Source organism: Pseudomonas sp. ICMP 8385 (assembly GCF_002699915.1).
Taxonomy (GTDB): Bacteria; Pseudomonadota; Gammaproteobacteria; order Pseudomonadales; family Pseudomonadaceae; genus Aquipseudomonas; species Aquipseudomonas gessardii.
In genome coordinates, this window is the sequence record NZ_LKBY01000091.1 from 112,728 (window position 1) to 167,189 (window position 54,462).

The 54,462-nt window shown below is 62.4% G+C and carries 56 protein-coding genes (2 of these 56 running past the window's edge); 24 read left to right on the plus strand and 32 right to left on the minus strand.

Translation table 11 applies throughout. From position 1 onward, the window contains the following. On the plus strand, positions 1-596 hold the 3' portion of the coding sequence (locus AO268_RS10190) for a phosphorylcholine phosphatase (RefSeq protein WP_099168607.1). Its footprint begins 463 nt before the window's first position; only the last 596 of its 1,059 coding nucleotides appear in the window; its start codon lies off the left edge, out of view; its stop codon occupies positions 594-596. A gap of 150 nt (positions 597-746) precedes the next feature. On the opposite strand, the gene ilvD is transcribed toward AO268_RS10190, so the two are convergent. The 3 genes from ilvD to AO268_RS10210 all read right to left on the minus strand — a co-directional run bounded on the left by ilvD (position 747) and on the right by AO268_RS10210 (position 5,459). Further along, a complete protein-coding gene (gene ilvD, locus AO268_RS10200) occupies positions 747-2,588 on the minus strand; it encodes a dihydroxy-acid dehydratase (RefSeq protein WP_076963136.1) in 1,842 nt (613 codons plus the stop codon). A gap of 227 nt (positions 2,589-2,815) precedes the next feature. Continuing rightward, positions 2,816-4,015: an MFS transporter gene (locus AO268_RS10205; protein WP_099168609.1), complete on the minus strand. Its 1,200-nt coding sequence runs from the start codon at positions 4,013-4,015 to the stop codon at positions 2,816-2,818. 247 nt (positions 4,016-4,262) lie between these two features. After that, positions 4,263-5,459, minus strand: coding sequence for a class I SAM-dependent rRNA methyltransferase (locus tag AO268_RS10210; protein ID WP_057960898.1), 1,197 nt, complete (start codon positions 5,457-5,459; stop codon positions 4,263-4,265). Positions 5,460-5,737: 278 nt separating this feature from the next. Between AO268_RS10210 and AO268_RS10215 the strand changes: the two genes are divergently transcribed. Both AO268_RS10215 and mutM read left to right on the plus strand, forming a co-directional pair. Beyond that, the gene (locus AO268_RS10215; RefSeq protein WP_169865750.1) at positions 5,738-6,550 is read left to right on the plus strand and encodes an HDOD domain-containing protein; all 813 of its coding nucleotides are present in this window, start codon (positions 5,738-5,740) and stop codon (positions 6,548-6,550) included. Between the two features lie 21 nt (positions 6,551-6,571). Next, entirely contained in the window at positions 6,572-7,384 is an 813-nt protein-coding gene (gene mutM, locus AO268_RS10220; protein WP_076963139.1) for a bifunctional DNA-formamidopyrimidine glycosylase/DNA-(apurinic or apyrimidinic site) lyase, read from the plus strand. A gap of 124 nt (positions 7,385-7,508) precedes the next feature. Here mutM and AO268_RS10225 read toward each other — a convergent pair whose 3' ends face one another. The 5 genes from AO268_RS10225 to AO268_RS10245 all read right to left on the minus strand — a co-directional run bounded on the left by AO268_RS10225 (position 7,509) and on the right by AO268_RS10245 (position 12,108). Further along, positions 7,509-7,760, minus strand: a complete 252-nt coding sequence (locus AO268_RS10225; protein WP_099168610.1) for a YfhL family 4Fe-4S dicluster ferredoxin — start codon at positions 7,758-7,760, stop codon at positions 7,509-7,511. Positions 7,761-7,863: 103 nt separating this feature from the next. Continuing rightward, a complete protein-coding gene (coaD, locus tag AO268_RS10230; protein WP_003176711.1) occupies positions 7,864-8,343 on the minus strand; it encodes a pantetheine-phosphate adenylyltransferase in 480 nt (159 codons plus the stop codon). Between the two features lie 114 nt (positions 8,344-8,457). After that, positions 8,458-10,053 carry a GMC family oxidoreductase gene (locus tag AO268_RS10235; RefSeq protein WP_076963140.1) on the minus strand — a complete coding sequence of 532 codons (1,596 nt, stop codon included), beginning with the start codon at positions 10,051-10,053 and terminating at the stop codon, positions 8,458-8,460. A gap of 53 nt (positions 10,054-10,106) precedes the next feature. Then, complete coding sequence (locus tag AO268_RS10240) at positions 10,107-10,652, minus strand: twin-arginine translocation pathway signal protein (protein WP_099168611.1); 546 nt, start codon at positions 10,650-10,652, stop codon at positions 10,107-10,109. Between the two features lie 28 nt (positions 10,653-10,680). After that, positions 10,681-12,108: a coniferyl aldehyde dehydrogenase gene (locus tag AO268_RS10245; RefSeq protein WP_076963142.1), complete on the minus strand. Its 1,428-nt coding sequence runs from the start codon at positions 12,106-12,108 to the stop codon at positions 10,681-10,683. A gap of 147 nt (positions 12,109-12,255) precedes the next feature. On the opposite strand from AO268_RS10245, the gene AO268_RS10250 reads away from it, so the two are divergent. Then, a complete protein-coding gene (locus AO268_RS10250) occupies positions 12,256-12,927 on the plus strand; it encodes a TetR/AcrR family transcriptional regulator (protein WP_029300622.1) in 672 nt (223 codons plus the stop codon). Positions 12,928-12,960: 33 nt separating this feature from the next. Then, positions 12,961-13,815 carry a sulfurtransferase gene (locus AO268_RS10255; RefSeq protein ID WP_099168612.1) on the plus strand — a complete coding sequence of 285 codons (855 nt, stop codon included), beginning with the start codon at positions 12,961-12,963 and terminating at the stop codon, positions 13,813-13,815. A 9-nt stretch (positions 13,816-13,824) separates the two neighbouring features. On the opposite strand, the gene AO268_RS10260 is transcribed toward AO268_RS10255, so the two are convergent. The 4 genes from AO268_RS10260 to AO268_RS10275 form a co-directional block, all read right to left on the minus strand. Next, entirely contained in the window at positions 13,825-14,823 is a 999-nt protein-coding gene (locus tag AO268_RS10260) for a hydrolase (protein WP_099168613.1), read from the minus strand. 236 nt (positions 14,824-15,059) lie between these two features. After that, entirely contained in the window at positions 15,060-15,674 is a 615-nt protein-coding gene (gene rsmD / locus AO268_RS10265; protein ID WP_076963145.1) for a 16S rRNA (guanine(966)-N(2))-methyltransferase RsmD, read from the minus strand. Further along, positions 15,674-17,164: a M16 family metallopeptidase gene (locus tag AO268_RS10270; protein ID WP_099168614.1), complete on the minus strand. Its 1,491-nt coding sequence runs from the start codon at positions 17,162-17,164 to the stop codon at positions 15,674-15,676. Before AO268_RS10270 ends, rsmD begins: the two co-directional genes overlap by 1 nt. Further along, entirely contained in the window at positions 17,157-18,512 is a 1,356-nt protein-coding gene (locus AO268_RS10275) for a M16 family metallopeptidase (protein ID WP_099168615.1), read from the minus strand. The genes AO268_RS10270 and AO268_RS10275 overlap by 8 nt, the downstream gene beginning before the upstream one ends. 341 nt (positions 18,513-18,853) lie before the next feature. Here AO268_RS10275 and ftsY point away from each other — a divergent pair, with 341 nt between their 5' ends. The 4 genes from ftsY (at position 18,854) to rpoH (ending at position 22,925) form a co-directional block, all read left to right on the plus strand. Beyond that, positions 18,854-20,254: a signal recognition particle-docking protein FtsY gene (gene ftsY, locus AO268_RS10280; RefSeq protein WP_099168616.1), complete on the plus strand. Its 1,401-nt coding sequence runs from the start codon at positions 18,854-18,856 to the stop codon at positions 20,252-20,254. Then, positions 20,251-20,922, plus strand: coding sequence for a cell division ATP-binding protein FtsE (ftsE, locus tag AO268_RS10285; protein WP_017476533.1), 672 nt, complete (start codon positions 20,251-20,253; stop codon positions 20,920-20,922). The genes ftsY and ftsE overlap by 4 nt, the downstream gene beginning before the upstream one ends. Beyond that, positions 20,919-21,941, plus strand: a complete 1,023-nt coding sequence (ftsX, locus tag AO268_RS10290; RefSeq protein WP_076963149.1) for a permease-like cell division protein FtsX — start codon at positions 20,919-20,921, stop codon at positions 21,939-21,941. The genes ftsE and ftsX overlap by 4 nt, the downstream gene beginning before the upstream one ends. Before the next feature lie 129 nt (positions 21,942-22,070). Then, positions 22,071-22,925 carry an RNA polymerase sigma factor RpoH gene (gene rpoH / locus AO268_RS10295; RefSeq protein WP_003176698.1) on the plus strand — a complete coding sequence of 285 codons (855 nt, stop codon included), beginning with the start codon at positions 22,071-22,073 and terminating at the stop codon, positions 22,923-22,925. Positions 22,926-23,025: 100 nt separating this feature from the next. On the opposite strand, the gene mtgA is transcribed toward rpoH, so the two are convergent. Next, a complete protein-coding gene (mtgA, locus tag AO268_RS10300) occupies positions 23,026-23,748 on the minus strand; it encodes a monofunctional biosynthetic peptidoglycan transglycosylase (RefSeq protein ID WP_076963150.1) in 723 nt (240 codons plus the stop codon). A 74-nt stretch (positions 23,749-23,822) separates the two neighbouring features. Here mtgA and AO268_RS10305 point away from each other — a divergent pair, with 74 nt between their 5' ends. The 4 genes from AO268_RS10305 (at position 23,823) to trmB (ending at position 26,060) form a co-directional block, all read left to right on the plus strand. Next, entirely contained in the window at positions 23,823-24,203 is a 381-nt protein-coding gene (locus tag AO268_RS10305) for a DUF423 domain-containing protein (protein ID WP_076963151.1), read from the plus strand. 71 nt (positions 24,204-24,274) lie between these two features. Continuing rightward, positions 24,275-24,475 (plus strand): sulfur carrier protein ThiS, encoded by a 201-nt coding sequence (gene thiS / locus AO268_RS10310; RefSeq protein WP_162947777.1) that lies wholly within the window; start codon positions 24,275-24,277, stop codon positions 24,473-24,475. A gap of 55 nt (positions 24,476-24,530) precedes the next feature. After that, positions 24,531-25,325, plus strand: a complete 795-nt coding sequence (locus AO268_RS10315; RefSeq protein ID WP_017845016.1) for a thiazole synthase — start codon at positions 24,531-24,533, stop codon at positions 25,323-25,325. Between the two features lie 9 nt (positions 25,326-25,334). Continuing rightward, positions 25,335-26,060 carry a tRNA (guanosine(46)-N7)-methyltransferase TrmB gene (trmB, locus tag AO268_RS10320; RefSeq protein ID WP_076963153.1) on the plus strand — a complete coding sequence of 242 codons (726 nt, stop codon included), beginning with the start codon at positions 25,335-25,337 and terminating at the stop codon, positions 26,058-26,060. A 79-nt stretch (positions 26,061-26,139) separates the two neighbouring features. On the opposite strand, the gene AO268_RS10325 is transcribed toward trmB, so the two are convergent. From AO268_RS10325 to AO268_RS10365, 9 genes are all read right to left on the minus strand, one after another. Continuing rightward, a complete protein-coding gene (locus tag AO268_RS10325) occupies positions 26,140-26,463 on the minus strand; it encodes a DUF3392 domain-containing protein (RefSeq protein WP_029300493.1) in 324 nt (107 codons plus the stop codon). A 19-nt stretch (positions 26,464-26,482) separates the two neighbouring features. Continuing rightward, complete coding sequence (hemW, locus tag AO268_RS10330; protein ID WP_099168617.1) at positions 26,483-27,685, minus strand: radical SAM family heme chaperone HemW; 1,203 nt, start codon at positions 27,683-27,685, stop codon at positions 26,483-26,485. Continuing rightward, positions 27,682-28,278, minus strand: a complete 597-nt coding sequence (gene rdgB / locus AO268_RS10335; protein WP_162493908.1) for an RdgB/HAM1 family non-canonical purine NTP pyrophosphatase — start codon at positions 28,276-28,278, stop codon at positions 27,682-27,684. The genes hemW and rdgB overlap by 4 nt, the downstream gene beginning before the upstream one ends. Then, the gene (locus tag AO268_RS10340) at positions 28,275-28,709 is read right to left on the minus strand and encodes a DUF4426 domain-containing protein (protein ID WP_076963156.1); all 435 of its coding nucleotides are present in this window, start codon (positions 28,707-28,709) and stop codon (positions 28,275-28,277) included. The genes rdgB and AO268_RS10340 overlap by 4 nt, the downstream gene beginning before the upstream one ends. 21 nt (positions 28,710-28,730) lie before the next feature. Continuing rightward, a complete protein-coding gene (gene metW / locus AO268_RS10345; RefSeq protein WP_076963157.1) occupies positions 28,731-29,351 on the minus strand; it encodes a methionine biosynthesis protein MetW in 621 nt (206 codons plus the stop codon). A gap of 7 nt (positions 29,352-29,358) precedes the next feature. Then, entirely contained in the window at positions 29,359-30,498 is a 1,140-nt protein-coding gene (gene metX / locus AO268_RS10350) for a homoserine O-succinyltransferase MetX (RefSeq protein WP_099168618.1), read from the minus strand. A 156-nt stretch (positions 30,499-30,654) separates the two neighbouring features. After that, positions 30,655-31,245, minus strand: a complete 591-nt coding sequence (locus AO268_RS10355; protein WP_038444147.1) for a YggT family protein — start codon at positions 31,243-31,245, stop codon at positions 30,655-30,657. 9 nt (positions 31,246-31,254) lie between these two features. Then, positions 31,255-32,073, minus strand: a complete 819-nt coding sequence (gene proC, locus AO268_RS10360; RefSeq protein ID WP_099168619.1) for a pyrroline-5-carboxylate reductase — start codon at positions 32,071-32,073, stop codon at positions 31,255-31,257. 34 nt (positions 32,074-32,107) lie between these two features. After that, positions 32,108-32,794, minus strand: coding sequence for a YggS family pyridoxal phosphate-dependent enzyme (locus AO268_RS10365; protein ID WP_099168620.1), 687 nt, complete (start codon positions 32,792-32,794; stop codon positions 32,108-32,110). A gap of 57 nt (positions 32,795-32,851) precedes the next feature. Here AO268_RS10365 and AO268_RS10370 point away from each other — a divergent pair, with 57 nt between their 5' ends. After that, positions 32,852-33,886, plus strand: coding sequence for a type IV pilus twitching motility protein PilT (locus tag AO268_RS10370; RefSeq protein ID WP_076963161.1), 1,035 nt, complete (start codon positions 32,852-32,854; stop codon positions 33,884-33,886). A 118-nt stretch (positions 33,887-34,004) separates the two neighbouring features. Here the strand turns inward: AO268_RS10370 and AO268_RS10375 are convergent, their stop codons facing one another. Then, positions 34,005-34,640, minus strand: a complete 636-nt coding sequence (locus tag AO268_RS10375; RefSeq protein ID WP_076963162.1) for a C40 family peptidase — start codon at positions 34,638-34,640, stop codon at positions 34,005-34,007. Positions 34,641-34,889: 249 nt separating this feature from the next. Between AO268_RS10375 and AO268_RS10380 the strand changes: the two genes are divergently transcribed. Beyond that, complete coding sequence (locus AO268_RS10380; RefSeq protein WP_057440372.1) at positions 34,890-35,318, plus strand: NINE protein; 429 nt, start codon at positions 34,890-34,892, stop codon at positions 35,316-35,318. A 128-nt stretch (positions 35,319-35,446) separates the two neighbouring features. On the opposite strand, the gene AO268_RS10385 is transcribed toward AO268_RS10380, so the two are convergent. The 7 genes from AO268_RS10385 to gshB all read right to left on the minus strand — a co-directional run bounded on the left by AO268_RS10385 (position 35,447) and on the right by gshB (position 41,368). Continuing rightward, the gene (locus AO268_RS10385; RefSeq protein WP_099168621.1) at positions 35,447-36,718 is read right to left on the minus strand and encodes a dihydroorotase; all 1,272 of its coding nucleotides are present in this window, start codon (positions 36,716-36,718) and stop codon (positions 35,447-35,449) included. Further along, positions 36,715-37,719 carry an aspartate carbamoyltransferase catalytic subunit gene (locus tag AO268_RS10390; protein WP_038444135.1) on the minus strand — a complete coding sequence of 335 codons (1,005 nt, stop codon included), beginning with the start codon at positions 37,717-37,719 and terminating at the stop codon, positions 36,715-36,717. Before AO268_RS10390 ends, AO268_RS10385 begins: the two co-directional genes overlap by 4 nt. A gap of 24 nt (positions 37,720-37,743) precedes the next feature. Continuing rightward, on the minus strand, positions 37,744-38,250 hold the full coding sequence (gene pyrR / locus AO268_RS10395) for a bifunctional pyr operon transcriptional regulator/uracil phosphoribosyltransferase PyrR (RefSeq protein WP_076963165.1): 507 nt from the start codon (positions 38,248-38,250) through the stop codon (positions 37,744-37,746). An 82-nt stretch (positions 38,251-38,332) separates the two neighbouring features. Next, positions 38,333-38,770: a Holliday junction resolvase RuvX gene (gene ruvX / locus AO268_RS10400; RefSeq protein ID WP_005792259.1), complete on the minus strand. Its 438-nt coding sequence runs from the start codon at positions 38,768-38,770 to the stop codon at positions 38,333-38,335. Then, positions 38,770-39,339: a YqgE/AlgH family protein gene (locus tag AO268_RS10405; RefSeq protein WP_076963166.1), complete on the minus strand. Its 570-nt coding sequence runs from the start codon at positions 39,337-39,339 to the stop codon at positions 38,770-38,772. Before AO268_RS10405 ends, ruvX begins: the two co-directional genes overlap by 1 nt. Positions 39,340-39,437: 98 nt before the next feature. Beyond that, positions 39,438-40,337: an energy transducer TonB gene (locus AO268_RS10410; RefSeq protein WP_099168622.1), complete on the minus strand. Its 900-nt coding sequence runs from the start codon at positions 40,335-40,337 to the stop codon at positions 39,438-39,440. A gap of 77 nt (positions 40,338-40,414) precedes the next feature. Continuing rightward, complete coding sequence (gene gshB, locus AO268_RS10415; RefSeq protein WP_076963168.1) at positions 40,415-41,368, minus strand: glutathione synthase; 954 nt, start codon at positions 41,366-41,368, stop codon at positions 40,415-40,417. 238 nt (positions 41,369-41,606) lie between these two features. On the opposite strand from gshB, the gene pilG reads away from it, so the two are divergent. The 6 genes from pilG to AO268_RS10445 all read left to right on the plus strand — a co-directional run bounded on the left by pilG (position 41,607) and on the right by AO268_RS10445 (position 51,480). Beyond that, the gene (pilG, locus tag AO268_RS10420; protein ID WP_076963169.1) at positions 41,607-42,014 is read left to right on the plus strand and encodes a twitching motility response regulator PilG; all 408 of its coding nucleotides are present in this window, start codon (positions 41,607-41,609) and stop codon (positions 42,012-42,014) included. Positions 42,015-42,058: 44 nt separating this feature from the next. Continuing rightward, on the plus strand, positions 42,059-42,424 hold the full coding sequence (gene pilH, locus AO268_RS10425) for a twitching motility response regulator PilH (RefSeq protein ID WP_029300454.1): 366 nt from the start codon (positions 42,059-42,061) through the stop codon (positions 42,422-42,424). Positions 42,425-42,436: 12 nt separating this feature from the next. Beyond that, positions 42,437-42,973, plus strand: a complete 537-nt coding sequence (locus AO268_RS10430) for a chemotaxis protein CheW (RefSeq protein WP_099168623.1) — start codon at positions 42,437-42,439, stop codon at positions 42,971-42,973. Continuing rightward, entirely contained in the window at positions 42,970-45,021 is a 2,052-nt protein-coding gene (locus AO268_RS10435; RefSeq protein ID WP_076963171.1) for a methyl-accepting chemotaxis protein, read from the plus strand. The genes AO268_RS10430 and AO268_RS10435 overlap by 4 nt, the downstream gene beginning before the upstream one ends. A gap of 155 nt (positions 45,022-45,176) precedes the next feature. Beyond that, the gene (locus AO268_RS10440; protein WP_099168624.1) at positions 45,177-51,032 is read left to right on the plus strand and encodes an Hpt domain-containing protein; all 5,856 of its coding nucleotides are present in this window, start codon (positions 45,177-45,179) and stop codon (positions 51,030-51,032) included. Then, positions 51,025-51,480: a chemotaxis protein CheW gene (locus tag AO268_RS10445; RefSeq protein WP_057440365.1), complete on the plus strand. Its 456-nt coding sequence runs from the start codon at positions 51,025-51,027 to the stop codon at positions 51,478-51,480. The genes AO268_RS10440 and AO268_RS10445 overlap by 8 nt, the downstream gene beginning before the upstream one ends. Before the next feature lie 154 nt (positions 51,481-51,634). Here the strand turns inward: AO268_RS10445 and AO268_RS10450 are convergent, their stop codons facing one another. Then, positions 51,635-51,922 carry a HigA family addiction module antitoxin gene (locus AO268_RS10450; RefSeq protein ID WP_099168625.1) on the minus strand — a complete coding sequence of 96 codons (288 nt, stop codon included), beginning with the start codon at positions 51,920-51,922 and terminating at the stop codon, positions 51,635-51,637. A gap of 14 nt (positions 51,923-51,936) precedes the next feature. Continuing rightward, positions 51,937-52,215: a type II toxin-antitoxin system RelE/ParE family toxin gene (locus AO268_RS10455; protein WP_076963173.1), complete on the minus strand. Its 279-nt coding sequence runs from the start codon at positions 52,213-52,215 to the stop codon at positions 51,937-51,939. A gap of 485 nt (positions 52,216-52,700) precedes the next feature. Here AO268_RS10455 and AO268_RS10460 point away from each other — a divergent pair, with 485 nt between their 5' ends. The 3 genes from AO268_RS10460 to mdcA all read left to right on the plus strand — a co-directional run. After that, positions 52,701-52,952 carry a DUF6124 family protein gene (locus AO268_RS10460; RefSeq protein WP_076963214.1) on the plus strand — a complete coding sequence of 84 codons (252 nt, stop codon included), beginning with the start codon at positions 52,701-52,703 and terminating at the stop codon, positions 52,950-52,952. Positions 52,953-53,073: 121 nt separating this feature from the next. Next, complete coding sequence (locus tag AO268_RS10465) at positions 53,074-53,796, plus strand: hypothetical protein (RefSeq protein ID WP_099168626.1); 723 nt, start codon at positions 53,074-53,076, stop codon at positions 53,794-53,796. A gap of 99 nt (positions 53,797-53,895) precedes the next feature. Then, positions 53,896-54,462 carry the 5' end (the start) of a malonate decarboxylase subunit alpha gene (mdcA, locus tag AO268_RS10470; RefSeq protein ID WP_076963175.1) on the plus strand. The gene runs 1,104 nt beyond the window's last position, so only the first 567 of its 1,671 coding nucleotides appear in the window; it begins with the start codon at positions 53,896-53,898; its stop codon lies beyond the right edge, outside the window.

Here is a 54,462-nt window from a genome sequence, read left to right on the forward strand (position 1 = left end):
ATGTGGTGAAGAACATGGAGGTGCAACCGCCGAAAATCTTCACCGGCCAGACCGAGCTGTACAACAGGCTGATGGAAAACGGCATCGACGTGTATGTGATGACGGCGGCCTCTGAAGAGCTGGTGCGCATGGTCGCCTCGGATCCGAAGTACGGCTACAACGTCAAGCCGCAGAATGTCATCGGGGTCAGCCTGTTGCTCAAGGACCGCAAGACTGGCGAGCTGACCACTGCCCGCAAGCAGATCAGCGCCGGCAAATACGATGAAAAGGCCAACCTCGGCCTGGAGCTGACCCCCTACCTGTGGACCCCGGCAACCTGGATGGCCGGCAAGCACGCGGCGATCCTCACCTACATCGACGAATGGAAAAAACCGGTCCTGGTCGGCGGCGACACCCCCACCAGCGACGGCTACATGCTGTTCCACGATGTGGACGTGGCCAAGGGCGGCATCCACCTGTGGATCAACCGCAAAGACAAGTACATGACCCAGCTCAACGGCATGATCGCCAAGCATGCTGCGGCCCAGGCCAAGGAAGGGTTACCGGTGACGGCGGATAAAAACTGGGTGATCGTCAAGCCCGACGAAATCCAGTAACCCTGTGGGAGCTGGCTTGCCAGCGATGGCATCGACTTCGGTGTATCAGGAACACCGTGGTGTCTGTATCGCAGGCAAGCCAGCTCCCACATTGATCTTCGGTAGGCAAAAAAAGCCCCGCACTTGGCGGGGCTTTTTTATGGGCGAGGCTTACAGGCCGTCGAGCATGGCCTTGTTGCGCACCGCACCCTTGTCGGCGCTGGTGGCCAGCAGGGCGTAGGCTTTCAGGGCGGTGGTGACTTTGCGTGGGCGCTTCTCCACCGGTTTCCAGCCTTTTTTGTCCTGCTCGACCCGGCGTGCAGCCAGTTCTTCGTCGCTGATCAACAGGTTGATCGAGCGGTTCGGAATGTCGATCAGCACCTTGTCGCCATCCTGCACCAGGCCAATCGCGCCACCGGCAGCGGCTTCTGGCGACGCATGGCCGATGGACAGGCCCGAAGTACCGCCGGAGAAACGCCCGTCGGTCAGCAGTGCGCAGGCTTTGCCCAGGCCCTTGGATTTCAGGTACGAGGTCGGATAGAGCATTTCCTGCATACCCGGGCCGCCTTTCGGGCCTTCGTAGCGGATGATCACGATGTCGCCTTCTTTCACTTCGTCGGCGAGGATGCCACGCACCGAGCTGTCCTGGCTTTCGTAGATCTTGGCGCGACCCTCGAACACATGGATCGATTCATCCACGCCGGCAGTCTTCACCACGCAGCCGTCGAGAGCGATGTTGCCGTAGAGCACGGCCAGGCCGCCTTCCTTGGAGTAGGCGTGTTCGACACTGCGGATGCAGCCGTTTTCACGGTCGTCGTCCAGGGTGTCCCAACGGGTTGACTGGCTGAACGCCGTCTGGGTCGGGATGCCGGCCGGGCCTGCTTTGAAGAAGGTGTGCACGGCTTCGTCGTTGGTCTGGGTGATGTCCCACTTGGCGATGCCTGCGGCCAGGGATGGGCTGTGCACGGTCGGCAGGTCGGTGTGCAACAGGCCGCCACGGGCCAAGGAGCCCAGGATCGAGAAGATCCCGCCGGCGCGGTGCACGTCTTCCATGTGGTACTTCTGGATGTTCGGCGCGACCTTGCACAACTGCGGCACATGCCGGGACAGGCGGTCGATGTCGCGCAGGTCGAAGTCGATCTCGGCTTCTTGCGCCGCGGCCAGCAAGTGCAGGATGGTGTTGGTGGAACCGCCCATGGCGATATCCAGGGTCATGGCGTTTTCAAAGGCCTTGAAGTTGGCGATATTGCGCGGCAACACCGACTCGTCGTTCTCGGTGTAGTAACGCTTGCACAGCTCGACGATGGTGCGGCCGGCCTGCAAAAACAGCTGTTCGCGGTCGCTGTGGGTGGCCAGTGTGGAGCCGTTGCCCGGCAAGGCCAGGCCCAGGGCTTCTACCAGGCAGTTCATCGAGTTGGCGGTGAACATGCCGGAGCACGAACCGCAGGTCGGGCAGGCGCTGCGCTCGTATTCCGCGACCTTCTCGTCAGAAGCGCTGGAATCGGCGGCGATGACCATGGCGTCCACCAGGTCCAGGCCGTGGGAGGCGAGCTTGGTCTTGCCGGCTTCCATCGGGCCGCCGGAGACGAAAATCACCGGGATGTTCAGGCGCAGGGCGGCCATCAGCATGCCAGGGGTGATCTTGTCGCAGTTGGAGATGCAGACGATGGCGTCGGCGCAGTGGGCGTTGACCATGTATTCCACGGAGTCGGCGATGATCTCGCGGCTCGGCAGCGAATAGAGCATGCCGTCATGGCCCATGGCGATGCCGTCATCCACGGCGATGGTGTTGAATTCCTTGGCCACGCCGCCAGCGCGTTCGATCTCGCGGGCGACCAGTTGGCCCAGGTCCTTGAGGTGGACGTGGCCCGGTACGAACTGGGTGAACGAGTTGGCAATTGCGATGATCGGCTTCTTGAAGTCGTCATCTTTCATCCCCGTGGCACGCCACAATGCGCGGGCGCCGGCCATGTTGCGGCCATGGGTGGATGTTTTCGAGCGGTAATCTGGCATGGAGCACTCCGGGCGGCTAATCAGGTACTAAATAGGGGAGTGAGCTTCTATTGACGTCTGGAACACTCAGAAATAGCCGTGTGTCCGGAGGTTGCCGCAAACGCTACGGGATCGCCGTGCGCATTGGCCTTGAGCTCATAAACCCGCCGGGGGATGACTGGCGATGAATAGGGTCGATTCTACACCGCTGGCGGCGGGAGGGAATGGCGAGAAGCATGTCCGGGGCTTTATCGCCCGACCCGCGTATTTGTCAGCCAGCCCCAGAGGCTGAAGACGATAAAGCTTGCAGCAATGGTCATCAGCAAATGCGTTCCGGTTTGTGCAAGGGCGGCGCTGCTGATAGCGGCTGTCAGGAACATGATGCTGTTGCCTGCCGAGGCGGCCGTGCCCGCGCTGCTTGAGAACAGCAGCATCGCCGCCGAAATCGCCGCCGGGCGCACCAGGGTTACGGCCAGGGCGCTGATCAGCATCGGGATCAGCAGGGTTATGGTGGTGATGGCATCCAGGCTGACGATCAGCATCAGTAGCACACCGGCCACCAGCAGTAACCCCAGGCCGATATTGATTTGCCGGGCCAGCGAGATGCGTTTTTGCAGAAACGAGGCCGCCACGCCGCCCAGCAGATAGGCCACGCCGTAGACCATCAGCACCAGGGCGTACTGGTATTCGGACAGTTTCAGCCCATCCATGAACATCAGCGGTGTGACGCTGATCAAGGCGAAGTAGCAGGCGAACACCAGTGCGGCGATCCACCAGTAGCGCAGGAAGTCCCGATTGCCGGCCACGGCTTTCAAGGTGGCGATGATCGACACCGATGCGCGATGGGGGCTGGCGGACTTGGACGGCAGGATGCACAACGCATGGATCAACATGCCCAATGCCATCACCGCGAACCCGTAGAAGCTGCCTTGCCAGTCAAAGGTGGTTTGCAGCCAGGAGCCGATCAGCGGTGAAAGAGCGACGAACGAGCCGCTCAGGGTCATGTAATACAGGCGCACGCGGGCCCGGTCCTGTTCGTCGAACAGGTCCTCCACCAGGGCGTGGCCCAGCACGAAGAAGCCACAGCCCATGGCCTGCACGCTGCGAAACAGCAGGAAGGTCAGGTAGTCCGGTGCCAGCGTGCAGCCTATCGCCCCCAGGATCGCCAGTGTGATGCAGCCAAGCAGGACTTCCTTGCGCCCCCATTTATCCGAGAGTGGGCCGGCGATCAGTTGGGAGATCGAAAAGACCAGGGTAAACAGGCTGATGGACAGCGCGACATTGGCGCTGGGCGTGTCGAACCTGGCGGCGAGGGCCGGAAATGAAGGCAGCAGGATATTGATCGGGAAGAAGCTGATCAGGGCAATGCAGGTGATGAGGGTGAAGCGGGAAAGATACTGGCGTTTGGCTGGGCCATCGAGGACGGGCGAGCAGGTGGAGTCAGACATTGTTTTTGTTTTCCGCAGTGAAGCCAGAAACCGATACTAGTCTGCAAAAAGTGGAATTCAATCAAAACCTTTGAGGGAAATTTCCTGGGGGTGCGTGGCTGGCGACAGTAGGAAAAATCTTTCTGACACTGCACAAAAAAAGGTGGGAGCTGGCTTGCCTGCGATAGCGGCGTAACAGATTAAAAATCTGTAACTGATACACCGCTATCGCGAGCAAGCCCACTCCCACCTTTGCTCTGCGTGTTACTTAGCTATTGGGCAACAACCGGCACGTAATGCTCTTGATATACCGCGTCTCGGCAATCGCCGGGTGCACCGGGTGGTCCGGGCCCTGGCCGCCGCGTTCGAGCATCTGGATATTGCGGTCCAGGTGGCGGGCGCTGGTCAGCAGGATGTTTTGCAGGTCGTCTTCGGGCAGGTGCATGGAGCACGAGGCGCTGACCAGGATGCCGTCCTTGCTGAGCAGGCGCATGGCTTGCTCGTTCAGGCGACGGTAGGCGCCTTCGCCATTCTTCATGTCTTTCTTGCGTTTGATGAAGGCCGGTGGGTCGGCGACGATCACGTCGAAGCGTTCTTCGCTGGCTTTCAGTTCTTTCAACGCTTCAAACACGTCGCCTTCGATGCAGGTCATTTTCTCGGCAACGCCGTTCAGCGCGGCGTTGCGCTCTACGCCATCCAGGGCGAAGGCCGAGGCATCGACGCAGAACACTTCACTGGCACCGAACGCTGCGGCTTGCACGCCCCAGCCGCCGATGTAGCTGTACAGGTCCAGAACGCGCTTGCCCTTGGCATACGGGGCCAGGCGGGCGCGGTTCATGCGGTGGTCGTAGAACCAGCCGGTCTTCTGGCCCTGGATCACCGGGGCCTCGAATTGCACGCCGTTTTCTTCCAGGGCGACCCACTCTGGCACCAGGCCGAATACGGTTTCGACGTAGCGGTTGAGGCCTTCGGCATCACGCGCGGCGGAATCGTTCTTGAACAGGATGCCGCTGGGCTTGAGCACTTGGGTCAGGGCCGCTATCACGTCTTCTTTATGGGCTTCCATGGTCGCCGAGGCGATCTGTACCACCAGGATATCGCCAAAACGGTCGACCACCAGGCCCGGCAACAGGTCGGAATCGCCGTAGACCAGGCGGTAGAACGGCTTGTCGAACAGGCGGTCGCGCAGGGACAGGGCGACGTTGAGGCGGTGCACCAGCAGTGACTTGTCCAATGGCAACTTGATGTCGCGCGACAGCAGGCGCGCGCAGATCAGGTTGTTCGGGCTCATGGCCACGATGCCCAGGGTCTTGCCGCCGGCCGCTTCGAGGATGGCCTGGTCGCCTGCCTGGAAGCCGTGGAGTGGGGTGGCGGCCACGTCGATTTCGTTGCTGTAGACCCACAGGTGGCCGTTGCGCAAACGACGATCGGCGTTGGCTTTGAGACGCAGGCTTGGCAGGGACATGACGTCGCTCCGGAAAAAAGAGCGGGAGTATACCCTTTGCGCACCCGTTCATGTGGGAGCTGGCTTGCCTGCGATGCAGACGGCGCGGTGTATCTGACGTACGGCGGTGATGCAATCGCAGGCAAGCCCCCCCCACATTTGATCGCGGTTCGGTTCGGGTTTTTGAGGTGTCGGTCAGCTTTGCTTAGAGGTTAGAATTCGCGCCTAGCCCAGAGTGTGTATCTATGTCCCAAGAGCTTTCCGCCGAACAGATCCAGCAGGCCCTGCAAGGCATCAGCGTGCCGCCCCAACCGCAAATCATGGTGGATTTGCAGATGGAGCAGTACATGCCCGATCCAGACCTGGAAGTGATTGCCCGGCTGATCTCCCAAGACCCGGGCCTGTCCGGTTCGTTGCTGAAAATCGTCAACTCGCCGTATTACGGCCTGAGCAACAAAATTGCCTCGATCCAGCGCGCAGTCAACCTGTTGGGCAGCCGTTCCATCGTCAACCTGATCAATGCCCAGTCGATCAAGGGCGAGATGAGCGACGACACCATCGTCACCCTCAACCGTTTCTGGGACACCGCCCAGGATGTGGCAATGACCTGCCTGACCCTGGCCAAGCGCACCGGCTCCCAGGCGGTAGACGAAGCCTACGCCCTGGGCCTGTTCCATGATTGTGGCGTGCCGCTGATGCTCAAGCGCTTCCCCGACTACATGAGCGTGCTGGAGGATGCCTACGCCAAGGCGGGGCCCGAATGCCGGGTGGTCGACACCGAGAACAGCGCGTTCCATACCAACCATGCGGTGGTGGGCTATTACACCGCCAAGTCCTGGCGCCTGCCGGAGCATGTGACCAACGCCATCGCCAACCACCACAACGCCCTGGCGATTTTCAGCGATGAGTCGGCGCGCAACAGCCCGTTGAAAAACCTGCTGGCGATTTTGAAGATGGCCGAGCATATCTGCGCGTCCTATCGGGTACTAGGCAACCAGGTGGTTGACCATGAATGGGACAGCATCGGCCATCTGGTGTTGGATTACGTGGGCCTGTCGGACTACGACTTCGAGAGCCTGAAGTTGTCGATCCGCGAGCTGGGCGCGCACTAACCTTTCTATTGCGAGACGAATATGCCTGAGCTGCCAGAAGTCGAAACCACCCGGCGCGGGATTGCGCCGCACCTGGAAGGCCAGCGGGTCAGCCGGGTCGTCGTACGTGAACGGCGCCTGCGCTGGCCGATCCCCGAAGACCTGGATGTGCGCCTGTCCGGGCAGCGCATCGTGCTGGTGGAGCGGCGGGCCAAGTACCTGCTGATCAATGCCGAAGTCGGCACCTTGATCAGCCACTTGGGCATGTCGGGCAATTTGCGCCTGGTGGAAGTCGGTTTACCGGCGGCCAAGCATGAACATGTGGATATCGAGCTGGAATCGGGCCTGGCCCTGCGCTACACCGACCCCCGGCGCTTTGGCGCGATGCTCTGGAGCCAGGACCCGCACAACCACGAACTGCTGCTGCGCCTGGGGCCGGAGCCGTTGACCGACCTGTTTGACGGCGAGCGCCTGTTCCAGCTGTCCCGTGGGCGCTCCATGGCGGTCAAGCCGTTCATCATGGACAACGCGGTGGTGGTGGGGGTGGGCAATATCTATGCGACCGAGGCGCTGTTTGCCGCCGGGATCGACCCGCGCCGGGAGGCCAAGGGCATTTCCCGTGGGCGTTACCTGAAACTGGCGATCGAGATCAAACGCATCCTCGCGGCCGCCATCGAGCGCGGCGGGACGACCTTGCGCGACTTTATCGGTGGCGATGGCCAGCCGGGGTATTTCCAGCAGGAACTGTTCGTCTACGGCCGGGGCGTCGAGGCGTGCAAGGTCTGCGGGACTGAGCTGCGCAATGTGATGCTGGGGCAGCGGGCGAGTGTGTTTTGCCCCAAGTGCCAGAGCTGAGGTTCGCGGGTGCTGCGAATGGCCTCATCGCAGGCAAGCCCGCTCCCACATTTGAAGGGGTTCACAAGTCAAAATGTGGGAGCTGGCTTGCCCGCGATGAGGCCCGCCCAGCCACCACAAGGTCTCAGGCCTTGCCGGTAATAAACCGGTACTTCTCCATCAACTGCTCTTCAGTCTCGGGGTGTGCCTCATCCAGGGGGATGCAATCGACCGGGCACACTTGCTGGCACTGGGGTTCGTCGTAGTGGCCGACACACTGGGTGCACAGGTTGGGGTCGATCACGTAGATCTCTTCACCCTGGGAAATGGCAGCGTTCGGGCACTCGGGTTCGCAGACGTCGCAGTTGATGCAATCGTCGGTGATGATCAGGGACATGGAAACTCCTGCCAGGGCACTCTGCCAAGGCATCTGAAAAACTAATGCGCGCAATTGTGCCGCATTGGCGCCCGCAGTGCGAGCGGGCGCCGGTCGAGCGGTCTTACTTCTTGAAGCGCAGCGTCAGCGCATCGGCGACCGCAGGGTGCACAAACTTGGTGATATCCCCGCCCAATGCCGCGATTTCCCGCACCAGGGTCGAGGAAATGAATGAATAACGTTCCGACGGTGTAAGAAACAGGCTCTCCACGTCCGGCGCCAGTTGGCGGTTCATATTGGCCAGCTGGAATTCATACTCGAAGTCCGACACCGCCCGCAGCCCGCGCAGGAAGACATTGGCGTTCTGCTCCTTGGCAAAATGCGCCAGCAGCGTCGAAAAGCCCACCACTTCAACGTTGGGCAGGTGCTTGGTGACCTCGCGGGCCAGCTCCACACGCTGTTCCAGGGGAAACAGCGGGTTTTTCTTGGGGCTGGCCGCGACCGCGATGATCACATGGTCGAACAAGCGCGAGGCGCGTTCGACCAGATCGCCATGGCCTTTGGTAATCGGGTCGAAGGTACCTGGGTACAACACTCGGTTCATCGCGTCGTCCTGGCGGAGTCCGTTGGGGAACCGGATGGTATCGCAGCCATCCCGGTCGGCCAAGTCAACTTATTCAGAAGAAAGCACTATAGACACCGCGAATACCTGGTTTTTTCATGCTGTTTTCAGACGTTCGGCCAGTGCTGTCGCCAGTTGCGCCGTCAGGCCATACACCGAAAGCTGGGGGTTGGCGCCAATACTGGTGGGGAACAGCGAGCCATCGTGGATCGACAGATTGCGCAACTGGTGATGCCGCCCCAGGCTGTCGGCCACGGCATTTTTCGGCTCTTCGCCCATGGCGCAACCGCCCATCACATGGGCGCTGCCCAGGCAGGTGCGATGCAGTTCCAGGTTCAGGCCGTCGATCAGGCTGCGGGCCTCGGCCAGTGTGCTGACGTAGCGCGCATCGTGGTGCAGCGGCTTGACCGACTTGGCGCCGGCGGCAAACTGGATCTCGGCCATGCTGTGGAACGCCCGGCGCAGGCCGTCCCAGGCGTAGGGCGAGACTTCATAGTCGAGCACCGGCGTGCCATCGCCGCGCAGGCCGACGCTGCCGCCCTGGCTGTCGGGGTGGAAGCCGTCCCGCAGCAGCGCCAGCATCGCGTGGGTGTTGGGCAACTGGCCCATGTCCAGGGCGTTCTGCGTGCCATAGCCACCGAACAGCGTGCTGGCCAGGGCCGGGTGCAACGGCGGCGCTTCGAGCTTGTAGGACATTTTACCGGTGGTGCCGTCCTGCCATTGGAAGTGGTCGGAGTAAATCGACTGCGGTGCGCCATAGAACGGGTTGATCACCTCGTCGAACAACCCCGCAGAAAAATTCACCAGATGCAGGAACGTGCGCTTGCCCAGGCGCGAATGGGGGTCGGGTGCGTCCGAGCGCATCAGCAGCGCCGGGCTGTTGATCCCGCCGCCGGCCAGCACGTAATGCCTGGCCTTGACCGTGACCTTGCGGCCGGTGGGCGCTACGCTGCGCGCATCCATGGCCACGCATTCGAGGCTGGTGATGGTGTCGCCGCTGAATTTCAGGCGCTCGGCGCGGGCCAGGTACAGCAACTCGCCGCCTTGCTCCAGGGTCGAGGGAATGGTGGTCACCAGCATCGACTGCTTGGCGTTGACCGGGCAGCCCATGCCGCAATAGCCCAGGTTGAAACAGCCGCGCACGTTGCGCGGGATCACGTGCCAGCTGTAGCCGAGCTTTTCGCAGCCTTTGCGGATCACATCGTTGTTGGCGTTGGGCGGCAGGGCCCAGGGCGCGATGCCCAGGCGTTGCTCCATCTTTGTAAACCATGGCGCCATCTCGGCACTGCTGTGGCCCTTGACCGCGTATTCGCTGGCCCAGTGGGCCAGGGTCGGGTCGGGTGTGCGAAAGCTCGACGTCCAGTTGATCAGCGTGGTGCCGCCCACGGCGCGGCCCTGCAGGATGGTGATGGCGCCGTCCTTGCTCATGCGGCCGATGCCTTCCTGGTACAGGCTGGCGTAGGCCTCGTCTTCCAGCAGCGTGAAATCGCTGCTGGTCTTGAGCGGGCCTTCTTCGATCAGCAGCACCTTGTAGCCGGCGGCGCTGAGAATCTCTGCGGTAGTGCCGCCGCCTGCGCCGCTGCCGATGATCGCGACATCGGCTTCCAGCGTCAGGTCCTGGTCAAGGGCAGCGCCATTATGGGTTTTCCAGCCGCGGGCCATGCCATCGCGGAACACATCAGGTACGGGCATCAGCTTGTTCTCTTGTTTTTATCAGCGGTCATGACGTGTAGGAGCTATCACGGTCAGATTTTCGGTGGCCCGGGGTACCCGCAATGGGCCCAGGACTCGGGCCGGAAATACCAGGCCATGATCACCAGCTTGAGCAGCGAGCCCTGGCCCATGCGCAGCAGGTTGAGGAAGCTGTTTTCCCAGCGATGCAGGAAGTTGCGGATTTGCTCGCCGCTGGCATTTTCCCAACTGCCCCAGATGCCGGTCAGCGGGCCACGGGTGACGGCCATGCCCAGCACGTCGAACAACTGCTGGGTCAGCTTGAACATCTCCGGCGACAGGTGCAGCAGGCTGTAATCGAGTTTTTTCAGGGTGTCTTCAATACCCGCTGCCACCACCTCGGCGCTGGCCGCGCCTTCCAGTAACACCGGGATCACTGCGCGCAAAAACGGCAGGTCGCTGTTGCGTAGCATGGCAAAGCCGCTGGCCGGCGTGCTGCTGGAGCAGCCGCTGAGGCTGGCGCCAAGGCCTGCGGTGGCGAGGAAGGCGCTGGCGCACAGGCCGATTTTCAAGACGCCGCGCCGCGACAGCGCGGGTGATTCAGTCAGGCTAGGGTTCATTTTTATTGTGGTCCCGGTGGTCACGGTGTTAGCGCACGAACAGCTTCTGGATCAGTTTCTGGATGGCTTTGCCATACGGTGGGTAAATCAGCTTGGCCGCATTCAGGCGCTGCTTGATCAGCACGCCCTTGGCCTTGCTGAAGGTGAGGAAGCCTTCATGGCCGTGGTAATGGCCCATGCCCGACGGGCCGATACCGCCAAACGGCATATCGTCCTGGGCCACGTGCAGCAGGGTGTCGTTCAGGCACACGCCACCGGAATGGGTTTCGTGGAGCACGCGATTCTGTTCGGCCTTGTTGTAGCCGAAGTAATACAACGCCAGTGGGCGAGGGCGCTGGTTGATGTAGGCAAAGGCCTGGTCGATGCCGCGATAGGGCACGATGGGCAGCACCGGGCCGAAAATCTCGTCCTGCATCACGGTCATGTCATCGCTGACATTCAGCAGCAGGCTATGGGCCATGCGCCGGGCCTGGCCCTGGTCATAGAGCGGTACCAGGGTTGCGCCCTTGTCGGTGGCGTCCTTGACGTAGGCATTGAGCCGGGCGAGTTGCCGCTCGTTGATGATGGCGGTGTAGTCCGGGTTGTCGGCCAGGGTCGGATAAAACCCGCGCACCGCCTGGGTGTAGGCCTCGACGAAGCCCTCCACACGGTCTTCGGGAACCAGCACGTAGTCCGGTGCCACACAGGTTTGCCCGGCATTCAGCGCCTTGCCGAAGGCGATCCGTTCGGCAGCGTCCTTGAGGGGCACATCGGCCGAGACAATCGCCGGGGATTTACCGCCCAGCTCCAGGGTGACCGGGGTCAGGTGTTCGGCGGCGGCGCGCATCACATGTTTGCCGATGCTGGTGGCCCCGGTGAACAGCAGGTGATCGAACGGCAGTTTGGAGAACGCCATGCCCACTTCCGCTTCGCCGAGCACTACGCACACCAGGTCTTCGGGGAAAATTTGCGCCAGTAGGGTCTTGAGTAACTGGCCAGTGGCCGGGGTGGACTCGCTGAGCTTGAGCATCACCCGGTTGCCCGCCGCCAACGCACCGACCAGCGGGCCGATGGCCAGGTATAACGGGTAGTTCCAGGGCACGATCACCCCGATAACGCCCAGGGGTTGATAGATCACTTTGGCAGACGCCGGCTGGAAGGCTATACCTACAGCACGCCGCGAGGGTTTCATCCAACCCTTGAGGTGTTTGCTGGCGTAATGGATGCCGTGCAGGCTGGGCATCAGCTCGGCGAACAGGGTTTCATCGGCGCTGCGATGGCTGAAATCGTTGCTGATGGCCTCGATCAGCGCCTGGCGCTCATCGCTGAGCAGGTCGCGCAGCGCCTTGAGCCACTGCTGGCGCTGCGCCGCTGGTGGCATCGGGTTGGCCGCGTAGGCGCGACGCTGGGCGTCGAACAGGCTCTGGAGTTGGCCCAGCGCCTGGGAGTCTTGCAGGTAAGCAACGTTGGCAGACATGACGCAACTCCAGAATATTATTGGTCTACCTGCGTTTTTAGAGTTATTACTCTAATTTGTCAAATGGCATCGCATCAACATGCAGTTTTATCCTGGCAAGGATAGACCGTAAGATGTTTGCATCAGGATTCAAGAAGCCGATACCCCATGGCACCACGAGTAAAGACCAGCGAACGTATTGTGCAAACCAGCCTGGAGCTGTTTAACCAGCAGGGCGAGCGCAGCATCAGCACCAACCATATTGCCGCCCACATGGAAATATCCCCGGGCAACCTGTACTACCACTTCCCGAACAAGCAGGCGATTATCGCGGTGCTGTTTCGCGAGTACGAAGCCCTGGTGGACAGCTTCCTGCGCCCACCCCAGGGGCGCGCCATGGTGGTCGAAGACAAGCGTTTTTACTTGCAGGCGGTACTGGCCGGCATGTGGCGCTACCGCTTTCTGCACCGCGACCTTGAGCATCTGCTGGAGAGCGACCCGGAGCTGGCCACCGGCTACCGGCGTTTTTCCCAGCGCTGCCTGATCCAGGGCGGTGCGATTTACCGGGGGTTTGTCGAGGCCGGGATCCTGAACATGGACCCGGTGCAGACCGAAGCCCTGACCCTCAACGCCTGGATTATCCTCACCTCCTGGGTGCGCTTTTTGTGCACCACCAATGAAAACTCCGCGCACCTGAGCGCCGAGGCGATCAAACGCGGGGTGTACCAGGTGCTGGTGCTGGAGGCAGGGTTTATTACGCCGCAGGCTAAAGAAGCCGTGGACGCGCTGTTCAAGGAATTTTATGTGCCGTTAAGTCAGGCACTGGAAGAAGTGAAGTAGGCCCTTTCCCGAACGTATTTCCAGGAGTCCGTTATGCCGCTTGCACAACTGATCAGCCCGCAACAACTGGCCGAGCGCCAGCAGCGCGCCGGCTTAGTCATCCTCGACTGCCGCTTTGCCCTGGAAGACCCGGATTACGGGCGTTGCAGCTATGCCGAGGGGCATATCGAAGGGGCGCAGTATGCGGACCTGGAGCGCCACCTCAGCGGGCCGGTGATCAAGGGCGTGACCGGCCGCCATCCGCTGCCGGCGGCCCAGGTGCTGGTTCGGCAGTTGCAGGCCTGGGGCATCCATGCCGACAGCGAGATCGTGCTGTATGACGACGGCCCTGGCGCATTTGCCGCCCGTGCCTGGTGGCTGCTGGCCTGGTTGGGCAAGCGCGACGGGGTGTCGATCCTCGATGGTGGCCTGAAGGCCTGGCACAGCGCCGGTTTCCCTTTGAGCCTGGATGCGCCGGGCAACGAACCGGGGACCTTTACTGGCACTGCGGACTACGACCTGCTACTGGACGCAGAGCATCTGCAAAAGCGCCTGGGCCAGCCGGGCCTGACACTGATCGACGCCCGGGCCTTGCCGCGTTTTCGCGGTGAAGTGGAACCCATCGACCCGATTGCCGGGCATATTCCCGGCGCGCAATGTGCGGCGTTCAGCGAGAACCTGGGCAGTGACGGGCGCTTCTTGCCGGTGTCGCAGCTCAAGCAACGGTTTGCTGAAAAACTGCAAGGCCGCTCGCCCCAGGAATTGGTGGCGTATTGCGGCTCGGGTGTGACGGCGTGCCACAACCTGTTTGCCTTGAGCCTGGCGGGTTATCCGTTGGGCAAGTTGTATGCGGGGTCGTGGAGTGAGTGGATCAATGATCCGCAGCGACAAATTGCAACCGGCGACTGAGCTCCCACTTTATGGATCGAGTTGAGACAGCAGCCATTGCGGGATCCGCCGCTCCAGGTAGTAACCCGGCTGTTTCAGCGAACCCTCGACAAACCCCACATGCCCGCCCCTGGCCTGCAGTTCAAACTCGATGCAGTCCGACAGTTCGCTGGCCTGGGGTAGGCTGTGGGCAAACACAAAAGGATCATCCGCCGCCTGGATGATCAGCGTCGGCGTACAGATCGCCCCGAGGAAGTAACGACTCGACGCCCGCCGATAATAGTCCTCGGCGCTCAGGTAGCCATGCAGCGGTGCGGTGACGCGCCCATCAAAATCCCAGAACGTGCGCATTTTCTCCAGCGAGCCCAGCTCCGCCAGGGTTTTCAGTGCGTCTTCACGCCCATCCTGCAGGAACTGGCGCTGCTTGACCCGGATATAACCGAGCATCTCGCGCATGAAATGCTTCTGATAGACCCGGGAAAAGCCCAGGCCGATGCGGTCGGCGCACTGGTCCAGGCGAAACGGCACCGATACCGCTGCCGCGCCTTGCAGGCCAGAGCTGTCGCCGGTTTCGCCCAGGTGCTTGAGCAGCACATTGCCGCCCAGGGAGTAACCCACGGCATACAGCGGCGCCAACGGCCGCTTGGCCCGCAGGTGCGCGATGGCGGCGGCCAGGTCTTCACTGGCGCCGGAGTGGTAACTGCGGGCCAGCAGGTTGGGTTCGCCGGAACAGCCACGCCAATTCAGCGCGACGCTGGCCCAGCCCTGGCTGGCCAGGGCTTTTTGCAGGCCGGCGACGTAGGGCGAATTGGACGAGCCGGTCAGCCCATGTAGCACCAGCACCAAGGGCGCGTGCGGGTCGTGGGGGCCGTGCCAGTCAAGGTCAAGAAAGTCGCCATCCTCCAGCCACAGGCGCTCGCGCTGGCGTTCGAGGTGGGTGGTGGGGCGCCAGAGCGGGCCCCACAGCGTTTGCAGATGGGGGTTGCCGAGGCCGAAGGCGGGGGTGAAGCGATTGGTTAGCGGTGTCATGAATACCTGTCCTGCAGGAGCGGGTTTGCCCTAATGCCGATCAGTTAAGCGAACGCAATGCTCAAAGCAGCGAAGGTCAAATGTGGGAGCGGGCTTGCCTGCGATGGCGGTGGATCAGCCAACACAGTTGTTAACTGACATACCGCTATCGCGGGCAAGCCCGCTCCCACAGGGGATCTGCGCTTAACTGAACGGCATTAGCAGGCTTGCCCGACAAGCTCGTGCCTACAGTGTTTTTAGTGGGCCAGAGCCGTACGTTGCCACAACGCGTAATACACCCGCCCGGATTTTTGCTCGCGGTGCAGGCGCCAGTTGCCCGGCAGGCCCAGGGTCGACGGCGCGGTTTCGCTTTCGGTGTAGACCCAGGCATCATCGGCCAGCCATTGGCGCTCTTCCAGCAGGGTGCAGACGGTCGGCAACAGGTTCTGGTTGAACGGCGGGTCGAGGAACACCACGTCGAATGCGCTGGCCGGCTGGGTTTCCAGGTAGCGCAAGGCATCGGCGGTTTGGACGTGACCGGTGGTGCAACGCAGGGTGCCCAGGTGTTCGCGCAGGCTGGACACCGCCACATTGCTCGCGTCCAGGGCCTGGCCCAGGGCGGCGCCACGGGACAGGGACTCGAGGAACAGCGCGCCGCTGCCGGCGAACGGGTCCAGCACCTTGGCCCCTTCGATGTACGGCGCGAGCCAGTTGAACAGGGTCTCGCGGACCCGGTCCGGGGTCGGACGCAGGCCCACTACGTCGGGGAAGCTCAGCTTGCGGCTGCGCCATTGGCCGCCAATGATGCGCAATTGGCCCACACCGTTGTGAACGTTATGGACAGGTTTTTTAGGACGGGATGGACTAGCCATTAATGCTCCGGAACCCCGAGCGGCTGCTCGGCAGGTTTATCAGTGGGGGGCGGTAGTGGCTTTTGCGCGGTGGTGGGACCTGCGGTCACGATCACCATTTTATCGCTACTCAAGTGCTTGTTCAGTGCAGCCTTGACCTGTTCGGTGGTCAGGGCCTGGGATTGCTTCATAAAGTCTTCCAGGTAATTGAGCGGCAGGTTGTAGAACCCCATGGCGCCCAGTTGCCCGACGATATCGGCGTTGCTCGCGGTGGACAGCGGGAAGCTGCCGGCCAGCTCGCGCTTGGCGTCATCCAGTTCTTTTTGCGTCGGGCCGGTCTTGAGGTAGTCGGCCAACACTTGCTCCACCAGGCGCAAGGTGCCGCCGCTCATTTCGGCGCGGGTCTGCAGGTTGATCATGAACGGGCCACGGGCCTGCATCGGCGAGAAGCCCGAGTAGACGCCGTAGGTCAGGCCGCGCTTCTCGCGTACTTCGCTCATCAAGCGGGTGCCAAAGCCACCGCCGCCAAGGATCTGGTTGCCCAGGGACAGGGCGGCGTAGTCCGGGTCGGCGCGGTCGATGCCCAGTTGTGCGAACAACAGGTGGGTCTGCTTGGATGGGAATTCGATATGGCCCAGGCCGGCCTTGGGCTCGCTCGGCTCGGCGATCTTCGCCAGTGCCGGGCCCTTGGGCAGGGATGCGGACACCTTGGCCGCCATGGCCTCGGCCTCGGCGCGGGACAGGTCGCCAACCATCGCGATCACCGCGTTGCCGGCGGCGTAGGCCTTGGCGTGGAAGGCCTTCAGCTGTGCCAGGGTAATGGCCGGAACGCTTTCAGGCGTGCCTTCGCTGGGGTGCGCATAGGGATGGTCGCCATACAGGCGCTTGAACAGCTCGATGCTTGCCAGCTTGCCCGGGTTCTGCTTCTGGTACTCGAAGCCGGCCAGCAACTGGTTTTTGATGCGTGCCAGGGAGTCGGCGGGGAAGGTCGGCTGGCCGATCACCTGGTCGAACAGCGTGAGGGCGGCGTCGCGCTTGTCGGCGGCACTGAGGCTGCGCAGCGAGACCAGCGCCATATCGCGGTAGGCACCATTGCTGAAATCCGCGCCAAGGCCTTCAAAACCGGCGGCAATCTGCCCCACATCCTTGCCCGGTACGCCTTCGTTAAGCATGGCGTTGGTCAGCAGCGCCAGGCCCGGCGTGTTGCCGTCCTGGCTGCTGCCGGCGGCGAACAGGATGCGCATGTCGAACATCGGCAGTTCGTGGGCTTCGACGAACAGCACCTTGGCGCCTTCGGCGGTACTCCAGGTCTGCACGTTGAGCGTGCGGTTGGTCGGGTTCTTGCCGTCCAGCTCCGCCAGGGATTGCAGGGTCTTGCTGGACTTGGCCTGCTCCAGCGCCGGGCTGGCAATGGAGTCGTCCGGGCGACCGATATACACCGCGACCGCGGCCACCAGGGTCACGACGATCAGGCCGGGCAGCACCAGGCGGTTGTTTTTGCGATCACTCATGAGTGGTCTCCTCGGGCAGGACATGGGCGACACTCAGGCGTTCGCGGGTGAAATAGGTGCGCGCGGCCTTCTGGATATCCTCGGGCGTCACGCTTTGCAGCTCGGCCAGCTCAGTGTCCATGAGCTTCCACGACAGGCCGACCGTTTCCAGGGAGCCAATGGCCGTGGCCTGGCTGGTGATGGAGTCGCGCTCGTAGACCACGCCGGCAATGACCTGGGCGCGAATACGCTCCAGCTCCTCGGTGGTTGGTGGCTTGGCCTTGAGTTCGTCCAGCAGGCGCCAGAGCCCGGCTTCGGCCTGGGCTACGGTTTTCTGCTTCTGCTGGTTGGGCGTGGCGCTCAAGGTGAACAGGCTGTCGCCACGGGTGTAGGCGTCGTAGTTGGTCGAGGCGCCGGACACCAGTTCTTCACCGCGCTCCAGCTGGCTCGGGATGCGTGCGCTGTAGCCGCCATCGAGCAGCGCCGAGATCAGGCGCAGGGCGTTGACCGCGCGCTTGTCTTCGGCGGTGGCCAGGCCCGGTACGTTGAAGCCGAGGATGACGCTCGGTAGCTGCGTCTGCACATGCATAGTCAGCAGGCGTTCGCCTGGTTCGGCCAGTTCCAGGGGCTTTTTCGCCGGTGGCACGTCACGCTTGGGGATCGGGCCGAAGTAGCGCTGGGCCAGGGTTTTTACCTCGTCCGGGGTCACGTCGCCGACCACCACCAGGGTGGCGTTGTTCGGCACGTACCAGGATTGGTACCAGTGGCGCAGTTCCTCGACCTTCATGCGGTCCAGGTCGGCCATCCAGCCGATGGTCGGCGTGTGGTAGCCGCTGGCCGGGTAGGCCATGGCCTTGAAGCGCTCGAAGGCCTTGGACATCGGGTTGTCATCGGTGCGCAGGCGGCGCTCTTCCTTGATCACTTCGATCTCGCGGCTGAACTCGTCGGCCGGCAGGCGCAGGGTGGCCATGCGGTCGGCTTCCAGCTCCAGGGCAACGCCCAGGCGGTCGCGGGCCAGCACTTGGTAGTAGGCGGTGTAGTCGTCACTGGTGAAGGCGTTTTCTTCGGCGCCCAGGTCGCGCAGGATCAACGAGGCCTCGCCGGGGCCGGTCTTGGAACTGCCCTTGAACATCATGTGTTCCAGGGCGTGGGACAAACCGGTCTGGCCAGGGGTTTCATAGCTGGAGCCGACCTTGTACCAGACCTGCGAGACCACCACCGGGGCGCGATGGTCTTCGCGCACGACGACCTTGAGGCCGTTGTCCAGGGTGAATTCATGGGTGGGTTGTGGGTCGGCAGCCAAGGCTGAAAGGGGCAGACAAACTGTGCTGAGCAGCAGGCCTGCGGCGCGGCGGGCTAGAGCATTCATTCGTTTTTAAACCTGTTGGGCTGCCCGCTTGGTCTTAGCGTCGGCGGGCGAGGAGGTGCTAGGATACTGATCCGTATTAGCGGCGGCCACTGCGGCGGTCATATCGTTTCGGATCCAGTCGTCGTGAAGATGGAATTATTCGTGGGTTTTCCCGATTTTCATCCGCTTTTCGCCGATTTTATCGCTTCAGTCCTATATTGAATCGATTTGTTGAGGCTGTATTCACGCCTCGCACAATGCTGCGCATGAACAAGCTGGCTAAAAAACAGTCTGTTGCGCATTGAATATTATTTACCGAGGCGCCTCCTTGGCGCGTCGCTACCTTGAGATAGCCGTCCTCCATGTTTGGTTCCAACGACGACAAGAAGAGCCCAGCTGCGGCTGGCGAGAAAAAAGGCCTGTTCGGATGGCTGCGCAAAAAGCCGCAGGAAACCGTCGTCGAACAGCCGCAAGTCCAACCTGAGCCTGTTCTGCAAGCGGAACCGGCGATTGAACCAGTGGCCGAGCCTGTTGTTGAGACGCCGGCGCCTGTGGTGCTGCCTATCGCCGAGCCGGTCCTGCAGCCGGTGGTGGAGGCTGCGCCAGAGCCAGAGCCAGAGCACAAGCCGTGGCCGCCATTGCCGGTGGCTGAAGAGCCTGTCGCGCTGGTCGAGGATGTGCAGGCCGAACATGTGACACCGCCGATCCCCGTGGTGGTGGAGCCGGTGCAGGTCGCCGTCGAGCCCCTGCCTGTCGTGGTTGAGCCGGCGCCGCTGGTGGTCGAGCCCGTTGCCGTCGTTGCCGCACCGGCCGCCGCACCTGCCGAAACCAGCAAGACCGGCTTCTTTGCCCGCCTCAAGCAAGGTCTGAGCAAGACCAGCGCGAGCATTGGCGAAGGCATGGCCAGCCTGTTCCTGGGCAAGAAGATCATCGATGACGAGTTGCTCGAAGACATCGAGACCCGCCTGCTGACCGCTGACGTGGGCGTCGAAGCCACTGCCGTGATTATCCAGAGCCTGACCCAGAAGGTCGCGCGCAAGCAGCTCACCGACGCCGACGCGCTCTACAAGTCATTGCAGGCCGAACTGGCCGCCATGCTCAAGCCCGTGGAAGCGCCGCTGGTGATTGTCGAGAAAAAACCCTTCGTAATCCTGGTGGTCGGCGTCAACGGTGCTGGCAAGACCACCACCATCGGCAAGCTGGCGAAGAAGCTGCAACTGGAAGGCAAGAAAGTCATGCTTGCCGCCGGTGACACCTTCCGCGCCGCTGCCGTGGAGCAATTGCAGGTGTGGGGCGAGCGCAACAAGATCCCGGTGATCGCCCAGCACACCGGCGCCGATTCCGCCTCGGTGATCTTCGATGCCGTGCAGGCGGCCAAGGCCCGTAACATCGATGTACTGATTGCCGATACCGCCGGTCGCCTGCACACCAAAGACAACCTGATGGAAGAGTTGAAGAAAGTACGTCGGGTGATGGGCAAGCTCGACGCCGACGCGCCGCACGAGGTGTTGTTGGTGCTGGACGCCGGGACCGGGCAGAACGCAATCAGCCAGGCCAAGCAATTCCACCAGACGGTACAGCTGACTGGCCTGGCGTTGACTAAGCTCGATGGCACGGCCAAGGGTGGGGTGATTTTTGCCCTGGCCAAACAATTCGGGCTGCCGATTCGTTATATCGGTGTCGGCGAAGGTATTGATGACCTGCGCACGTTTGAGGCCGAACCCTTTGTCCAGGCACTGTTTGCCGAGCGGGAGCGTTCATGATTCGTTTTGAACAGGTGGGCAAGCGCTACGCCAACGGGCATGTCGGCTTGCATGAGCTGAGTTTCCGGGTGCGCCGTGGCGAGTTCTTGTTTGTCACCGGTCATTCCGGCGCCGGCAAAAGTACCTTGCTGCGCCTGCTGCTGGCCATGGAGCGCCCCACTACCGGCAAATTGCTGCTGGCGGGCCAGGACCTGGCCACTATCAGCAATGCGCAGATCCCGTTCCTGCGCCGGCAGATCGGCGTGGTGTTCCAGAACCACCAGTTGCTGTTCGATCGCACGGTGTTCAATAACATCGCCCTGCCATTGCAGATTCTCGGGCTGTCCAAGGCCGAAATCATCAAGCGTGTGGATTCGGCCCTGGAGCGCGTGGCGCTGTCGGACAAGACCGACCTGTACCCCGGCGACCTGTCCACCGGCCAGCAACAACGCGTCGGCATTGCCCGCGCCATCGTCCATCGCCCGGCCTTGCTGCTGGCGGACGAGCCCACCGGTAACCTCGACCCGCGCCTGGCCGCAGAAATCATGGGCGTGTTTGAAGACATCAACCGCCTGGGCACCAGCGTGCTGATTGCCAGTCACGACCTGGCATTGATCGCGCGCATGCGCCACCGCATGCTGACCTTGCAGCGCGGCCGCCTGATTGGTGATGGGGAGGCCGGCGTATGAGTGCCACACGTAGCCCTAAAGTTTCCGAGCGCGTGGCGCCGAAAGCCGCCGACCCGCAGCCGCAGAAAAAGAAACGCGACGATGATGACGGCCCCGACTTCAGCACCTTGCTGCATGCCTGGGTCGAAAGCCATCGCGCCAGCCTGGTGGACAGCCTGCGCCGCCTGGGCAAGCAGCCGATTGGCAGCTTCTTCACCTGCCTGGTGATGGCCGTGGCGTTGAGCCTGCCGATGGGGTTGTCGTTGCTGCTTAATAATGTCGAGCGCCTGGGCGGTTCCTGGCAGCGCGCGGCGCAGATTTCCCTGTACCTGCAACTGGATGCCAGCGCTACCGAAGGCGAGGCCCTGCGCGAGCAGATCAAGAACCTGCCGGGCGTGGCGGAGGCCGAGTACATCAGCCGCGACCAGGCGCTGGAAGAGTTCCAGCAACAGTCCGGCCTGGGTGAGGCGCTCAAGGAGCTGCCGCAGAACCCGCTGCCGGGGGTTGTGTTGGTCACGCCCAATGAAATCGACAAGACGGCCCTTGAAGCCTTAAGGCAAAAATTGGCTGAACTGCCCAAGGTACAGCAGGCGCAGCTTGATCTGGTGTGGGTCGAGCGTCTGGCGGCGATTCTCAAGCTGGGCGACCGGTTTGTCTTCGGTCTCACGGTGTTGCTGGTTTCTGCATTACTTTTGGTGATAGGCAATACCATTCGTCTTCATATTGAAAACCGCCGCACCGAGATAGAAGTGATTAAACTGGTCGGCGGCACAGACAGCTATGTGCGTCGTCCTTTTCTATATATGGGCGCGCTTTATGGCTTCGGTGCGGGGATTCTGTCCTGGGGCGTATTGGCGTTTGGCTTGGATTGGCTGAACGACGCGGTAATCGGCCTGGCCGGTTTGTATGGCAGTGACTTTGCCCTGGCTGGCGTACCCGCTGCCGATGGTCTATCACTCTTGCTTGGCGCGGTGTTGTTGGGGTATATCGGTGCTTGGATTGCGGTCGCACGGCATCTACGTGAGCTGGCGCCGAAGTAGTTAATGTCAGATTAATGTGGTTTCGTTTGTATTGACCGTATCAGTGGTTTAGGGAACTTGTCCTACGGTTCCCGGTCAATTTTCGCAGTGCTGAACTGCACGAGTTATGTGAGTCGGAGGTTTTTTCGTATGACCACTTCTTTGCAACCTGCTTATGCTCTGGTCCCAGGCGCGAACCTGGAAGCCTATGTGCACACGGTCAACAGCATTCCTTTGCTGACGCCCGAGCAGGAGCGTGAACTGGCCGAGAGTCTCTACTATGAGCAGGATTTGGGGGCGGCTCGGCAGATGGTGCTCGCCCACCTGCGTTTTGTCGTACATATCGCCCGTAGCTATAGCGGCTACGGCCTGGCCCAGGCTGACCTGATCCAGGAAGGCAACGTCGGCCTGATGAAGGCGGTGAAACGCTTCAACCCGGAAATGGGTGTGCGCCTGGTGTCGTTCGCCGTGCACTGGATCAAGGCGGAAATCCACGAGTTCATCCTGCGCAACTGGCGCATCGTGAAAGTGGCGACCACCAAGGCCCAGCGCAAGCTGTTCTTCAACCTGCGCAGCCAGAAGAAACGCCTGGCGTGGCTGAACAACGAGGAAGTCCACCGTGTGGCCGAAAGCCTCGGCGTGGAGCCCCGGGAAGTGCGCGAGATGGAAAGTCGCCTGACCGGCCATGACATGGCCTTCGACCCGGCCGCCGAAGCGGACGACGACAGTGCCTTCCAATCGCCGGCCAACTACCTGGAAGACCACCGGTACGACCCGGCGCGTCAACTGGAAGATGCCGATTGGAGCGACAACTCCAACCACAACCTGCACGAAGCACTGGAAGTGCTGGACGACCGCAGCCGTGACATCCTCTACCAGCGCTGGCTGGCAGAAGAAAAAGCCACGCTGCACGACCTGGCGCAAAAGTACAACGTGTCGGCCGAGCGTATTCGTCAGCTTGAGAAGAGCGCGATGAATAAGCTGAAACTGTCGATCGCCGCCTAATACGCAGCGAACGAGCAAAAAAATGCCCCGATCGAGAGACCGGGGCATTTTTGTTCGTGCCTGAAAACCTCAAGCCAGCCCCCACAGGTTCTGTGGTGGGTCAGTTGGCCCATGGCGCCTGGCGCGTGTTGTCCAGTGCGTTCAAATAGCCTGCGCCCCCCAACTGCCCCATCTGCTGGCGAATCCACGCCGCCCGCCGTGCCACATACGCCGTTGGATGGCTGGCACTCCACACCCGTGGATTGGGCAGGACAGCGGCCAGGTAGCTGGCCTGCTGGCGCGAAAGCCCCTTGGCACTCACCCCAAAATGATGCCGCGCCGCCGCCTCTGCGCCAAACACCCCTTCATCCCATTCCACGCTGTTGAGGTACACCTCAAGGATCCGCTGCTTGGGCCAGAGGATTTCGATCAGCCCGGTAAACCAGGCCTCCAGGCCCTTGCGCACATAGCTGCGGCCGGCCCATAAAAACAGGTTCTTCGACACCTGCTGGCTCAGCGTACTGGCGCCGCGAATCGAACCGCCGCGCTCGTTATGCAGCAGGGCGGCCTGGATCGCACCAAAGTCAAAGCCCCAATGCTGCGGGAAACGCTGGTCCTCACCGGCCATCACCGCCACTTTCAGGTCATCGGCGATCTCATCCCACGGCACCCAGGTGCGTTGCAGGTCGATGGGCTCGCCGTCGACCCAGGATTCGATCTTGCGCTCGATCATCAGCGCAGTGAACGGTGGTGGCACGACACGGAACAGCAGCACCAGCAAAACACTGCCGATGACAAACCATTTCACGACTTTGAGAAAACGACTGAAGAGGACACGCAGCATAGAGATGGCTTGGCCGAACCCGTTGAGCGGGCCATTATACAGACCCGGCCCTTTGAGTCTGACTGGAGTTCCCCATGCTGCGTGGCTTTCTGATGTTGGCGGCCTTTTTCGGCTTTACCGGTGTTGCCCTCGGCGCGTTCGCCGCCCATGGCCTGAAAAAAAGCCTGACGGCTGAATACCTGGCGATATTCCACACCGGCGTGACCTACCAACTGGTGCACGCCCTGGCGTTGTTTGGCGTGGCCTTGCTGGCCGCGCATGTGCCCGGGCGCCTGGTGCTCTGGGCCGGTGTGTCGTTCAGCATCGGCATCTTGCTGTTCTCCGGCAGCCTGTATCTGCTGACCACCATTGGCATCGGCAAACTGGGGATCATCACGCCGTTTGGCGGCCTGGCGTTCCTGATTGGCTGGCTGTGCCTGGGGCTCGCCGCCTGGCGCCTGCAACTGACCGCCTGACGCTTGTAGCTGACCTTCAGGTCACGATCAGGCTAGAATGCTGGCCCCTAAAAACGATGGCGGCCCGTGGCATGCGCATTCAATTGAACGGCGAATCCTATGAACTGCCCGACGGTGAAACCGTCGCGGCCCTGCTGACCCGTCTGGAACTGACCGGACGTCGCGTCGCAGTGGAGCTCAACCAGGATATCGTCCCGCGTAGCCAGCACACCGAAACCGCCCTCACCGAAGGCGACCAGGTTGAAGTGGTCCACGCCATCGGCGGCGGCTAGCCCTGGGGCAACTACCCGGATTCTGCAGAACCTCACCCCTACTCGAGGATTTCCCATGAGCATCGTTCGTAGCGACAAGCCCTTCGTCCTGGCCGGTCGTACCTACCAGTCGCGTTTGCTGGTAGGCACCGGCAAGTACCGCGACATGGAAGAAACCCGTCTGGCTATCGAAGCCTCGGGCGCCGAAATCGTGACGGTGGCCGTGCGCCGCACCAATATCGGCCAGAACCCGGGCGAACCGAACCTGCTGGATATCCTGCCGCCGGACCGCTACACCATCCTGCCCAACACCGCCGGTTGCTACGATGCCATCGAAGCCGTGCGCACCTGCCGCCTGGCCCGTGAACTGCTCGACGGCCACAACCTGGTGAAGCTGGAAGTGCTGGCGGACCAGAAAACCCTGTTCCCCAACGTGATCGAAACCCTCAAGGCCGCCGAGACCCTGGTCAAGGAAGGTTTCGACGTGATGGTCTACACCAGCGATGACCCGATCATCGCCCGCCAACTGGCCGAAATCGGCTGCATCGCCGTTATGCCGCTGGCCGGCCTGATCGGCACGGGCCTGGGGATCTGCAACCCGTACAACCTGCAGATCATCCTCGAAGAAGCCAAGATCCCGGTGCTGGTGGATGCCGGCGTCGGCACCGCGTCCGATGCCACCATCGCCATGGAACTGGGCTGCGAAGCGGTGCTGATGAACTCGGCCATCGCCAACGCGCAACAGCCGATCATGATGGCCGAAGCCATGAAACACGCGATTGTCGCCGGCCGCCTGGCGTACCTCGCCGGGCGTATGCCGAAAAAACTCTATGCCAGCGCCTCCTCGCCGCTGGATGGTCTGATCAAGTAAGAGCCATTGATGACTGAATCAAACGAAACGCCGAACCCCGTGGAAGAAGGCGACGAGTCCAAGCACCGCCGCATCAAGAGCTTTGTGATGCGCGCCGGGCGCATGACCGAAGGCCAGCAAAAAGGCCTGGACCAGGGCGCGCCGCTGTTCGTCCTGCCCCTGGCCGATGCGCCGGTGGACTTCGACCAGGTGTTTGGCCGTTCGGCCCCGCGCTCCCTGGAAATCGGCTTTGGCATGGGTCATTCCCTGCTGGAAATGGCCGCCGCGTCGCCCGAGCAAGACTTTATCGGTGTGGAAGTACACCGTCCGGGCGTGGGCGCGCTGCTTAACGGCGTGCTGACCCAGGGCCTGAAAAACCTGCGGGTCTATGACTGCGACGCGATCGAAGTGCTTAACCGCTGCATCGCCGACAACAGCCTCGACCGCCTGATGCTGTTTTTCCCGGACCCATGGCACAAGAGTCGTCACCACAAGCGCCGTATCGTCCAGGCGTCCTTCGCGGAGCTGGTGCGCAGCAAGCTGAAAGTGGGCGGCATCCTGCATATGGCCACCGACTGGGAACCGTATGCGCAGTACATGCTGGAAGTGATGAACGTCGCCCCTGGCTACCGCAACCTGGCGGCAGACGGCCAGTGCGTGCCACGCCCGGCCGAGCGCCCGATCACCAAGTTCGAGCGCCGTGGCGAGCGGTTGGGGCATGGGGTTTGGGATTTGAAGTTTGAAAAGCTGGCTTGATCAGCTAGACGACTGAAATGCGATCAACTGTGGGAGCAGGCAAGCCAGCTCCCACAGTTGTTTTGCGGTGGGCTTTGAGTCAGCGACGGTCGGCAACCACGCCAATCAACACCAGCACCACCAACAGCACCGGTGCCAGGCTGTAGTTATTGAACTGGCTCAACCCCCGCACAATCCACGGCGTGGCGTAGATCAGCGCAGCACCGCTGCCGATCATGCACAGCAGGGCCATCAGTGGCACACGCAAGGCGCCGGCGATGTTGCCCAGGCGCGCTTCGACCCAGCCCTTGATATCGGCGCCGAACAGCACCAATAGGCAGCCTACCAGCGCCAGGGAGATTTCCGACAGGTTGCTACGGCTCCAGCGGGATACGGTGGCGAGCAGGTCGAGTACCAGATCCATTCGATTTCCTTAAGAGCGATCAGCTCAAAAACTTCTGCAGCAGGTCATTGAGAAAGAGTTGCCCACGGTCCGTGGCCGCCAGGCGTGACGGTTCGACCTGCAATAAGCCACTTTGTTCTGCCTCGCGACGGGCCTCGTTGAGGCTGGCCAGGTCCAGGCCAGTGCGTTCGGCGTAAAGCCTGGCTTCAACGCCGTCGGTAAGGCGCAGGGCGTTCATCAGGAACTCGAAAGGCAATTCTTCGTTGGTCAGCTCTTTCATGCCTGCCTGAAAGCTTTTGGCCGGGTTGAAGTAGTCCTTCGGTGCGCGGGTCTTCCAGGTGCGCACGATGCGCCCGTCTGGATGACTGAGCTTGCCGTGGGCGCCGGCGCCAATGCCGATAAAGTCGCCAAAGCTCCAGTAATTGAGGTTATGCCGTGCAGGTCGGCCCGGTTGGGCGTAGGCCGAGACTTCATATTGCGCATAACCGTGCTCGGCCAGCAGGGCCTGGCCGGCTTCCTGGATATCCCACAGGGTGTCGTCTTCTGGCAGCGTCGGCGGCTGGTTCCAGAACACGGTGTTGGGTTCCAGGGTCAGTTGGTACCACGACAGATGGGTGGGCTTGAGCGCAATGGCCTGGCGCAGGTCGCTCAAGGCATCGTCCAGGGATTGATCAGGCAAACCGTGCATCAGGTCCAGGTTGAAGTTATCGAACCCGGCCTGGCGTGCCATGCCGGCGGCGCGTACGGCTTCGTCGCCGTTGTGGATGCGGCCCAGGGCCTGGAGCTTTTCCTGTTGGAAGCTCTGGATGCCGATGGACAGGCGATTGATCCCCAGCTTGCGGTAGGCGACGAACTTCTCTTGCTCGAAGGTGCCGGGGTTGGCTTCCAGGGTAATCTCGATGTCGGGGGCAAACGGGATGCGTTGTTCCACGCCTTCCAGTAACCGGCCCAGCGCGGCCGCACTGAACAGGCTGGGCGTGCCGCCACCAAAGAAGATCGAACTCAACTCGCGGCCATACACCGCGTGCAGGTCCTGGTCCAGGTCCGCCAGCAACGCGTCGACATACTCTTGTTCCGGCAGCACCTGGCTGGCGGTGTGGGAGTTGAAGTCGCAATAGGGGCATTTGCGCACGCACCACGGGATATGGATATACAGCGCCAGAGGCGGCAGCACCGGCAGGGCCGCCCGAGGTGTTTGCGCGCCACCGTGGATCAGTGGCAGCGCGGAGGTGTCCTGGGTCATTGCAAACCCAGACGTTGGCGCAGCAAAGCCATGGCGCGGGCGCGGTGGCTGATCTGGTTCTTGTCGGCCGGGCTCAGTTCGGCGCTGGACACATTGCGCTCCGGCACCCAGAACAGCGGGTCGTAGCCAAACCCGTGCTCGCCGCTGGCGGCATGCAGGATGCGCCCGTGCCACAAGCCTTCGCAGAGGATCGGCAGCGGGTCGTCGGCATGCCTTACCAGCGCCAGCACACAGACAAACTGCGCGCCGCGCATCGCGTCCGGCACGTCCTTGAGGGCGTCCAGCAGCTTGGCGTTGTTCGCCGCGTCGCCTTTGCCGTCGGCATAGCGCGCCGAGTAGATGCCAGGAGCGCCGCCGAGGAAGTCCACGGCCAGGCCCGAATCGTCGGCCAATGCCGGCAGGCCGGAAATGCGCGCGGCATTGCGGGCCTTGAGGATGGCGTTCTCGACGAACGACAGGCCGGTCTCTTCCGGCTCCACCTGGCTGAACTCGCCAATCGAGCGCAATTGCACCGATTCGCCGAGCATGGCCTGGAGTTCCTTGAGTTTGCCGGCGTTATGGCTGGCCAGTACGAGTTGTGTCAGGTTCATTATTCGGCCGGGAACAGTTCTTGGGTGAAACTGAAACCGTGGGCCTTGCCGCCGGTTTCAACATTGATGGTAAAGGTGCGGAATTCCTGCTGCGGCACCGAGTAGGGGGCCAGGTAGTAGATTGCGCCTTTTTCGGTGATTTGCTTGAACGTCAGCATTTCGCTCTTGCCGGTCAAGTCCTTGATCGTGCCGGTCACTTGCGCCGCCACCGCCTCCCCGCCTTTTTTCACCGTGATGTTGATCATGCCCTTGTTCTTGCTGCGTACCACGCCCACGGCCTGGGCCGTCTCGGGTTGCAGGAAGCTGGAGGTGAAGGTGCTGTAGTGCACGGTGATATCACCAAACGCCTTCTGCCGATTACTGTCGATAGGGCCGGCGGCCATGGCGCTGGCGCCCAGGCAGGCGGTGAGTAGAAAAATAGCCAGGCGACTCATGATCGTCCTCCTCGGAAATGGTTAGACGGCAATCTGATGCTCGGTCAGGCCAGGACTGCTGACCCGATAAATCCCGATTTCACCTAAAAGATTAGGCCATAGCTTACTTGCCCAGCCGTGGCGATGCTGTTGATCGACGGCAAGGCGGTTGATCACCTTGGCTTCGCGCCCGCGGCACAGCGCCTCGAAGTCCTCGAAGGTGCAGAAGTGAATGTTGGGCGTGTTGTACCAGGTGTACGGCAGGAAGTCCGATACCGGCATCCGGCCCTTGGTGGCCAGGTACCAGCGGCAGCGCCAGTGCCCGAAGTTGGGGAAGGTGATGATGCACTGGCGACCGACGCGCAACATCTCGTCGAGGATCCGATCCGGGTAGTGCACGGCTTGCAGGGCCTGGGTCATCACCACGATATCGAAGCTGTTGCTGGCAAAGTTGCCCAGGCCCTTGTCCAGGTCCTGCTCGATCACGTTGATGCCCTTGGCCACGCACTGGGCGATGTTATCCGGGTCGTTTTCCAGGCCATAGCCGGTGACTTGCTTGTTGTCGCGCAGCCAGCTCAGCAGTTCGCCATCGCCGCAACCCAGGTCGAGCACGCGGCTGCCGGCGGGGATCCAGTCTTGGATGATTTCCAGGTCGGCTCTCATGGCGTTCTCACAAAGTTATGCGGTTCATGTAGTTGCTGAAGGCCTGCAAGTAGCGCGGGATCGGGATCAGGAAGGCATCGTGGCCCTGCGGTGCGTCGATCTCCAGGTAGCAGACGTCTTTGCGCGCGGCCATCAGCGCATCCACCAGCTCCCGCGAGCGGGCCGGCGAAAAGCGCCAGTCGGTGGTGAACGACATCACGCAGAACTTGGCGCTGGCGCCCTCGAAGGTCTTCGCCAGGTCGTCGTCACAGTTTGCCGCCGGGTCGAAGTAGTCCAAAGCCTTGGTCATCAGCAGGTAGGTATTGGCGTCGAAACGCCCGGAAAACTCCTCGCCCTGGTAACGCAGGTAGCTTTCGACTTGGAATTCGACGCTGTGGAAGTCGTAGTTGAGCTTCTCGCTCTTGAGCCCACGGCCGAATTTTTCGCCCATGGAGTCATCCGACAGGTAGGTGATGTGCCCGACCATCCGCGCCAGCATCAAGCCGCGCTTGGGGATCACCCCGGCTTCCTGGAACGACCCACCGTGGAATTCGGGGTCGGTGAGGATCGCCTGGCGCGCCACTTCGTTGAAGGCGATGTTCTGCGCCGACAACTTGGGGGCCGAGGCGATAGCCAGGCAATGGCGCACGCGGTCGGGGTAGGTGATGGTCCATTGCAGGGCCTGCATGCCGCCCAGGCTACCACCGATCACGGCGGCCCATTGCGGGATGCCCAGCAGGTCGGCCAGGCGCGCCTGGCTGTGCACCCAGTCTTCCACGGTCAGCACCGGGAAGTCGGCGCCAAACGGCTTGCCGGTTTCCGGGTTGAGGCTGCTGGGGCCGGTGGAGCCATTGCAGCCGCCGAGGTTGTTCAGGCTGACCACAAAGAATTTGTTGGTGTCGATGGGCTTGCCGGGGCCGATGCAGCTGTCCCACCAGCCGGGCTTGCGCTCGTCGACGCTGTGGTAGCCAGCGGCGTGGTGATGGCCGGACAGGGCGTGGCAGATCAGCACGGCATTGCTGGCCGTGGCGTTCAACTCGCCGTAGGTTTCATAGATCAGGTCATAGGCCGGCAGCGATCGACCGCAGGCCAGGGCCAGGGGTTCGCTGAAGTGCGCCACTTGGGGCACGACCAGTCCAACAGAATCGGGGGGGAAGGCAGCTGGCATCGACCCTGCTCTCGTTTAAATGAGGCGTAAGTCTAAAGAGAGGGGGGCCTAGCGGCAAGCAAAGGCCTGCATGGATTCACTTCAAGACACAGTTACCAAAATGTGGGAGCTGGCAAGCCAGCTCCCACAGGTCATCTGTGCCAGGCAGGGGGCTGGTCAGATCAGCAAGCGCAGGATGTCCGGCATCATGGTCATGGCCGCCAGGTTGTTGATCACCAGCATGTCCAGGAGCTTGAGCACCATGAACGCAAGGATCGGCGAGATATCCAGGCCACCCAGGTTCGGCAGGATCTTGCGAAACGGCGCCAATGCCGGCTCGCAGATCTGGTTGACCAGCTCGGCGCCAGGGTTATGGCTGCCCGGTGCGACCCAGGACAGGATCACGCTGATAATCAGGGCAAAGAAGAAGATCTTCAGGAACAGCGCGGTCACGCCAATCACGGCCCAGACCAGCAGTTGCAGGAAGTTGCCCATGGTGCCGTAGGTCAGCAGCAGCGTCAGGGCCATCAGCGCCAGTTGGACCAGGATCGCCAGCACCAGCGACGACATGTCCAGGCCGAACAGGCTCGGGATCACCCGGCGCAACGGCTTGAGCAACGGCTGGGTGGCCTTCACTGCGAATTGGCAGAGCGGGTTGTAGAAGTTGGCGCGTACCAGTTGCAACACAAAACGCAACAGCACGATCAGCAGATAGAGGCTGCCGAGGGTTTGCAGCACGTAGACGGCTGCGGTGTTCAAACCAATCATATTGGCTCCTTATTGACCCAGTTGTTCGGCAAGTTCCGCCGAGCGGTGCGCGGCGGCACCCAGTGCTTTTTCGACCAGGGCTTCAAAGCCCCCGGCCTGGAATGATTCGATGGCAGCCTGTGTGGTGCCATTGGGCGAGGTCACGCGGCGACGCAACTCAGCCGCGTCCACATCGCTGGACACCACCATATGCGCGGCGCCGAGGGCGGTCTGCTGGGTCAGTTGCTCGGCGATTTCCCGAGGCAGGCCCAGTTTCACGCCGGCGGCGGTCATGGCTTCGACCAGCAGGAAGAAATACGCCGGGCCACTGCCGGACACCGCCGTGACGGCGTCCAGTTGCTGTTCTTCGTCCAGCCACAGGGCCAGGCCCACGGCAGACAACAGCGCCTGGGCCTGCTCACGTTGCGCGGCGCTCACTTGGGCGGTGGCATACAGGCCGCTGACACCCTGGCGCAGCAGCGATGGCGTGTTGGGCATGCAGCGCACGATGGGCTGGGCGCCGAGCCAGGCGTTCAGGCTGGCGCAGTTGATGCCGGCGGCAATCGACACCACCAGTTGCTGCGGCGCCAGGCTTGGGCGCAGTGCTTGGCACACGGCCTTCATGGCCTGTGGCTTGACCGCCAGCACGATCACGTCGGCGCCCTGGATGGCCTCGGCGTTGTCGGCAAAGGTTTGGATACCGTGCTCGGCGCTCACTCGGGTGCGGGTCTCGGCGCCCGGATCGCTGGCGCGAATCCGCGAGGCTTCCAGGCCCTTGGCCCGCAGGCCGCCGATCAGGCTGGCCGCCATGTTACCGGCGCCGATAAAGGCTATACGCGTGCTGCTCATGACAGGTCCTTACTCAGATGGAAGTCAGCGATTTTCATGGCTGGCCGTAGTCGCGGGCACCAAACAGGGCGGTCCCGATCCGCACCCAGGTGGCCCCTTGGGCAATGGCCGACTCAAGGTCATGGCTCATGCCCATGGACAGTGTGTCGAGCCCAAGGTCCAGGCCCGCCTGCAAGTCACGCACGGCGGCAAACGCCGCATCCTGCGCCGCACGGTCGTCGGTGGGCTCGGGGATCGCCATCAGGCCCCGCAGCGTCAAGCGGGGCAGGGCCTGGATCGCCGTGGCCAGCGCCGGCAAGTCGGCGGGCGTACAGCCGGATTTGCTGGCTTCGCCACTGACATTGACCTGAATGCAGATATTGAGCGGCGGCAGGTCGGCCGGGCGTTGCTCGGACAGGCGTTGGGCAATTTTCAGGCGGTCCACGGAGTGCACCCAGGCGAAGTTCTCGGCGATAGCGCGCGTCTTGTTCGATTGAATGGGGCCGATAAAGTGCCAACTCAAGGGCAAGTCGGTTAAATCGGCCTGTTTGCCGAGGGCTTCCTGTAAGTAGTTCTCGCCAAAGTCGCGCATTCCGGCGGCATAGGCTTCGCGCACGGCTTGCGCGGGTTTGGTCTTGCTCACGGCCAGCAAGTGCACGCTGGTTTCATTGCGTTGCACGGCCCGGGCTGCGGCACGGATTCGCTCGGTAACCAGGCCGATATTGTCTGCTATGTTCGACATTAAAGTTGCGCCCGCGGATATGGAGTCCGCGGCATTCTACTGGAAATGGATAGCCCTATGGACATCACTGAACTGCTGGCGGCAAGCGTCAGCCAGGGCGCCTCCGACCTGCATCTATCGGCAGGGCTGGCGCCGAGGATGCGCGTCGATGGCGAAGTACTGCCACTGGATTGGCCGGTACTGAGCGCTACGCAAGTAGCGGACTTGCTCAGCCCGATCCTCAATCAACATCAACAAAAGGATTTCGAAACATCTCTTGAAACGGATTTTTCCTTCGAGTTGCCTGGCGTCGCGCGCTTTCGCGCCAATGTGTTCCAGCAGCATCGGGGGATGGGTGCGGTGTTTCGCGTGATCCCCACCCGGGTCCAGAGCCTGGAAACCCTGGGGCTGGGCGATATATTCCGGCGCATCGCCGAGCTGCCCAGGGGGCTGGTGCTGGTGACCGGCGCCACGGGCTCGGGCAAGTCCACCACCCTGGCGGCGATGGTCGATTACCTCAACAACACCCGCCAGCAACACATCCTGACCCTTGAGGATCCCATCGAGTTTGTCCATGAGCCGCGCAAGGCGTTGATCAGCCAGCGCCAGGTGTATCGCGATACCCACAGCTTTCCGACGGCCCTGCGTTCGGCGCTGCGCGAGGACCCGGATGTGATCCTGGTCGGCGAATTGCGCGACCTGGACACCATCCGCCTGGCCCTGACGGCGGCAGAAACCGGGCACCTGGTGTTTGGCACCCTGCACACCAGTTCGGCGGCGAAAACCGTGGATCGGCTGGTGGATGTGTTCCCGGCGGGGGAAAAGGCCATGATCCGCTCGATGCTCTCGCAATCGCTGCAGGCGGTGGTGTCCCAGGTGTTGTTGAAGAAGGTGGGCGGCGGGCGCGTGGCGGCCCATGAAATCATGCTCGGCACACCGGCGATCCGTAACCTGATCCGCGAGGACAAGGTGGCGCAGTTGTACTCGGCAATCCAGACGGGTGGGGCGTTGGGGATGAAAACGTTGGATATGAGCTTGAAGGGGTTGGTCGGTCAGGGGCTGATTAATCGCGAAGAGGCGCGGGGGCAGGCGCGGGTACCAGCAGATATATAGGATGTGGGAGCTGGCTTGCCTGCGATGCAGGCAACCCGGTGTGTCAGTCACACTGAGGTGATGCTATCGCAGGCAAGCCAGCTCCCACACAAGCCAGCATTCGCATTTGCATTCGCTGTCAGCGTTGCACAAGCTGCAGGTTGCTCTGCTCTTTAGGCAGCACGCGCTTGGCAATCACGTAGTTCTTGTTCCAGAACGGCTTTTTCAGGGTGTCGATGCTGACCGACTTGCCACGGCGCGGTGCGTGGATAAAACGGTCGTTGCCCAGGTAAATGGCTACATGGTTGACCTGGCGGCTCTTGAGCTTGAAGAACAACAGGTCGCCAGGCTTCAGGTCTTTGCGATCAACCTTTTGCCCGTGGCCGCTGGCCATGGCATTGGAGGTGCGTGGCAAATCCACTGCGGCCACATCATTGAAGGCGTATTTCACCAGGCCGCTGCAATCAAAGCCTTTACTTGGGCTGCTACCGCCCCAACGATAAGGAGTGCCGAGCACGTTGACCGCACGGCTCAAGACTTTGCTGCTTTGCTGGTTATTGCTCGCTACCAGGCCGGGAACTGCTTTAACGTTGGACTTGCCCGGTTGAGTCGGGCGCTTGACCGTGAGTTTTACCGATTTGGCGGAGCTGGTAGTGGCGTGGGCTTTAGGGGTGAAACCATTAACGTTCGGAAGTCGTTGCTCACGATTGGTGGCGTGGGCGGCCAGTGGCATTAATAGGCAAATGGTTAGCCATGTCTTTAAAAATGGTCGCATTAGGCAGGCTCTTGTTGGTTTGCGCGCAACTTTATAACAGCTTTTAGTGTCTTTCTCAGGCCGTTTGTCGACTGAACCTTGACGTCAAAATCAGGAAATCCGCGACGAACTGTCGCAATTGTCCTACACAAGTCAGGCGGCATAAGGCTTTGAGGGAAGCGACGATAGCATTTGCCGTACGTCGGGTGCCTGTAAAAAAGTCACAAAGAAACCAGAAATATTTATCTATCGAGGCAAAAGAGGTTATTCATGAACACCTATCGACAGGATGTTTCGCAACAGGACACCCATAGCAAGGTGATCGGTTACCTGCTCTGGATCTTCGGTTTTACCGGGGCGCACCGCTTCTATTACGGCAAGCCGGTGACCGGGACGATCTGGTTCTTTACCTTCGGGTTGCTGGGGATTGGCTGGCTGATCGACCTGTTTTTGATCCCGGCAATGGACCGCGAAGCCGACCTGCGCTTTACCGCCGGGCCCATTGAATACAACGTGGCCTGGATTCTTCTGACGTTTCTTGGGGTGTTTGGCTTGCACCGCATGTACCAGGGCAAATGGCTCACCGGCCTGTTGTACCTGGTGACGGGTGGCTTGTTCCTGGTGGGTGTGCTGTATGACTTCTGGACACTGAATACGCAGGTTTCGATTCGCAATGCCGAGCGGTTGGGCGGTCGGTAAGCATAGCTAGGTTCATGTGGGAGCTGGCTTGCCTGCGATGCGGGCACCTCGGTATGTCAGTGACACTGAGGTGATGCAATCGCAGGCAAGCCAGCTCCCACACAAGCCTGTTCCCACTCTTTAGCGGATCAGGCCTGGTAGCTGATCCGCCCATCCACCAGGGTGTAGCGCACGGTCGCCGGCAAACTATGGCCGATGAACGGGCAGTTCTCACCCCGAGACAGCCACTGCTCGCCCGCCACGGTGGAGCTGGCCGGATCAAACAGCACCAGGTCCGCCGCCGCACCCACCGCCAGCTTGCCCGCCGGTAGGCGTAGCGCCTCGGCCGGGCCTGAGCCCAGGCGTGCCAGCAGTGTTGGCAGGTCCAGCAACCCATCCTCCACCAGGGTCATTGCCAGTGGCAGCAGCAGCTCGACGCTGCTGATCCCAGGCTCTGTCGCGCCAAACGGTGCCAGCTTGGCATCCCGTTCGTGGGGCTGGTGGTGGCTGGAGATTGCCGACACCACCCCGGATTTCACCGCCGCACGCAAACCGTCACGGTCGGCGCGGGTGCGCAGTGGCGGTTGTACGTGGTACAGGCTGGAGAAGTCGATCAGCGCCTCATCGGTCAGGATCAACTGGTACAACGCCACATCGGCGGTCACCGGCAACCCACGGGCCTGGGCCTGGGCAATCAGGGCCACGCCGCGGGCGCTGGTCAGTTGGCTGAAGTGCGCGCGTACGCCGCTTTGTTCCACCAGCAGCAGGTCACGGGCCAGGGCTACGGTTTCTGCGGTTTCCGGGATGCCTGCTAGGCCGAGGAAACTGGCGGTGGGGCCTTCGTGGGCCAGGCCGCCTTCGGCCAGGTCGTGGTCCTGGGAGTGGAAGATCACCGTCAGGTCGAAGGTGGCCGCGTATTCCAGGGCACGGCACAGGGTGCGGGTGCTGCGAAAACTCTCCAGGCCATTGCCGAAGGCCACGCAACCGGCGTCGCGCAGGGCAATCAGTTCGGCCAGTTGCTCGCCATCCAGGCCTTTGCTCAGGGCGCCAATGGGGAACACTTTGCAATTGCCGGCCTCGCGGGCGCGGTCGAGGATCAGCTCGGCCACGGCCGAGGTGTCCAGCACCGGTTTGGTCTGCGGTGGGCAGCACAGGCTGGTGACACCGCCAGCCGCCGCGGCGCGGGTTTCGCTGGCGATGCTGCCTTTGCGGCTGTAGCCCGGCTCGCGCAGGGCGACGTTCAGGTCCACCAGGCCGGGCGCGGCCACCAGGCCTTTGGCGTCGATGCTTTGAACCGGGCTGAAACCGCTGGGGGCGCCGCCGATGGCAATGATCTTGCCGGCTTCCAGGTGCAGATCAGTGACTTGATCCAGGCCGCTGGCCGGATCGATGACTCGGGCGCCGAGAATGCTGAGCTTCACTGGGCGTTCTCCTGCTCGAATTGACGTTGGGCCGTTTGCCCGCTCATGGCCATGGACAGCACGGCCATGCGTACGGCGATACCGTAGGTGACCTGGTTGAGAATCACCGAATGCGGCCCGTCGGCCACCGCCGACTCAATCTCCACCCCCCGGTTGATCGGGCCGGGGTGCATGACAATCGCATCCGGCTTGGCGCCGGCCAGGCGCGCGGTGGTCAGGCCGAACAGGCGGTAGAACTCGCCTTCGCTGGGCAGCAGGCCACCGGCCATGCGCTCGCGTTGCAGGCGCAGCATGATCACCACGTCGACATCCTTCAGGCCCTCGGCCATGTCGGTGTAGACCTTCACCCCGTATTGCTCGATGCCTACCGGCAGCAGGGTTTTTGGCGCGATCACGCGGATATCCGGGCAGCCCAGGGTTTTTAGGGCCAGCATGTTCGAGCGCGCTACCCGCGAATGCAGGATATCGCCGACGATGGCCACCGAGAGGTTTTCAAAGCCGCCCTTGTGCCGGCGGATGGTAAGCATGTCGAGCATGCCCTGGGTCGGGTGGGCGTGGCGGCCATCGCCGCCGTTGATGATCGCCACCTGCGGGCACACGTGCTCGGCGATAAAGTGCGCCGCGCCCGAGTCGCCATGGCGCACCACGAACATATCGGCGGCCATGGCCTCCAGGTTGCGCAGGGTGTCGAGCAGGGTTTCGCCCTTGCTCGCCGATGAGGTGGAGACGTTCAGGGTGATCACGTCGGCTGACAGGCGCTGGGCCGCCAGCTCGAAGGTGGTGCGGGTGCGCGTCGAGTTCTCGAAGAACACGTTGCAAATGGTTTTGCCGCGCAGCAGCGGGACTTTTTTCACCGCCCGGCCGCCGACTTCAAGGAACGAGTCGGCCGTGTCGAGGATTTCGGTGAGCAATTCGCGGGGCAGGCCGTCGAGGGACAGGAAGTGTTGCAGCTGGCCCTGAGCGTTGAGCTGCAGCGGGCGCTTGGCATCTAGAGGCGTCATCGCGGGGACTCTTTACAAGGCGGTTTAAAGGGCGAGGTCTTGCAGTTCGAGTTCGAGCGGCGTGGGACCGGACAATTTTACCCGCTGTTGGGCTGAAAGCGACAGGGTGGCACCCACCACATCCGGGCTGATCGGCAGTTCGCCCGCCTCAAGGTCGAGCAAACAGACCAGGGTGATGCTGGCCGGGCGGCCGTAGTCGAACAGCTCGTTCATGGCGGCACGGATGGTGCGGCCGCTCATCAGCACGTCATCGATCAGCACCAGATGCTGGCCTTCGATCTCGAAGGGCAGGGCAGATGGGCGCACTTGCGGGTGCAGGCCGTTCTGGCTGAAGTCATCGCGGTAGAAGGACACGTCCAGGGTGCCCAGGGGCGAGTCACTGCCCAGCTCTTGCAGCAACGCCTGGGCGACCCACACGCCACCGGTGCGGATGCCGATGAAACGCGGCTCGCTGATGGCGCGCTGTTGCAGGTGGGTCGTGAGGCTCGTCGCCATCTGACGGATCAGTTCGGCGGGATTGGGCAGGCTCATGGTGGCTCCTTCAGGGGCTTGGGCAGCGTGGTGCCGACAAAGTCCGGGCTCAAACGTAAGAAGACGCGGCAAGCCGCGTCAGTCAGGATTCAAATAAAGCGGTGTTTTCATCCAGCCAGCCCTGCAGCAGCAAGGCGGCGGCAATGGCGTCGACCGGGTTGTCGCGGTAGCTGCCTTTTTGCCCGCCACGGTCGCGACGCTCACCCTTGGCCTCGAAGGTGGTCAGGCGTTCATCGTGGGTATAGAAGGGCAGGTTGTAGCGGCCATTGAGGCGGCGGGCGAACTTTTCGGCGCGCAGGCACATGTCGCTGGGGGTGCCGTCCATGTTCAGCGGCAGGCCGACCACTACCGCGTCGGGCTTCCATTCCTTGATCAGGGCTTCGACCTGATTCCAGTCCGGGATGCCGTTCTGCGCCTTCAAGGTACACAGCTCGCGGGCCTGGCCGGTGATGACCTGGCCCACGGCCACGCCGATCTGTTTGGTGCCGTAGTCAAACCCGAGGATCAGTCGCAAGGCCATCAGGCGTGCCCCGCCTGGCTGGTCAGCAGGTTGAGGTTGACCCCCAACTGCTTGGCCGCGGCGTTAAGACGCAGCTCGCTGGCGGTATTGAACAGAATGTCGGCATCGAACGGGCAAGTCAGCCACGCGTTGTTGGCCAGCTCTTCTTCCAGTTGCCCGGCGTCCCAGCCCGCGTAGCCCAGGGTAATCAGGCTCTGCTGCGGGCCGACGCCATCGGCGATGGCAAATAGCACGTCCTGGGAGGTGGACAGGGACACGCCCTCCAGGTCGACAGTGGCCTGGAACGTCGGGCCGCTGGGATGCAGTACGAAGCCCCGGTCAGTCTGCACCGGGCCGCCGAAATAGATCGGCACCGCCTGGCAACTGGCCGGTGGCTCGATCTCCGGGCGCAGTTGCTCAAGGATATCCGCCAGGTTCAGGTCCTGCGGGCGGTTGACCACCAGCCCCATGGCGCCATTGGCCGTGTGCTCGACGATATAGGTCAAGGTGTGCGCAAAGTTCGGGTCGGCCATATGGGGCATGGCGATCAGGAATTGGTGCTTGAGGTAAGTCGGGCTGACATTTTTCATGTCCGCTAGTGTGGCGTTGGAGGGGCGAACTGACAAGCTGGGGATGTGTAGGAATACGGTTAGCGGATATGTTCCCCATGTAGGAGCGAGGGCGCGGGTCAGTTGCTGGAAAGCCGGTCGCCCTTGGCAAAACGCCAGGTGCGGATGATTTCCAGGCGGTCGATATCGGCCAGGTCGCCAGTAAACGGGGCAAACGGGGCGGCCAGGCGCACGATGCGTTGCGCCGCCTGGTCCAGCAACGGCTGGCCGGACGACTCCAGCACCAACACTTCATACAGGGAGCCGTCGCGGTTGATCGACACCAGCAGGCGCAAATTGCCGTAGATCTGCTGGCGCCGGGCCTCGTCCGGGTAGTTCAGGTTGCCGATGCGCTCGACCTTCTTGCGCCATTCGTCCTTATACCAGGCGCCTTTGTCGCGCATGGTGGAGGCGGCGTTGAGCCGGTAGATGCGCGGACGCTTGGCGTACAGCTGTTGCTCGTTGGCCAGTTCGGCCTCCAGGCTGGAGATTTCGCTGGAAAGCTGCGAGCTGTCAAATGTGGGGGCGGGTTTGCTTGGCGCGGGCTCAGTCTTCACGGCTTCGCGCTGGGTCACGGCCTTCTGGGGTTTTGGCGCGACGGTGGCGACGGCGGCCTTGGGCGCGGCCTGCTTGACCTCGGGCCTGGCCACTGGGGGCGGGGTGACCTTATTGATCTTGTTGTCCTGGAAGGGCGCCACTTCGGTGGTCTTGGGCACTGCCTTTTTATCCAGGGTGCCGCTGCCCTGCTGATTGTCCTGCGCCAGAAAGTCGGCTTTTTCGGGCTTTTTCTCACTTTTGAAGGTGGCGAGGGTGATTTCCAGGGTTTTGCTGATTTGCTGGGGTTCGACGAAGGTGAAGCCCAGGCCGAGGATCAACGCCAAGTGAATCAGCGCTGCCAGGAACAGGGTAAACCCGAGCCGATCAGCCGGGCGTACGCTGCTGTGGCGGAATTCGGGGGGCAGGTCGGACGGAAGCGTCATAACAGGAAAACCAACATCGCGCGTTTCACAGGTGGCGCATGATAGCGCAATGTTGGTTTACATCCGGCTGTTCTATGTCACTTGGCTTGTAGCTTGTCGGCAATCGCCGCCATGAGCATTTCGCCGATATTGGTGCCGAACGCGTTGTCTATTTCGCGGATACAGGTGGGACTGGTCACGTTGATTTCGGTCAGGTGCTCGCCAATTACGTCAAGGCCTACAAACAGCAGGCCTTTTTCCCGCAGGGTCGGGCCAACCTGGGCGGCGATCCAGCGGTCCTTGTCGCTCAGCGGGCGGGCTTCGCCACGGCCACCGGCCGCGAGGTTGCCACGGGTCTCGCCGGCCGCCGGGATACGCGCCAGGCAGTAGTCCACCGGCTCGCCGTCGATCATCAGGATGCGCTTGTCGCCGTCCTTGATCGCCGGCAAGTAGGCCTGGCCCATGATCTGCTGGGTGCCCAGGGCGGTCAGGGTCTCCAGGATCACCGACAGGTTCGGGTCGCCCGCACGGTGACGGAAGATCGAGGTGCCGCCCATGCCGTCCAGCGGCTTGAGGATCACATCGCCGTGCTTGGCGGCAAATTCACGCAGCACGTCGGCGCGGCGGCTGACCACGGTGGGCGGCGTGCACTGTGGGAACAGCGTGGCGAACAGCTTTTCGTTGCAGTCGCGCAGGCTCTGCGGCTTGTTGACGATCAGCACGCCGGCGCGCTCGGCCTGCTCCAGCAGGTAGGTGGAGTAGACGAACTCCATGTCGAACGGCGGATCCTTGCGCATCAGGATCACGTCCAGGTCGCTCAAGGGGCTGTCGACCTCGTCTTGCAGCTCGAACCACTTCTCTGGGTTGGCGAATACCTGCAAGGGGCGCATCCGCGCCCGCGCCTCGCCGTCGCCCTGGTACAGGTCGCGCTGTTCCATATAGAACAAGGTCCAGCCACGGGCCTGGGCGGCCAGCAGCATGGCCAGGGAGCTGTCCTTTTTATAGGAGATGCTGGCGATAGGGTCCATGACAATGCCGACGCGAACGCTCATGGGGAATTCCTCTAGCAAATAAGGGCGCATAAAAGTGGCGTCAGAGTGGCGCTGTGGCTGTTGTGGGTCAAGGAAAAACCACCTTGCCGGTCGGCCGATAGATTGCCTCCCCAGTCTGTGCTAAAAAGGCTGCCATGGCGTGTCGGCCCTTGCACGGCAAGGGTTTTGGCGCTCGTCCCAGGCAGTGCCCGGCAGTACACACCGAAAACCGATTCGCTGTGGCGATGGTAGAGCAGATATGGAACAGCATTCCAACGCCTTGAAAGTGATGGTGATCGACGACTCGAAGACGATTCGCCGCACCGCTGAAACGCTGTTGAAGAACGTAGGGTGCGACGTCATCACGGCCATCGACGGTTTTGATGCCCTGGCCAGGATCGTTGACCATCACCCGCACATTATCTTTGTCGACATCATGATGCCGCGCCTGGATGGCTATCAGACCTGCGCCCTGGTCAAGAACAACCCGGCGTTCAAGGCCATCCCGGTGATCATGCTGTCGTCCAGGGACGGTCTGTTCGACAAGGCCAAGGGGCGCATTGTCGGCGTCGATCAATTTTTGACCAAGCCTTTCAGCAAGGAAGAACTGCTGAGTGCGATCAAGGCCTATGTGCCGGGTTTCGCCGCAGTAGAACAAGCACATTGACCCAGCCCCCGGGGCTTGCGTCGACCAATGTAGTGGGGAAAACCATGGCACGTGTTCTGATCGTCGACGATTCGCCGACTGAAATGTACAAACTGACCGGCATGCTGGAAAAGCACGGCCACCAGGTCCTCAAGGCCGAGAATGGCGCCGATGGCGTGGCCCTGGCCCGCCAGGAAAAGCCCGATGCCGTCCTGATGGATATCGTCATGCCCGGCCTCAATGGCTTCCAGGCCACGCGCCAGTTGTCCAAGGAGCCCGAAACCAACGGTATCCCGATCATCATCGTCACCACCAAGGACCAGGAAACCGACAAGATCTGGGGCGCACGCCAGGGCGCCAAGGCGTACCTGACCAAGCCGGTGGAAGAAGACAAGCTGATCGAAGTCCTGAACTCGGTGCTCAAGCCCTGACGGCACGTTCCCATGACCGAGTCGCAAACCGCCTTTGAGCTGCTGCTGGACATCGACCGCCGCTGCCGTCTGCTGGCCGCTGATTTGCCGTCCCAGGAAACCCGCTCGCACAGTTGGAGCGGCATCGGCTTTCGCCTGGGCGGGCATTGGTATGTGGCGCCCATGGGCGAAGTCGCCGAAGTGCTGCACGAGCCGCGCTGCACCCTGATGCCCGGGGTCAAGCCCTGGGTCAGGGGCGTGGCCAACCTGCGCGGGCGCTTGCTGCCGGTGATCAACCTGTGTGGGTTCTTCGGCTATGAGCTGTCGGCGGCGCGCAAGCAGCGCCGGGTGCTGGTGATCGAGCACGAAGACACCTTCGTCGGCTTGCTGGTGGATGAGGTGGTCGGCCTGCAGCACTTCGCCCAGGACCAGCTGCGCCCGGTATCGGCCAGCGTGCCCGCGGCCAGCGCCGCGTTTATCCAAGGCCAGTTCAGCGGCGACCCGCCGTGGCAGGTCTTCAGCCCCTTCGCCCTGGCTCAGGCCCCGGGCTTTCTGGATGTTGCCGCATGAGCACCGCCACGCCCGTCAAACCGCAGGAAGCCTCCCGTAGCCGTTCGCAGATCATCGTGCTGTTTATCGCGCTGATCATCTTCATCATGCTGCTGTTCGCCAACTTCGCGTACCTCAACACCCAGTCCACCTACGACAAGCAGTACATCGGCCACGCCGGCGAGCTGCGGGTGCTGTCCCAGCGCATTGCCAAGAACGCCACCGAGGCCGCCGCCGGCAAGGCCGCCGCGTTCAAGCTGCTGAGCGAGGCGCGCAATGATTTTGCCCAGCGCTGGAGCTACCTGAAAAAAGGCGACCCGGCCACCGGCCTGCCCGCCGCGCCCAGCGCGGTGCGTAGCGAAATGCGTGCGGTGCAGCATGACTGGGAAGCCTTGCTCAAGAACACCGACGTGATCCTGGCCAGCGAGCAGACGGTGCTGTCCCTGCATCAAGTGGCGGCGACCCTGGCCGAAACCGTGCCGCAATTGCAGCTGGAGTCGGAGAAAGTCGTCGAGATCCTGCTGCAACGCGGCGCACCCGCCAGCCAGGTGGCAGTGGCCCAGCGTCAGTCGTTGTTGGCCGAGCGTATCCTGGGGGCGGTCAATACCGTGCTGGCGGGGGATGACACGGCGGTCAAGGCTGCCGACGCCTTTGGCCGCGATGCCAACCGCTTTGGCCAGGTCCTGGCCGGCATGCTCCAGGGCAGCGCTGGCTTGACGATCAGCGAGGTGCAAGACCCGGACGCCCGCGCGCGCCTGGCGGAGATTGCCGAGCTGTTCGAGTTTGTCTCCGGCTCCGTGGATGAGATTCTCGAAACCTCACCGCAACTGTTCCAGGTGCGCGCCTCGGCGAGCCATATCTTCAGCCTGTCGCAAACCCTGCTCGATGAAGCCTCGCACCTGGCCACCGGTTTTGAAAACCTGGCCGGCGGGCGCACCCTCGACACCATCGGCGGCTATGTCCTGGGCTTGCTGGCGCTGGCGTCAATCATCCTGATCGGCCTGGTGATGGTGCGCGAGACCAATCGCCAGTTGCGCGAAACCGCCGAGAAAAACGAACGCAACCAGAACGCGATCATGCGCTTGCTCGACGAGATCGAAGACCTGGCCGACGGCGACCTCACCGTGACCGCCTCGGTGACCGAAGACTTTACCGGCACCATCGCCGACTCCATCAACTATTCGGTGGACCAGTTGCGCGACCTGGTGGCGACCATCAACCTGACTGCCGGTGAAGTGGCCGGCGCCGTACAGGAGACCCAGGCCACCGCCATGCACCTGGCTCAGGCCTCGGAGCACCAGGCCCAGCAGATCGCCGAAGCCTCGACGGCGATCAACCAGATGGCGCAGTCCATCGACCAGGTTTCGGCCAACGCCGCCGAGTCTTCGGCGGTGGCCGAGCGCTCGGTGGAAATCGCCAACAAGGGCAACGAGGTGGTGCACAACACCATCCACGGCATGGATAACATCCGCGAGCAGATCCAGGACACTGCCAAGCGCATCAAGCGCCTGGGGGAGTCGTCCCAGGAAATTGGCGATATTGTCAGCCTGATCGACGACATTGCCGAGCAGACCAACATCCTGGCCCTCAACGCGGCGATCCAGGCGAGCATGGCCGGTGATGCCGGGCGCGGGTTTGCGGTGGTGGCCGACGAAGTGCAGCGCCTGGCCGAACGCTCATCGGCCGCCACCCGGCAGATCGAGAACCTGGTGCGGGCGATCCAGACCGACACCAACGAAGCCGTGATCTCCATGGAGCAGACCACCACCGAAGTGGTGCGCGGCGCACGCCTGGCCCAGGACGCCGGGGTGGCCCTGGAAGAAATCGAAGGGGTGTCCAAGACCCTGGCCGCGCTGATCCAGAGCATCTCCAACGCCGCGCAGCAGCAAACCTCGTCGGCGGGGCAGATCTCCCTGACCATGAACGTGATCCAGCAGATCACCAGCCAGACCTCATCGGGCTCCACGGCCACCGCCGAGAGCATTGGCAACCTGGCCAAAATGGCCAGCCAGTTGCGCCGCTCGGTATCGGGCTTCACCTTGCCGGCCGTGCGCAAGACCAATGAATGACATGCCCCCCCAAAACCTGCACAAACCCCCTGTGGGAGCTGGCTTGCCTGCGATAGCGGTGGGGCAGTCGCAATGTATATCGACTGCCCCACCGCTATCGCAGGCAAGCCAGCTCCCACCTTTCCATTGCGGTGTTAACTCACTCGGGAGTCGTTATGGTTGACCGGCACGACTACGTCGCCCTCGAATGGGTCAAGGGCGAGATCGCCGAAACCCTGAAGCAGGCCCGTGCGGCGCTGGACGCCTTTGCCGACGACGCCCGCGAGCAAGCCCTGGCGCAGTGCCTGGAAGGCATTCACCAGGTCCATGGCGCCCTGCAAATGGTCGAATTCTACGGCGCGGCACTGCTCGCAGAAGAAATGGAGCACCTGGCCCAGGCCCTGCAGGCCGGGCAGGTCAGCCAGCGCGAAGAAGTCATCCGCCTGCTGCAACAGGCCCTCGGGCAACTGCCGTTGTACCTGGAGCGTGTGCACAGCGCGCGGCGCGACCTGCCCCTGGTGGTGTTGCCGCTGCTCAACGACCTGCGCAGCGTGCATGGCAAAAGCCTGCTCTCGGAAACCAGCCTGTTCAGCCCGCAACTGCTGGTGATCGCACCGCTGCCCGAGGACGCCCTGGCCCAACGAGCGCCGGCCGATTTTGCCGAGCAACTGCAGCAATGGCGGCAAATGCTGCAACAGGGCTTGGCCGGGCTACTGCGTGAAGACCACGGCCCGAGCAACCTCGAAGACATGGCGCGGGTCTTCGCGCAACTGGAAGCGCTGTGCCATGGCGCGCCGTTGCTGGCGTTGTGGCAAGTCACCTCGGCACTGGCCGAAGGCATGCTCACCGGCGTCATCGCCAATAGCCCGGCGTTGCGCAGCCTGCTCAAGAGCTGCGACAAGGTGCTCAAGCGCCTGCAAATCCAGGGCATCGAGGGGATCAATACCCCGGCGCCGGACCAGTTGCTCAAGAGCCTGCTGTTCTACATCGCCAAAGTCACCCGGCCGACGCCGCGCATGCAAAGCCTCAAGGAACGCTACGGCCTGGATGAAGCCTTGCCCGACAGCACCGTGGTCGATGCCGAGCGCGCGCGCCTGGCCGGGCCGGACCGCAACGCCATGGGCTCGGTGCTCGGTGCGTTGTGTGAGGAGTTGGTGCGGGTCAAGGAGCGCCTGGACCTGTTTGTGCGCAGCGACCGCCAGCACATCGGCGGCCTGGACAGCCTGCTGGCGCCGTTGCGGCAGATCGCCGATACCCTGGCAGTATTGGGGTTTGGCCAGCCGCGCAAAGTGATCATCGACCAGTTGGCGGTGGTCCAGGGCCTGGCCCAGGGGCAGCGCGAGCCCAATGATGCGGTGTTGATGGATGTGGCCGGGGCGTTGCTGTATGTCGAAGCGACCCTGGCCGGGATGGTCGGCACCGTCGAACCGCAAAACCGTGAAGACAGCCGCCTGCCCACCACCGACCTGACCCAGATCCACCAATTGGTGATCAAGGAGTCATGCCAATGCCTCAAGCAAGCGCGAGAGCTGGTGATTGACTGCCTTGAGGCGCAATGGGATACGCAGCGCCTGGAGTCCCTGCCGCAATTGCTGACCCAGGTGCGTGGCGCCCTGGCGATGATCCCGCTGCCGCGCGCGGCGAGCCTGGTGCGGGGCTTCAAGATTTACGTCGATGAACAGTGGATGGGCCATGACACCGCGCCGCCGGCGGCGCAGCTGGAGCATTGCGCCGATGTGCTCACCAGCCTGGAACACTACCTGGAGCGCATGCTGCAGGACCCGGATGCACCGGGCGAGCGGGTGTTGGATATCGCTTTTGAAGGGCTCGCGGCGCTAGGTTATGCGCCAGTGCCCGCGCAGCAAGCCTGGCGCCAGGAACCCTCGGCACCGCACGATGAATTGCCGGTCGATTCCCAGACCCTGGCGCAGGCCCTGGCCAGCCCGACCCCACGTCTCAACCCACCGGCCCTGCAACGCCCGGGCAGCCTGCTGCCGCCGCCGGCTGACGAAGAGCCGGTGGACGATGAACTGCGCGAAGTGTTCCTGGAAGAAACCGCCGAAGTGCTGGACGTATTGCAGCGCCGGGTGCCCCAAGGCGCCACCAGCCTGCAAGACAAGACCGCCCTGAGCGATATGCGCCGCGCCTTCCATACCCTCAAGGGCAGCGGGCGCATGGTGCGTGCCCTGGTGCTGGCGGAACTGGCGTGGGCCGTGGAAAACCTGCTCAACCGCGTGCTGGAGCGGGTGGTCGCGCCGGGCGCCGAGGTCCAGGCGGTGCTGGATGACGTGCTGGTGCTGCTGCCGGCCTTGATCGCCGAATTCGCCGCCGACACCCAGCGCCAGCGCGATGATGTCGACCACCTTGCCGCACGTGCCCATGCCCTGGCCAGTGGCGCGTCGTTACCGCCGGCCGCGGCCCAGGATGACAGCGCGCTTGACCCGCTGCTGCTGGAGATCTTCCGCAACGAAGCGCTGAGCCACCTGGACAGCCTCAATCGCTTTTTGCACCAGGCCACCAAACAGATACCGCTGCCGGTCAGCGATGAACTGCAACGTGCCCTGCATACCCTCAAGGGCAGTGCCTACATGGCGGGCGTCTTGCCCATCGCCGAACTGGCGCGGCCGCTGGACCACCTGACCCGCGAGTACAAGGCCCATCGCCTGGCCCTGGACCTGGAGGAAATCGACCTGCTGCTGGAGGGCGAAGCCCTGTTCCAGCGCGGCCTGCGCCAGTTGGACAATGACCCCCTGGCGCCCATCGACGGCGCGCCGTCCTTGATCGAGCGCACCCAGGCGCGTCTCGACAGCCAGCTCGAAGCCTTCCTCAATGCGCCGAGCACGGGTCTGCGGGTCAAGCGCGATCCACAGTTGATCAGCAACTTCCTGGCCCAGGGCATGGACATCCTGCTCGACGCCGAAAGCCTCTTGCGCCGCTGGCAGCAACACCCGGGCGAGCGCCAGGAACTCAGTGCGTTGCTGGATGAACTGACCACCCTGGGCGAGGGCGCGCACCTGGCCGACCTGCACCCGATGGATGAGCTGTGCGAAGCCTTGCTTGACCTGTATGGCGCGGTGGAAGAGAGCAGCCTGGCGGTCGGCGAGCGATTTTTCCAGGAGGCCGAACAGGCCCATGAAGCCCTGATCAACATGCTCGACCAACTGGCTGCCGGCCAGGAAGTCAGCCCGGCGCCGGCGCGCATGAGGGCCTTGCGCGAGTTGCTCGATGAAGGGCTCGACCCCAGCGCCACCGGCCTGATCAAGACCGATGGCAGCCGCGCCCTGAGCATTGCCGAACTGGGCACGGCCACCACGCAGTTGCAACAGGACTGGGCGGTGGACGATGAGATTGTCGAGATCTTCCTTGAGGAAGCAGTGGATATCCTCGACAGCGCCGGGCAGGCCCTCAAGCGCTGGTTGCTGGAGCCCGACAGTGTGGCGCCACTGTCGTCCCTGCAACGCGACCTGCACACCCTGCGCGGGGGCGCGCGCATGGCCGAAATCGGCCCGGTGGGCGATCTGGCCCAGGAACTGGAAAGCCTTTACGAGGGCCTGGTGGACCGGCGCTACAGCTACTCCGGTGAAATAGCGCAAGTGTTGATGGACAGCCACGAACACCTGGCCTTGCAGTTGGAGCAGTTGCAAGAGCAGCAACCGTTGAGCGACTCCAGCACCCTGATCAGCCGCTTGCGCGAAGTGCGCCAGAACGCCGTGCCCCTGGCGGCGCCTGCGCCGCCCGAGGTGCAGGGGGCCGGCAGTGATCCCGAGCTGCTGGATATCTTCCTTGAAGAAGCCGCCGACATCCTCGACAGCTCTGGCGCCGCGCTGTTGCGCTGGCAGGCCGAGCCCCAGGGCCGCCAGGAAGTCGAGACCCTGCTGCGCGACCTGCACACCCTCAAGGGCGGCGCGCGCATGGTCGAGATCGGCCCGATCGGCGACCTGGCCCATGAGCTGGAGTTTCTCTACGAAGGCTTGTCGGCGGGCTTGTTGGCGCCCACCAGCGAACTGTTTGCGCTGCTACAGGGCTGTCACGACCGCCTGGCGCAGATGGTCGAGGCGGTGGCGGCGGGGTTGCCGGTCGGTTCGGTGGAGCGCCTGATCGAGCGCATCAAAAGCCTGGTCCAGCCTAGCGAAGAGCAGGCCGCACCGGTCGCCATGGCCACCGGCAAACCCGAAGCCCCGGCCGCCAGCGAGCCGGGCGCGGACATGGTGAAGATCTCTGCCGAGCTGCTGGATGACCTGGTCAACCTTGCCGGCGAAACCTCGATTTTCCGTGGGCGCATCGAGCAGCAGGTCAACGATGCCCGCGCCGCCCTCAGCGAGGTGGAAACCACCATCGAGCGCATGCGCGACCAACTGCGGCGCCTCGATACCGAAACCCAGGGGCGCATCCTCAGCCGCCAGCACGCCGAGACCGAGCGCCTGGGCTACGAAGAATTCGACCCGCTGGAAATGGATCGCCATTCCCAGTTGCAACAGCTGTCCCGCGCGTTGTCCGAGTCGGCCTCGGACCTGTTGGACCTCAAGGAAACCCTCGACCAGCGCAACCAGGACGCGCAAAACCTGTTGCAGCAACAGGCGCGAATCAACACCGAGCTGCAAGAAGGCCTGATGCGCACGCGCATGGTGCCCTTCGAGCGCATGCTGCCGCGCCTCAAGCGTATCGTGCGGCAAGTAGCCGGTGAGCTGGGCAAGGATGTGGAATTCGTGGTCGGCAATGCCGAGGGCGAGATGGACCGCAACGTGCTGGAGCGCATGGCCGCGCCCCTGGAACATATGCTGCGCAACGCCGTCGACCACGGCCTGGAATCGCGGGATGCACGGCTGTTGGCGGGCAAGCCGGAGAAAGGTCGGATCACCCTGGACCTGAGCCACGAAGGCGGCGACATCATCTTCGACATGCGCGACGACGGCGCCGGCGTGCCATTGGATGCGGTGCGGCGTAAGGCGATCAAGCGTGGCCTGTTGGACCCGGCTACGGAGATCAGCGACCGCGACGTGTTGCAGTTCATCTTGCAGCCGGGTTTTTCCACCGCCGAAAAAATCACCCAGATCTCCGGGCGCGGCGTGGGCATGGACGTGGTGCATGAAGAAGTGCGCCAGTTGGGCGGCAGCATGGTGATCGACTCCATGCCGGGGCTGGGCGTGCACTTTCGCATTCGCCTGCCGTTTACCGTGTCGGTCAACCGGGCATTGATGGTGCAGTGTTTTGATGACCAATACGCGATTCCGCTGAACACCATCCAGGGTCTGGTGCGCGTATTGCCCAACGAGCTGGAAGGGCATTACCAACTGGATCCGCCGGTGTATGAATACGCCGGTCAGCGCTACGAGTTGTATTACCTGGGCGAGCTGCTGCACACCGTGGCCCGGCCCAAGCTGCTGGGGCAAAACCAGCCGCTGCCGGTGCTGCTGATGCAGTGCAACGACCGGCATATTGCGGTGCAGGTGGACGACATGGCCGGCACCCGGGAAATCGTGGTCAAGGGCTTGGGCCCGCAGTTTGCGGCGGTGCAGGGGCTGTCGGGGGCGACCATCCTCGGCGATGGCCGCGTGGTGTTGATCATCGACCTGCTGGCGCATATCCGCGCCCTGGCCCCGGCCTTGCCGGCCCAAGCGGCGGACACGGCATTGGCGGTCAACGAACCGCAGAAAAAACAGCGGTTGCTGGTGCTGGTGGTGGACGACTCGGTGACCGTGCGCAAAGTCACCAGCCGCCTGCTGGAACGCAACGGCATGAACGTGCTGACCGCCAAGGACGGCATCGACGCCATCACCTTGCTGGAAGAACACACCCCCGACCTGATGTTGCTGGATATCGAAATGCCGCGCATGGATGGCTTTGAAGTGGCGATCCAGGTGCGCAACGACCCACGGCTTGCGCGCCTGCCGATCATCATGATCACTTCGCGCACCGGCCAGAAACACCGCGACCGGGCCATGGCGATTGGCGTCAACGACTACCTTGGCAAGCCCTATCAAGAGTCGGTGTTGCTCGAAAGCATCGCCTACTGGAGCCCGAAACATGCTTGACCACCGCACCAGCCAACTCACCGGCTTGCTGCTGCCCTTGGCCGATCGTCACCTGCTGCTGCCCAACGTGGCGGTGGCCGAACTGATCGACTTCCAGCGCGGCGAACCGGCCAGCGACGCCCCGCCGTGGTACCTGCGGCCCGTGACCTGGCGCGACCAGCAACTGCCCCTGATCAGCTTTGAAGCCGCCTGCGGTGGCACCAGCGTTGTCAGCGAACGTGCACGGATCGTCGTGCTCAACGCCCTGGGCGGGCGGCCGACGTTGAAATTTATCGCGCTGGTGATCCAGGGCATTCCCCGCTCGTACAAGCTCGACAGCCAGTTGAGCTATGTGGACGTCCCCCTGTCGCCGCTGGAACTGGCGGCGGTACAGGTCGGCGAGCATGTGGCGAAAGTGCCGGACCTGATGGGGCTGGAAGCGCTACTGGTCGAGGCTGGGTTGGCCTGAACACCCGTACTCAGCACCTCTGAAAACCCAATGTGGGAGCTGGCTTGTGTGGGAGCTGGCTTGCCTGCGATAGCATCCCCTCGGTTTAACTGACACACCGAAGCGTCTGTATCGCAGGCAAGCTCCCATATTGGATTGCGCTTGGCGCCAAACCTTACTTAATCTGCGCAAAACGCTCAATGACCGGTTGTTCACGGTGCTCTGCTTGCCAAAGATCGTAGGTACTTTGCATCGACAACCATAACCGCGCTTTGCTGATGCCTGCCCGCTCCAACCTCACGGCAAGGTCTGGGCTGACTGGCGCGTGACCATGCAGGATCCTGGAGAATGTTTCCCTGGCAAAGCCGAGCCGCCGGGCCATTTCGGTAATGGTGATGCCCAAGCTGGGCATCACATCCTCAAGCAGGATTTCGCCGGGATGTGGCGGGTTGTGCATACCCATGTACGTGCCCCTGTTCAATGGTAGTCAAGGTAATCAACCAGTTCGACGTGATCATCAAGCATACGAAAAATGATGCGCCAGTTACCGCTAATGCTGACGGAGCAGTAGTCGAGCAGATCGCCTTTGAGTCGATGAAAACGCCATCCTGGGAGATTCAATTCGCCCGGGTGTCCTGCGCTATCCAGAATCAGCAGCACACGACGCAAGCGTTTCGCATGACCCGCGTTGATGCCTTTGGTTGATCCTGTTTCATAAAAGCTCTGGAGCCCCTTGTGTTTCCAACTGACGATCATGGATGGATTGTGATGTGAGACATCACGCTCTGCAATGGCCTTGTATCGGGTTTTAGGGTCAGATTCATAATGTTCTGCTGGTGAGATGATTCAAATTCCAAAGGCTAGAGAGGTGCCATCCGAGCAACAACCCTAAAAATCTGTAGGAATGATCGTGCGGTATGATGCCTTCAGATTTTTCCCGCACGTTTTCGCGCCTCCCATGAACTTGTCGCTCGCCGCCTTCGCCCCTAGGCTTGGTCGGTCATCGCAAAAAACGGTGACACGGACGTGCAAGTCCGGTTACATATCGGCGCACCAACGCCCATAGCCATTCAACGGGCGTTTTTTATGCTTGCTGTGTTTGTTATGGCGGCTGTGCGTGGGAGACCTTCGGGTCTGCCGGGGTCCGATATGCCCGGTCTTGCACACCTGCGCACAGCTGCCACCCGATTTGCGTGCAAGCAAGCGGTGTCAGTCTCCTTCACATATCGGAGATGTTCACCATGATCAAACCCACCCCCAACCCACCTACCTCATCCAGTATCTTCACCGTCAACCCGCACCAGAACACCGAAACCCTGCTGGTCAACGCCAGCGAAACCCTCGCCTCCCTCAACGCCCTGACCTGCGGCCTGGCCTTTGAGCTGAACGGCGCCCAGCGCGGCGTACTCCTGGCCATCCAACAAATGACCGAACTGGGCCAACTGCTGGTCGAGCGCGCGCTGGAGCAGATATCGCCTGCGGTCGCTGCGTAAAACTTGATCAGTCCCAGAAAGGGACCGTTCGTTCCCTTTTTGGGACTGATGCCTGCTCGGGTAAAGCCCCACGTAAACCCGCCGATAACCCGACGAGTCTTTCGGTGGAAGCAACAACCCAATGTGGCTATTTGACGTGTTTGCCTGGCTGTACAACCTCACCCCGTTTACCGGCGTTTTATTGTTGTGGTTCCTAGTGTTGGTGCTCACTGCCAGCGCGACGATGAAGTACCCGACACGACGTGGCAAGCTCGCAGGCTTCGGGATTTCGGTGGTGGGCGCGGTGTTTATTCTGGGGTACCTGGAAACCCTCGTGCTCAGCGACACAGGCAAAGAAATCAAGGATGTTGTGAAAAACCTGGTGGTCATGAGCCTGGGCGGTTTGGGTTCGGGCCTGCTTGCGGTGGCCATATCGGAAGGGCCGAGCAAGGCCGAAATTGAACAGACCCGCGCAAGCATCCGGAACTGGGGCCTGACGGTCTTTGAAGACGTGTTCGTGTTTATCCTGGTGTGTTCACTGGTGTTGGTTGCTATCTGCCTGCCCTTGTGGCTCCTGGATTGGCCCGTGGTGTCGGGGCAGGAAGTCACTGGCCTGTTGCTGGCTTTCCTAGGCGCAGCGTCGGGCTGTGCGATCGTCTCCTATCTGCGTCGGTTGATGAAGTGGGAACAGCTGGGCGTGGCTGTGTTGTTTGGGCTGATGCTGTTTCTGCTGCCCGTGTATGTGCAGGCGATTTGGGGGCTGGTGAGCTGGAGTCTGGCGGCGGTGCTGGGGTTCCATGGCGTGGCGGGCATTGCCATGGGCTGGACCGTGTGGCGCCAGCGCATGGAATGGCGGCGCTCCTGACCGTTACTCCAACCGTAACAGTCCACCACCGAGCTTGATTGATACCCCCCCGATTCACTCCTATGGTGAGCCCCACGACAGCGAACCCGTGGAGCGACCATGACAACAACCATAACCCCCGACTCGCGCTGGACGCGGCGCCGCGACGAGAAGCAGCGGCGGCTTGGGCTGGTCCAGGCGTTTGCCGACGGGGCCGTGCTGCCCAGCGACCGGATCGTCGAGGCCCTGCAAGCCCTGATCCTGCCCGGCGACCGTGTGGTGCTGGAAGGCAATAACCAGAAGCAGGCCGACTTTCTCTCGCGCTCCCTGGCCAAGGCCGACCCGGCCGTGCTCCACGACTTGCACATGATCATGCCCAGCGTCGGGCGCGCCGAGCACCTGGACCTGTTTGAAAAGGGCATCGCGCGCAAGCTCGATTTCTCGTTTGCCGGCACCCAATCCCTGCGCATCAGCCAGTTGCTCGAAGACGGCCTGCTGGAAGTCGGCGCGATCCACACCTACATCGAACTCTATGCACGGCTGGTGGTGGACCTGATCCCCAACGTGGTGCTGTCCGCCGGCTTTATGGCCGACCGCGCCGGCAATATCTACACCGGCCCCAGCACCGAAGACACCCCGGCGCTGATCGAGCCGGCGGCCTTCAGCGATGGCATCGTCATCGTGCAG

What these genes read in the sequence shown, in the direction of transcription:
- ilvD (WP_076963136.1), bottom strand. Translation starts at nt 2,588, where the DNA reads ATGCCAGATTACCGCTCGAAAACATCCACCCATGGCCGCAACATGGCC.
- AO268_RS10205 (WP_099168609.1), bottom strand. Translation starts at nt 4,015, where the DNA reads ATGTCTGACTCCACCTGCTCGCCCGTCCTCGATGGCCCAGCCAAACGC.
- AO268_RS10210 (WP_057960898.1), bottom strand. Translation starts at nt 5,459, where the DNA reads ATGTCCCTGCCAAGCCTGCGTCTCAAAGCCAACGCCGATCGTCGTTTG.
- mutM (WP_076963139.1), top strand. Translation starts at nt 6,572, where the DNA reads ATGCCTGAGCTGCCAGAAGTCGAAACCACCCGGCGCGGGATTGCGCCG.
- AO268_RS10225 (WP_099168610.1), bottom strand. Translation starts at nt 7,760, where the DNA reads ATGTCCCTGATCATCACCGACGATTGCATCAACTGCGACGTCTGCGAA.
- coaD (WP_003176711.1), bottom strand. Translation starts at nt 8,343, where the DNA reads ATGAACCGAGTGTTGTACCCAGGTACCTTCGACCCGATTACCAAAGGC.
- AO268_RS10235 (WP_076963140.1), bottom strand. Translation starts at nt 10,053, where the DNA reads ATGCCCGTACCTGATGTGTTCCGCGATGGCATGGCCCGCGGCTGGAAA.
- AO268_RS10240 (WP_099168611.1), bottom strand. Translation starts at nt 10,652, where the DNA reads ATGAACCCTAGCCTGACTGAATCACCCGCGCTGTCGCGGCGCGGCGTC.
- AO268_RS10245 (WP_076963142.1), bottom strand. Translation starts at nt 12,108, where the DNA reads ATGTCTGCCAACGTTGCTTACCTGCAAGACTCCCAGGCGCTGGGCCAA.
- AO268_RS10250 (WP_029300622.1), top strand. Translation starts at nt 12,256, where the DNA reads ATGGCACCACGAGTAAAGACCAGCGAACGTATTGTGCAAACCAGCCTG.
- AO268_RS10255 (WP_099168612.1), top strand. Translation starts at nt 12,961, where the DNA reads ATGCCGCTTGCACAACTGATCAGCCCGCAACAACTGGCCGAGCGCCAG.
- AO268_RS10260 (WP_099168613.1), bottom strand. Translation starts at nt 14,823, where the DNA reads ATGACACCGCTAACCAATCGCTTCACCCCCGCCTTCGGCCTCGGCAAC.
- rsmD (WP_076963145.1), bottom strand. Translation starts at nt 15,674, where the DNA reads ATGGCTAGTCCATCCCGTCCTAAAAAACCTGTCCATAACGTTCACAAC.
- AO268_RS10270 (WP_099168614.1), bottom strand. Translation starts at nt 17,164, where the DNA reads ATGAGTGATCGCAAAAACAACCGCCTGGTGCTGCCCGGCCTGATCGTC.
- AO268_RS10275 (WP_099168615.1), bottom strand. Translation starts at nt 18,512, where the DNA reads ATGAATGCTCTAGCCCGCCGCGCCGCAGGCCTGCTGCTCAGCACAGTT.
- ftsY (WP_099168616.1), top strand. Translation starts at nt 18,854, where the DNA reads ATGTTTGGTTCCAACGACGACAAGAAGAGCCCAGCTGCGGCTGGCGAG.
- ftsE (WP_017476533.1), top strand. Translation starts at nt 20,251, where the DNA reads ATGATTCGTTTTGAACAGGTGGGCAAGCGCTACGCCAACGGGCATGTC.
- ftsX (WP_076963149.1), top strand. Translation starts at nt 20,919, where the DNA reads ATGAGTGCCACACGTAGCCCTAAAGTTTCCGAGCGCGTGGCGCCGAAA.
- rpoH (WP_003176698.1), top strand. Translation starts at nt 22,071, where the DNA reads ATGACCACTTCTTTGCAACCTGCTTATGCTCTGGTCCCAGGCGCGAAC.
- mtgA (WP_076963150.1), bottom strand. Translation starts at nt 23,748, where the DNA reads ATGCTGCGTGTCCTCTTCAGTCGTTTTCTCAAAGTCGTGAAATGGTTT.
- AO268_RS10305 (WP_076963151.1), top strand. Translation starts at nt 23,823, where the DNA reads ATGCTGCGTGGCTTTCTGATGTTGGCGGCCTTTTTCGGCTTTACCGGT.
- thiS (WP_162947777.1), top strand. Translation starts at nt 24,275, where the DNA reads ATGCGCATTCAATTGAACGGCGAATCCTATGAACTGCCCGACGGTGAA.
- AO268_RS10315 (WP_017845016.1), top strand. Translation starts at nt 24,531, where the DNA reads ATGAGCATCGTTCGTAGCGACAAGCCCTTCGTCCTGGCCGGTCGTACC.
- trmB (WP_076963153.1), top strand. Translation starts at nt 25,335, where the DNA reads ATGACTGAATCAAACGAAACGCCGAACCCCGTGGAAGAAGGCGACGAG.
- AO268_RS10325 (WP_029300493.1), bottom strand. Translation starts at nt 26,463, where the DNA reads ATGGATCTGGTACTCGACCTGCTCGCCACCGTATCCCGCTGGAGCCGT.
- hemW (WP_099168617.1), bottom strand. Translation starts at nt 27,685, where the DNA reads ATGACCCAGGACACCTCCGCGCTGCCACTGATCCACGGTGGCGCGCAA.
- AO268_RS10340 (WP_076963156.1), bottom strand. Translation starts at nt 28,709, where the DNA reads ATGAGTCGCCTGGCTATTTTTCTACTCACCGCCTGCCTGGGCGCCAGC.
- metW (WP_076963157.1), bottom strand. Translation starts at nt 29,351, where the DNA reads ATGAGAGCCGACCTGGAAATCATCCAAGACTGGATCCCCGCCGGCAGC.
- metX (WP_099168618.1), bottom strand. Translation starts at nt 30,498, where the DNA reads ATGCCAGCTGCCTTCCCCCCCGATTCTGTTGGACTGGTCGTGCCCCAA.
- AO268_RS10355 (WP_038444147.1), bottom strand. Translation starts at nt 31,245, where the DNA reads ATGATTGGTTTGAACACCGCAGCCGTCTACGTGCTGCAAACCCTCGGC.
- proC (WP_099168619.1), bottom strand. Translation starts at nt 32,073, where the DNA reads ATGAGCAGCACGCGTATAGCCTTTATCGGCGCCGGTAACATGGCGGCC.
- AO268_RS10365 (WP_099168620.1), bottom strand. Translation starts at nt 32,794, where the DNA reads ATGTCGAACATAGCAGACAATATCGGCCTGGTTACCGAGCGAATCCGT.
- AO268_RS10370 (WP_076963161.1), top strand. Translation starts at nt 32,852, where the DNA reads ATGGACATCACTGAACTGCTGGCGGCAAGCGTCAGCCAGGGCGCCTCC.
- AO268_RS10375 (WP_076963162.1), bottom strand. Translation starts at nt 34,640, where the DNA reads ATGCGACCATTTTTAAAGACATGGCTAACCATTTGCCTATTAATGCCA.
- AO268_RS10380 (WP_057440372.1), top strand. Translation starts at nt 34,890, where the DNA reads ATGAACACCTATCGACAGGATGTTTCGCAACAGGACACCCATAGCAAG.
- AO268_RS10390 (WP_038444135.1), bottom strand. Translation starts at nt 37,719, where the DNA reads ATGACGCCTCTAGATGCCAAGCGCCCGCTGCAGCTCAACGCTCAGGGC.
- pyrR (WP_076963165.1), bottom strand. Translation starts at nt 38,250, where the DNA reads ATGAGCCTGCCCAATCCCGCCGAACTGATCCGTCAGATGGCGACGAGC.
- ruvX (WP_005792259.1), bottom strand. Translation starts at nt 38,770, where the DNA reads ATGGCCTTGCGACTGATCCTCGGGTTTGACTACGGCACCAAACAGATC.
- AO268_RS10405 (WP_076963166.1), bottom strand. Translation starts at nt 39,339, where the DNA reads ATGAAAAATGTCAGCCCGACTTACCTCAAGCACCAATTCCTGATCGCC.
- AO268_RS10410 (WP_099168622.1), bottom strand. Translation starts at nt 40,337, where the DNA reads ATGACGCTTCCGTCCGACCTGCCCCCCGAATTCCGCCACAGCAGCGTA.
- gshB (WP_076963168.1), bottom strand. Translation starts at nt 41,368, where the DNA reads ATGAGCGTTCGCGTCGGCATTGTCATGGACCCTATCGCCAGCATCTCC.
- pilG (WP_076963169.1), top strand. Translation starts at nt 41,607, where the DNA reads ATGGAACAGCATTCCAACGCCTTGAAAGTGATGGTGATCGACGACTCG.
- pilH (WP_029300454.1), top strand. Translation starts at nt 42,059, where the DNA reads ATGGCACGTGTTCTGATCGTCGACGATTCGCCGACTGAAATGTACAAA.
- AO268_RS10430 (WP_099168623.1), top strand. Translation starts at nt 42,437, where the DNA reads ATGACCGAGTCGCAAACCGCCTTTGAGCTGCTGCTGGACATCGACCGC.
- AO268_RS10435 (WP_076963171.1), top strand. Translation starts at nt 42,970, where the DNA reads ATGAGCACCGCCACGCCCGTCAAACCGCAGGAAGCCTCCCGTAGCCGT.
- AO268_RS10440 (WP_099168624.1), top strand. Translation starts at nt 45,177, where the DNA reads ATGGTTGACCGGCACGACTACGTCGCCCTCGAATGGGTCAAGGGCGAG.
- AO268_RS10445 (WP_057440365.1), top strand. Translation starts at nt 51,025, where the DNA reads ATGCTTGACCACCGCACCAGCCAACTCACCGGCTTGCTGCTGCCCTTG.
- AO268_RS10450 (WP_099168625.1), bottom strand. Translation starts at nt 51,922, where the DNA reads ATGGGTATGCACAACCCGCCACATCCCGGCGAAATCCTGCTTGAGGAT.
- AO268_RS10455 (WP_076963173.1), bottom strand. Translation starts at nt 52,215, where the DNA reads ATGATCGTCAGTTGGAAACACAAGGGGCTCCAGAGCTTTTATGAAACA.
- AO268_RS10460 (WP_076963214.1), top strand. Translation starts at nt 52,701, where the DNA reads ATGATCAAACCCACCCCCAACCCACCTACCTCATCCAGTATCTTCACC.
- AO268_RS10465 (WP_099168626.1), top strand. Translation starts at nt 53,074, where the DNA reads ATGTGGCTATTTGACGTGTTTGCCTGGCTGTACAACCTCACCCCGTTT.